This is a genomic window from Acinetobacter towneri (assembly GCF_001758345.1).
Taxonomy (GTDB): Bacteria; Pseudomonadota; Gammaproteobacteria; order Pseudomonadales; family Moraxellaceae; genus Acinetobacter; species Acinetobacter towneri_A.
Genome location: NZ_MKQS01000005.1, coordinates 114,682 through 172,352 on the forward strand (window position 1 = coordinate 114,682; position 57,671 = coordinate 172,352).

Consider the following 57,671-nt stretch of genomic DNA (forward strand, 5'->3'; position numbering starts at 1 on the left):
GCCACATATGTCAGGAGATCCGCATGTTTAGCCCGCTGTTCAAACACAAAATCTTTCTATTTTGGGCAACCTTTGCCATGTTACTTGGCTCAATCTGCATGACCTTTATTTTTGAAAGTCATCTTTCAGATGGTTTAGCGATTAGCAGCAGCATTTTAGCGGGCATTGCCATGTTCGTAATTGCAACTATTTTGGTTTTAGAAACTGTTTTAGAAATTTGTAATCCTTAAGTCCAAAGACTCCCACCCTTTTATACCCCCATAAGCTTTAGTCCGATCTGAATTTGACGTATATTGATGCACATTTCAGCACATGGATTTAGGCAAATGCGCAAACAATTTGCTGTGATTGGTAACCCAATTGAACAATCACGTTCTCCTGAACTACATTATGCCTTTGCAAAAAAAACAGGCATAGATCTGCAATACAGCAAACGCCTTGCGCCGCTTGATGGCTTCAGCGAGAGCGTTGCAGACTTTTTTAGCCATGGTGGCGTAGGCATGAATGTGACCGTGCCTTTTAAAGAACAAGCATTTGCTGAATGTGGCGTTTTGACCGAACGAGCCCAAATTGCCAAGGCAGTCAATACCTTGTGGATGCAAGATGGTGTTTTGCATGGCGACAATACCGATGGTCAGGGTTTGGTTGATGCGATTCGTGCTTTGGGCTGGAATTTAGATCATAGCGATATTTTGATTATTGGCGCTGGCGGTGCAACCCGTGGCGTAATTTACCCGTTGGTACAAGCAGGCGCAAAAAAAATTGTGATTGCCAACCGCACCCTTGCCCGTGCTGAACAACTAGTTGCCGACTTGCAAGCCGCTGTACCGCAAGCAGAATTACGAGCCATGGCGCTCACCGATTTAACAGGTCATTTTGATTTAGTCATTAATGCGACGTCTGCTAGTTTAACGGGAGATGCGCTTACCTTGCCTGAATGTTTGCAATTTAATTTTGCTTATGAAATGGCTTATGGCAAACCTTCAAGCTTTTTACAGCAAGCCAAAGCGCGTGGCGTACCGACCTCAGAAGGTTTTGGCATGCTGGTTGGACAGGCAATTGAGTCTTTTTATATCTGGAATGGCGTAAAACCTGACCTGAAAGATTTCCTCTAAAGTTTTATGCGACCTCCATGACTTTCGGCACAAAGGGGCATGATTTCTGCTCCTTAGCTCAAAGTATTTGAAACTTCCTGTGCAAATTAAATGATCTTTTCGCATAAAATTGGGTTAATTGACAACCGTATATCGCCTTAAAACCATATAAATTGCAGCTTATAAAACACAATATACCAAAGTATTAATATTTATATTTGCATTATTAATCAACACGATAAAAATAAATCAAAGATTTATACCTTGTTATTCTTCACGATTCACGATAAAACTAAACTAATCCTTGTCTAAAAAATTTATTCGCATTTCTGACATTTTTATTCGCTATTCTTATCAATGTTTTTTAATCATGAGTGTGAATAATCAACATATCGATACAGATAATCCAAAACTATTTCTAAATTAGGATTAAGACTATGCCAGCGTATAAAGCCCCATTACACGATATTCGTTTCTTAATGAACGAAGTGCTTGATTACCCAACCCACTACAAAAATCTTTCTAACGGTGAACTTGCGGACGCAGATACAGTCGATATGATTTTGGAAGGTGCAGCAGATTTCTGTGAAAATGTACTTTCTCCTCTTAATCAATCAGGCGATGAAGAAGGCTGTCATTTTGAAAATGGCAATGTGACCACACCTAAAGGCTTTAAAGAAGCTTATGATCAATTTGTGCAAAGTGGTTGGCAAGGTCTGTCTTATCCTGAGCAATACGGCGGTCAAAACTTGCCAATGTCGCTGAACCTTATTAAATCTGAAATGATGGGTACTGCAAACTGGTCATTCCAAATGTATCCGGGTTTAAGCATAGGTTGTATCAATACCATTATGCAATTTGGTACAGACGCGCAAAAAGATACCTATTTACCACACTTGGTTGCAGGTACTTGGTCAGGCACCATGTGTTTAACTGAACCACAGTGCGGCACCGACTTAGGTCAGGTAAAAACCAAAGCAGAACCGCAAGCCGATGGCACCTATGCGATTTCAGGCACCAAAATCTTTATTTCTGCAGGCGAGCATGACCTGACTGAAAACATCATTCATATTGTGTTAGCACGTCTTCCAGAAGCACCGGAAGGTACGAAAGGTATTTCATTATTTATCGTACCGAAATTCCTGCCAACCGTAGAAGGTACGGTGGGTGAACGCAATCCTGTAACCTGTGGTTCTATTGAACACAAAATGGGGATCCGAGCCTCAGCAACTGCGGTGTTAAACTTTGACAATGCCGTTGGTTATTTGATTGGTGAACCAAACAAAGGCTTACATGCCATGTTTACCTTTATGAATACTGCACGTATTGGTACGGCAATTCAGGGGATTTGCCATGCAGAATTGGCGTTCCAAGGTGCATTGCCGTATGCCAAAGAACGCATGTCGATGCGTGCCCTTTCAGGTAAAAAAGACCCTGAAAAAGTAGCCGATGCCATTATTCACCATGCCGATGTGCGTCGTATGCTATTAACGCAAAAAGCCGTAGCAGAAGGTGGTCGTGCCATGATTTATCATGCTGCACAACTGGCTGACAAAATGAACGACGCTTTAATGCGTGGTGATACTGCTGCTTTTGAAGCACATGATGACCATTTAGGTTTCTATACTCCAATCTTAAAAGGCTTCTTGACTGAGTTGGGTTATGAAGCTGCCAACCACGGCATGCAAGTGTACGGCGGTCATGGCTATATTAAAGAATGGGGCATGGAGCAAATTGTACGTGATTCACGTATTTCTACCCTCTATGAAGGTACAACTGGCGTTCAGGCGCTCGACTTGATTGGTCGTAAAGTGTTATTAAGCTCTAAGGGTAAAGTGATTCGTGACTACACCGCTGAAATTTTGAAATTCTGTGGTCAACACGCACGTAACAAATACATGCGTCGTTTTGCATGGGACTTAACCAAGCTATGTGCTCAATGGAACGCATTAACCGTGCGCATTATGTTGGCAGCTCGTAAAGACCGTGACATCGTATCCAGTGCTTCTGTAGATTTCTTGATGTTCTCTGGTTATGTCATGATGGCTTATTTCTGGGCGCAACAAGCGGCTGTGGCTTCGACCAAATTGGCAGAAGGCAATGGTCAGGAAACACCTGAGTTCTATAAAGCCAAAATCAAAGTTGCAGATTTCTACTTTGAGCGTTTATTGCCACGTACCCAAGGTCATGCAGAAGCCATGATCAACCCATCTAAAACCATGACTGCATTAGCACCAGAACATTTTAGTTTTGATTACTAAAATATTCTAAGCAAATGTAAACCAAAAGAGCGCGTAATGCGCTCTTTTGGTTTTGAATTGTAAACTTCCATCTACAAAATCTTTTTGGAATCATCATTCACAGCTGCCATTTTGACTAATCCCAAAGCATCACAAAAATGCTTCCAACACCGAATTTAAAAACACATGCCCTTGCGCGGTACATGCCAATCGCTTCGGATCATCCTGCAACAATTGCCGCTGACGCAATGTATTTAAAATATCCTGCAAATCTTCCAAATTTAAACCTGTACGGGCAGCATACAAGTTTGCCTCAACCCCATCATTCAGGCGCAGTGCATTCATCATAAATTCAAATGGCAACTCATCTTCTGTAATTGCTTTAAACTGCAAGTTTTCCGCAGGTACTTTGGCTAAGTAATCTTTCGGCAAACGGGTTTTTTGGAAGCGATACACACCATCAGGCAAAGTCACTTTACCATGTGCCCCCGCACCAATCGCCAAATAATCGCCAAACTGCCAATAATTTAAATTATGTGCAGACGGCAACTCTTTACGCCATGCAGACACTTCATAATTCACAAAACCTTGCGCAGTTAAATAGGCTTCACCCTGCGCTTGAATTTCTTCCAAGACATCATCTACAGGTAAAATTGGCTGAGTGCGGAAAAATACGGTATTAGGCTCAATGGTCAATTGATACCATGAAATATGCGTTGCACCATGTTCCACTGCCAGTTTTAAATCCTGCAGTGCTTGCTGCAAAGTCTGTTCAGGCAAGCCATGCATTAAATCGACATTAATTCGCTGAAAGCCCGCTTCACGCGCCAAGCCAATTGCGGCAATCGCATCATCATTAGAATGAATACGCCCTAATTTTTTTAAATGCTCAGTATTAAAACTCTGCACGCCAATCGACAAACGGTTAATGCCTGCAGCCAAATAATCTGCAAAGGGATCATGCTCCACTGTACCTGGATTGGCTTCTAACGTAATTTCGCAGTCATCTTCAAAAGCCAGCACGGCTTTCAGTTGTGTAAATAACCATTGATAACCCTGTGCTGAAATCAGCGAAGGTGTACCACCGCCAATAAAGACACTGTGGATTTTTCGACCCTGCGCAAACTGGGTCTGGGTTTTAAAATCTTCCAGCAAAGCCTGTAGATATTCTTGCTCTAAATCTAAACTCAATTTACCTTCAGGCACAGCATGTGAATTAAAATCACAATACGGACACTTACGCACGCACCACGGCATGTGAATATATAAAGATAAAGGAATATCAATGGGATGAAGTGGGTTCAAAGACAGGCTCAATGCAAAATCAAAACAGTGATACAGATTTTAACATGACTACAGCAAGACACCGATGTATTGCCTAGAATTTGCTTTAGACTAGGGTGTATTGAATAAGAAAAAATGTGAAAATGATGAAGATATCCAGCCAATTACTCTTAATTTTGCCACTGGCGATGGGCATCGGGATTGCAATGGCATTTCAAACTGCAATCAACAGCCAATTACGTGAATATTTATATTCTCCGCTACAAGCTGCCCTTTTCTCTTTTTTGGTTGGTACAATAGTTTTAGCCATACTGGTATTTTTTCAACAAGTCGAGAAACCCAACCTCAGCACCTTGCTCAACATTCCTTGGTATTTATGGATTGGCGGATGTTTAGGGGTTTATGCCATCAGCATGAGTATTTATAGTGCTCCAAAACTAAGTTTGCTTACTTTGTCTGGGGTGATTATTTTTGGACAAATGGTCACCTCAATGCTGATTGATCATTTTGGGTTCCTGGGCACTGAGAAAGTTGCTATCAACTGGCAACGTCTTTTAGGTAGCGTGGTGATTTTTATTGGTGTGCTTCTCACTTTACAACGCTAATACCCAAACGCTAAGCACCTCAGGCATTGAGATTTTTTGTGTCAAATATACATTCTGTGACCACGACCCGTTTTGAATTAAAACAGCTTTTTCAACTGATGATTCCAATTTTGGTCACACAATTTGCGCAAGCAGGTTTAGGTCTAATTGATACCATTATGGCAGGTCACATGTCTGCCACAGACTTAGCTGCTATTGCTGTTGGGGTTGGTTTATGGATGCCCATTATGCTGCTGTTCAGTGGCATTATGATTGCCACCACACCCCTAGTCGCAGAAGCCAAAGGCGCACGTACCCCAAAAAAAATTGCCACCTTCGCCCGTCAATCTTTATGGATTGCATTTATTTTAGGCGTGATTGCAGGACTGATTTTACAGCTCATGCCTGCACTATTGCCGATATTTGGTGTGCCTGAAAATTTACAGCCCAAAGCAGGCTTATTTTTACATGCCATCGGTTTTGGGATGCCTGCCGTGACTATGTATGCCGCTTTGCGCGGTTATTCAGAAGCACTGGGCTATCCACGCCCTGTGACTTTGATTAGTCTGTTGGCATTGGCTTTATTGGTTCCACTGAACTTTATGTTTATGTATGGTTGGGGGCCTCTGCCTGAACTGGGCAGTGCGGGTTGTGGTTTTGCCACCGCGATTTTGCAATGGTTAATGTTTATAACTTTGGCATTTTATATTTTTAAAAGTCGCGCCTATCAAAGCACACAGATTTTTAGCCAATGGGAAGCGATTGATGCGGTCTGGATTAAACGTATTTTGCTGTTAGGACTGCCAATTGGTTTAGCCATTTTCTTTGAAGTGAGTATTTTTAGTACTGCCGCTATTGTGATTAGCCCTTTGGGAGAAACCAAACTGGCAGCCCATCAAATTGCCATGTCGGTCACATCTCAGTTATTTATGATTCCCATGTCTTTAGCAATTGCTCTGACCATTCGTATTGGCACCTATTATGGCGAACAAAATATTCATGCCATGCGTAAAGTACAAGGCTTGGGCTTTGTAACTGCAACTGTATTTGCCTTTTCCACCATGGCACTGATGTGGTTTTTCCGTCCTGAAATCATTTCAATTTACACTCGTGACCCGCAAGTGACGCAAGTGACGATGTCTTTATTAATATTTGYGATTGCCTATCAACTCATGGATGCCTGGCAAATCAGCGCAGCGGGTTGTTTGCGTGGCATGCAAGACACGCAAGGCCCAATGTGGATTACCATGCTCGCTTATTGGGTTGTAGCCTTTCCCATTGGTGTGTATTTAACCCGTTACAGCAGTATGGGCGCTGCAGGGGTTTGGGTCGGACTGATTGTCGGTTTAAGCATTGCCTGCGTGTTACTTCTGACTCGTTTATATTTCAATAATCAGCGACTAGAACGCCAGTTTTCAGCATAAACCTCAGCCTACTCACCCGCATGCTGAAAGACGTTTTTGCATGGGAGTCTTGTGATCAAAAAATACTTTAACAATTAAAAGTAGGCATTTTGCTCACGAACACTTATGATCAAAAGATAGTAAAGATGATCTTGAGGAACATCGCATGGCAAAAACGGCGCGCACACCCGGTCGTCGCTTTATGAAACTTGCGAGCATGACAGCAAGTATTGCAACCAAAACGGTAACGAACTCGTTAAAAAACATCACCGCAGATGAAGAACAAAAAAATGCGGCTCGCAGCCAATTGTTTCAAGATATTGGCATCCAAATTGCTGATACCTTAGGCGAAATGAAAGGTGCGGTGATGAAAGTCGGGCAAATTGCCTCGCAATATAAAGATATTTTTCCGCCTGAAGTTGCAAAAGCCATCAGTAAATTACAGCGCCAAGCACCTGCCATGCCTTTTGCTGAAATTAAGGCACAAGTTGAAAAAGAACTCGGTAAACCGCTCGACAAAATTTTTAAACACTTTGATGAAACTCCGTTTGCAGCCGCATCTATTGGGCAAGTGCATAAAGCCATTTTACCCAATGGCGAGCAAGTGGTGGTCAAAGTGCAATATCCTGGGGTCGATGAAGCCTGCGAAAGTGACCTGAAACAAGTCCGTTTGGCACTGCGTTTAATGGGTGTACTTAAAATAGACCGTAAATTACAAGACCGTCTATTTCAGGAAATTCAGGAAAGTTTAGACAATGAGCTGAATTACCAGATTGAGGCACAAAACCTAGAAGTAGCGCGTACGTTTCATGCGGCTTTGGATGATAAAATTATTATCCCGCAAGTGTTTAAAGACTATTCATCACGGCATATCCTCACATTGAGCCTAGAGCAAGGTGAAAGTATTGAAACGGCAAGCACATGGCCACAGGGTATCCGTAATACTTTGGGACGACGTTTATTGCGTGCCATGGGCCAAGAAATCTTTTATTTAAAACGCTTTCATTGCGATCCGCATCCGGGCAACTTTGCGTTTCGCCAAGATGGTTCTGTGGTGATTTATGATTACGGCGGCGTCAAAACTTTGTCGAATGATGTAGTTCATCATTTTAGACAACTGATTCATGCTGCACGTGCGCAAGATATTGCCGCAATTGAACAGCATTTAGACGCACTACAGGCCATTTCTGCATTGGGCAAATTCCCTGAAGATTTATATTTGCAATGGTTAGAAGTGCTGATGCGTCCACTCACCACACATTATGATTTTGCTGAAAATTCTGCGCATCATGATGGTGTTGAGTTGGTCAAAATTTCACTGAAATATTGGGATGTGTTTAAGCCTTCTCCCGATACATTAATGGTGAATCGTACCGTTTCAGGACATTATTGGAATTTAATTCATTTAAAAGTACATGATAATTTAAATGATATTTTTGAAGAACTGGTTCCACCACGAGCTTAGACTCAGCTTTGGACGAAGCAAAGGATGCTGAAAATAAAACTCAATCTGTTTGGGTTTTATTTGCTAAATCAATTGTTATGTTATAACATTTCTCAAATTGCACACTTAGTTTGGAGAAATCTCATGCGTCCGAATATCCACCCTGAATATCGTGAAGTTTTATTCCACGACACCAACGCCAATGCCTATTTTGTGATTGGCAGCACCTTACAAAGCAGCCAAACCAAAGAGTACGAGGGCAAAGTTTATCCTTATGTGACTTTGGATATTTCAAGCGCATCGCATCCGTTCTACACAGGCGAGCAACGTCAAACTAGTAATGAAGGACGTGTTGCGAGCTTCAACAAACGCTTTGCACGTTTCAAACGCAAAGCTTGAGTTTTATTGCAAAATCTCACAAACACTTCATATTCAGTTAAGCTTTTTGTTTTATATTTTAAAAATAGCAAGATTGCTCATCGAAACGATGGGATATCCTCTATCTTCAAAGCCCAAGCACTCTCCTCCAGCTTGGGCTTCTTTTTTATTTGTAATTTTCTTCTACATAACGATTAATCGGGTACAGACCCTAATTTAATGTTTTAAAAACTGTTGAATTACATAAAAACCCAACCCTAGAAACATCACGCCTAAAACCACACTAGAAAGCGCATAACTAAACGCCATCCCCTGCTGTCCATGTCTGAGTAGTTGCCAAGTTTCCAAACCAAAACTAGAAAAAGTGGTAAAGCCACCTAAAACACCCACCATCAGTAATAAACGCGCTTCCTGCTGTAATGCGGGATATTTTTGACTATATGCAAAAAATACACCCGCTAAAAAACATCCGAGTAAATTCACTGTCCATGTGGCCCACGGAAAATGCTGGGTAGATTTAAATAAATATAGGCTGGCGGCATAGCGTAAAATTGCGCCAATTGCACCGCCCATTGCCACCAAAAGCCAATTCATTGTGTTTTGAATCCTAATGAAAAAAAAGTGGAATGAATGAACCATCACCGCACAATTAAAGCTTGGTCACACTATACAAGAATCATGATTTTAAATGCCATTTTACACTAAAAAAACACATAGACTTTGCTATAAAAATTGCGCTAGTCTGCATATTATTTTTAAGCGCAATGGAGAACAGGATGGCTCAGGAATTATTGACACAACTTGAAGCAGGCACTGCAAACTTTTCCGATGTGCTTACATTTATTGAAGCACATTACAACCACACGCCAACTGCTTTTAAAAATGGGCAACAGCTCAACGCTGCCAATGAAAATCAAGGCAGTGCCAAGATCTTTTCATTTGCGAAACTCAATGGCTTAAATCAGGTGCAGACCCTCAGCCTATTTGCAGAACATTATGCTTCGGTACTTGCAACACCTGAAGGGACTGATCATCAGAATATCCGCCAGTTTATGCAGCACGGTTGGGATGGCGTTCAGTTTGAAAATCCAGCCCTCAGCGCCAAATAAAAGCAATTTTAACTAAGCAAAAACCGCATGAAAGTTAAACCTAATCATGCGGTTTTTTATTAGGGATGTGTATGTTTCACGTGGAGCAATACTCAAGCTATTTACCGTGCATGAGATACTGTTTCGGCAAGTATCTGCAATTCAAAACTCCAAACTTAAAACATCACACTCAGCTTTTGACTTTTTCAATCCACTGAATCGAGCTAACGCGAAACACTTCGCAAGCACCATCACCCGTATCGGTTGGTGTAAGAGAGGACGTCCAAACCAAGTCGTGATCTTTCACTTCGACCAACTCACCTTTTAAACGCACCAAATCACCACGTTTTACTTTTTGAATGTCTTTGGCAATTTTTGGGTTAGCAGGAATGATGTGCATATTAGATACCATTTGCATGGCTTGTTCAGCAGGCACAGGTAAACGGTCTATTTTCCAGTTTAAATAGCGGTCATATTGATTGACTGTGATATGACGGGCAATTTCAGGCTCAGCAAACAAGCCCCAACTTACCGCATAATCAATCGGAGAAAATTTGGCTTGGGCATCATCTTGATAGACTTTTGAACCCAAAATCCGAAAGTCACCTTTAAAGGGTTGCAACACTTCAATCGACTGACTTTTCAATACAGGAGGCAGACCTTTGGCAATATTACGCTCGACTGAGGCATAGACAGAACATGGCGAAGCCAGAGTCATTAACAATGCCGTGAGTTTTAGCGAAATATGTGTGTTCATCTTAAAATCTACCTAACAAATTCATCTATCTATATTTATCTTAATCACAGATCATGAATACAATAGTTGAAATTGGTAACAAAATGCATTCATTCGCTTAATCTGGCATGACCAAAAACCTGTAATTTCAGCTAAGCTTAGGGTCATAAAATCCATAATCAGATCCGCACATGCTCTATAAATTTTATCAAAAACATATTTTTCCGCACTTGATGAATCAGGTCATGCAAACCCCATCCTTAATGGATTTACGTCGTGAGCTTTTATTGGACGTAGCGGGTGAGGTTTTGGAAATTGGCTTTGGCACAGGTTTAAATTTACCTTTTTATCAAAGTGTAGATACCGTGTATGCCTTAGAACCCAATGCAGCAATTTTCCAATTGGCGCAGCAACGAATTGATGCCGCACCGTTCGTGGTTGAGCACATTACCGCAAGTGCAGAACAACTGCCTTTTGCAAATGATCAATTGCATCATGTGGTGTCCACGTGGACCTTGTGCAGTATTCCAGACCTAGAACAAAGCCTACGAGAGATTTATCGCGTCTTGCAACCAGGCGGTACTTTGCACCTCGTAGAACACGTTTTAAATCGACAAAATTTGAATGTTCAGCGTTTACAACATCTGCTCACGCCTCTTCAAAAAAAAGTTGCAGATGGCTGTCACTTAAACCGTGACATTGAAAATACCCTACTGGAAACAGGTTTTGAATTGGGTGAAGTCCAATATGTTGATACTGCAGGTATCCCCAGACTTGCACAGCGCATGTTATTGGCGCGAGTACATAAACCTTATGCAACAGCGTGAGAAAATATTCCCGATCATTTCAGCACATAAAATAAAGATGATTAAAGTTGCTGTACGCAGCAGCAACTTCAATCACAGTCCTCAAAATCAATCCGAATGGTTTCAAAACGCAGTCTGCCCTGCTGAATGGCCTGCGCAATTGCTTGCTGACCTTTAGTCAAACGTGCGCCGCCACTTTTAATATCAATCAAGACAATGGCAATATCTTCGGCACGCCCATCGMCATCACGATAATCGGTATAGCCATCGAATACGATATAATCAACAGGATCACCTAAAAATTTTGCATCACTCGGTAAATACTGAAACTCGGGCATAATCGGTGCCAATTGCTCTGCCATTTTGCCTTTCAGCACCGCACGACTGGTATTCACACTGCGCTTTTGTGCCTGCAATAACGCCTGCTGATGCGCCAGTTCAATTTCTGCAATATATTGTTCGTACTCGGCTTTAATCCGTCCATTGCGGCTATTACTTAATATTAAGGTGGTCAGCACCACGCCGATACAGGCACCCATCAGCATTGCCATCCAGATTGACATAAAACCTTCCTAAACCTTTTTTGCAGAACTCGATACGACTTTTGTCAACTGTCATATTCCGAGCACAAAACAATGATATGCTAGGGATGAGCAGATTAAAATCGATTCGAGGGTCATGAAAACTATATTAATTGCCAACCAAAAAGGTGGCTGTGGAAAAACCATTACGGCTATTAGTTTAGCATCTGCGCTTGCACAAAAAGGCTATAAAGTTGCTTTGGCGGATGCCGACAACCAAAAATCTGCACTGCAATGGTTAAAACAACGACCAGAAACAGCCGCTCCAATTCAAAGTTTAGATTGGCGTCATGAAAAGTCGATTGGCGATGCACCCAAAAACATTGAATATTTAATTATTGATGCACCTGGTGCGTTATCGGGTGAGCATGCCGAGCAATTGATCAGTGAAGCACATGCCATTATCACGCCACTACAACCTTCATTTTTTGACATTGACTCCACCCGTCGCTTTTTAAAGCATTTACAAGATATTAAGCGCATTCGCAAAGGCAAGGTACAAATTTTATTGTTGGCCAACCGTGTTAAACCCAACTCTGCCAGCTCTAAAGATATTCAGGACTTTTTCCAGAAAATTGAACAACAACCTGTGGCTTGGATTTCAGAACGTGCCGCTTACGGACAATTGGCCATGCAGGGTCTCAGTATTTTTGATAAAACCCAAAAAACTTATTTACAGATGCAAAACCAATGGCAACCTGTATTAAACACCATTGTAGATGACCCTAGCCAATGGTTTTAATGCATACAGTCACCACCATTTAGAATTTATTCACCAGAACTTACCAAGCTCTCGTTTTCGGGAGCTTTTTTTTCAGTTAATATGGCAGATGACCTTAGGAATGTTTCAGTGAATTCAGTGCAACAATACGCGCCAACATTACAAAAAATTTTATTGTTTGGACTGTTTTTTGTCCTGATTTTTTTGAGTTTTCACATCCTCAAATACTTCATTGTTCCTGTTGTTTGGGCAGCGATTATTGCCTACATGAGTTGGCCACTGTATCAATCTGTGCTGCGTCTATGTGGTCAGCGACCTACGCTCAGTGCAGCCCTAATGATGCTATTGATTACTTTGGTGGTGGGAATTCCACTCACCTTTGCCATTTTTATTCTGCAACATGAAGGTCGTAATTTATATTACGAATTACAAAAACAGGTCTTTTCTGGGCACTTAAATGTCCCTGATTTCATTCGCAATTTACCCATTATTGGTAAAGAAGTAACGCGTACCCTTAAAGAAATTAATCACGACCCGAACAGCATTGTGCAATCCATTTCCTTATGGATTCAAGGGCATTTAAATTACGGCAAAGTGGTGATTAATGAAGTTAGCAAAAACCTGATCAAACTGGGTTTTGCCCTGCTGTCATTATTCTTTTTCTACCGCGATGGTCACACCATTTTGCATCAAGTCAGCAAAGCGCTAGAAATGGTGATTGGGCCACGTATTCATCACTATTTAGATACTATTTCTGAAACCACACGTGCTGTGGTTTATGGCGTTGGACTCACTGCAATTGCGCAGGCTTTACTCGCAGGCGTAAGTTATTTTGTCGCTGGGGTACCTAATCCGATGGTGCTAACCATTGTGACTTTCTTATTTGCGCTGATTCCGTTTGGCCCACCTTTAGCTTATGGTTCGGTGTCGCTGTGGTTATTTAGCCAAGGGCATACCATGGAAGCCATTGGTGTGATGGCGTGGGGCGTGTGTGTGGTCAGCACTGCTGATAACGTGATTCGTCCTTTGGTGATTTCGGGTGCCACTCAAATTCCATTCCTGTTGATCATGTTTGGAGTTTTAGGTGGAATTGCCAGTTTTGGTCTGATTGGTCTATTTATTGGCCCTGTGATTTTGGCAGTCTTACTCGCTATTTGGCGTGAGTGGTTGCATGAAAACAACAATGAAGGATTAATGATGCCCAAAGCTACCCTTGCGCATGATCTCCCTGAAGACGATTCATCATCCAATTCAAAGCTTGATTAAGCTGTTTTACTGATCATATTGCTCACATGGCTGTGTTGATCTGAATAAATCAGCTCAACACAGTACATACATACTACTACGCATACGTTGTATTGTAACGGAGCTAACTTTGCTTCAATCAAGACATCCCTAAATATTATGCACAACAAATAGGATGTCTTTTATGCGCTCAATACTCAAATTTGCCAGTCTTGCTGCTTTTAGTGGCCTAGTACTCATGGGTTGCAGCACCACCGCGACCACACAACAAAAATCTAAAATCTTAAAAATGCATGCTGTTTCAGCACAAGGGATTGGCAAGGAATTAGGTACGGTTGAACTGCGTGACAGTGCAGCAGGCTTAGTCATTCACACCCAACTCCAACAACTCCCTGCAGGGGAACGAGGTTTTCATATCCATGAAAAAGGTTCATGTGCAGCAGCAGAAAAAGATGGAAAAATGGTTGCTGCTTTGGCAGCGGGCGGACATTTTAATCCCAAAAATATCCCGAATCATGGTACACCGCTGACAGGACATTTAGGGGACTTACCGGCTTTAAGTGTTGCAAACGACGGAACAGCCAAAGTGACCGTGATTGCACCCCGTTTAACATTGGCACAAGTTGAAGGATTGGCCTTGATGATTCATGCAGGCGGTGATAACTATGCCGACCATCCAAAACCATTGGGCGGCGGCGGTGAGCGAATTGCCTGTGGGATTATTTAAGCGAGCATGATGCATTTTCAATAATACATTTATAACCAATTGTGGATAAGTTGAGGGTTATACACATGCCTTTCGACTTATCCGCAAAAAGTAAAATTTATCTTTTTGAGGATTATTCTCAAACGACACTCAATGCAGCTCTTCTTGCTTTATATCGGTCGTATTTCATAACCACACTTACTCGTTTTTGAATAACTTGCTACTAACTTGCACAAAATTAGCTCAATTTTGCAGCCATCGTATCTAGTTCATCAATGTGCAGAGCTCGCAACAGCTCGTCTTTGCGATTGTCACTATTTGCGCTACACTGCTGTTTTATCGACATGAAAAAGATTTGGGCATGAACATTAAAACATTACGTTTGGTTGGGTTCCTAGAAGGTATTTCATTCTTATTGTTGTTATTTATTGCTATGCCCATGAAATATATGTTCGATAACCCAATTTTAGTGAAATATGTAGGTATGGGACACGGCGTATTGTTTATCGCATTTTTAGTGGTGCTTTTTGTGGTTTGTGAAAAACAAAAATGGTCTCTTAAAATGTTTATTTTGGGCTTAATTGCTTCAATTTTACCTTTTGGCCCATTTGTTTTTGATGCTAAATTGAAAAAGATGGAACAACCAGTACAAGCTTAATCTGCAAGTCCTTTTCAGCTTTCTTCACACCACACATTTTCTCAAATTTAATTTATAAATCAAATGTTTGAAAGGTGATGCCACATCACCTTTTTTTATGATGCAGCTAAAAAATTTAAACCCTTAAAACTGCCCTGCAGCAACTCGCTCCTGCATCACCTGTTTAAGCATCATGCGTGGCAAACTAAACCAGAGCGTTATCAGCACCAAACAAGCCAAACTATACGCCCAAATATCAAACCGCATATATAAAACACGTACCAGTTCAATCACAATAAAAAAGCACAGCATCAATAGCATTGAAACACTAGCAGCAACAGTACCTTTAGACACTTCCGATGACATTAAGGCGAAACGGTATAAGACTGAGAAGCTCATTCCCTCACCAAAACTGATCAAGCTCATACCAATCACCAAACACCAAACAAAATAGCTTTGCCAAATTGCCCCCAATACGATCAGCACACTACCCAACAACATTAAAGGTAAACCAATCAAGACTGTTTTTCCTAAAGGTAAACGGTCTATGACTTTCATCAGTACCAGATTGCCTAAAATCAAACCACCCAAAACAGGAAACTGCGCCAAACCATATTGCAGACTACTAAAGCCCAACTCGTCCACCAGCATCACGGGAGATAACGCAATCCACAACATTAAAGGCATGCTCAATAAGGGCAGTGCCAATGTAAAACCTAAGAATCTGGTATTTTGAAAAACTTGCTTAAAATCATCCCATACATCTCGAAATGGAGGTTTGGAAATACGCTGCTGATTTTCAGGCATTTTGGCTTTCAGTCCAAACCAACTCAAAAATGCCAACAGCGCTATGCCGATAAAACCCCAATGCCAAGAAACATGCTCAATCATAAATGCACCTAAGACTGGACCGAGCAAGGGAGCAAGTAAAGACACGTTCGCCATGAGTGCCATGACTTTAATTGCATCACGTTCTGCAAAGTTTTCCTGAATAGCCGCATAACCAACTGCACTAATGACTGACAAACCAAAACCTTGAAAAAAACGAAGAACAAGGAAGCTTTCAATATTCTGAGTCAATAAGATCAATAAACAGGTTAGGGTAAAAAATGCCACGCCGCCCAATAATACTTTTTTGCGTCCCAAACGGTCAGAGAGTGGCCCCAATAACCACGCCACACAAGCACCACCCAACAAATAAAATGACATGGAAGAAGCTGCCCATGCACTACTGACACCAAAATCTTGTGTGATGGCCAACATTGCGGGTTGAACCAAGTCATTGCCAATATAAACCGCGAACTCAAACAAGACCAAAGCCAAGGGAAACATGAGTGTGGCACGTTGAATGGTATTTTTTTGCTGCTGTGGCATGAGTTATAAAGGACAAAACGATGCAACTCAGCCGCGTTTAGCCCATAAAAATAGAAAATTGAGCTGCAGTTTAACAGAGTTGAATGGCAAATTTATGGCGCATTTTTTAAGTCCGTTAAATAAATTGCGGCACTTGATGTGACATCAGACCAAGTTAGGCATCACCTCCTTCAGCGGGTTAAGGCGATACCGTATTGCCCAATTGATAATATGAAAATACCGAAAGTACAGGATAAAACTACCCACGGCAATGAGGCGATCATTACAGTGTAGAAATGCTAGCGTTTTGATGGATATGCTAGGCTCACACATTTTTGACTAGAATGAAGTCATCCTAAATAAAAGCTGTGGATAAGAAGAGTATTATCCACAGGCGCTGTGTTACATTTTTTATCCCAACGTTCAAATTCATTTTACAGTTCAAACATCTGGCCTTAGATACAAGGTTTATCTAAGCTCTACAGCAATTTAAGGACATTTTTTACTTTGGAAAGTCTTGGTATTTTTACCCCGTGCGCATAAGTAATCGGTTTGCACATCGCCCTGCTGCCATTGTCCATTTATATTTTTAAAGTGATAAATGCTACGAATTGAGCGCACCGAATCATCCATTAAGCCTGTTTCGGTAATTTTCACTTCAGCCGCAGTTGGTGCTTCGACACGGTTAAAGTATTGACGAATCTCTACGGTAGCCAGTTCTTTACGCAAATCTGGACGTTGTTTGAGTACCTGCGCCAATGGTGTTTCTGCAGGCGTTACTTGTGAAATAATGTTTTGCGTGGTCGCACAACCTGACAACAACGCAACACCCAATGCCGAAACCGTGATTAAACGCAACATAACCCCTCCAAAATATTGATTATTAATTATGCTTCCATGATGCCCTGTTAGCGCAAAAACGCTAGCATAGAAATGTAAAATTAAAACGAAAGCATAAAAAACGCATCTCAAGGATGCGTTTTTCAATTCACTACAATTAATTTGCTACATCTCATTCACGAAAATCTGATCACGCAAATAAATGAAAGGCGCAATGAATTACAAATCAAATAATTTGCCTGGATTCATAATGCCTTGAGGGTCAAACACCTTTTTCAGCGCTTTCATATATTCAATTTCTTCAGCCGAACGTGAATATTCCAAATATGGTTTTTTGGTCATGCCTACACCGTGTTCTGCAGAAATTGAACCATCATATTTCTTTACAGTATCAAATACATACTTATTCACTACCTGACATTTGGCAAAGAATTCATCTTTGCTTAAATCGGCAGGTTTTAGAATATTCAGGTGCAAGTTACCATCACCAATATGACCGAACCAGCAAATTTCAAAATCAGGATAGTTTTCTGCCACAATTGCATCAATTTCCTGAATAAATGCAGGAACATGAGTAATCAATACTGAAATATCGTTTTTGTATGGAATAAACGGTGCAATCGACTCAGAAATGTCTTCACGCAAACGCCATAAGCTTTCAACTTGGTCTAGGCTTTGGCTCAATACGCCATCCATTACCCAGCCTTGTTCCATACAGTGTTCGAAAATTTCCATCGCCTTGTCCATAATTGGCTCAAATGGCGCTTCAAATTCAAGCAACACGTAAAATGGACATTGAGTTTCAAATGGACGTTGCACATGACCATGATCTAAAACTTTTTGCATCGCCAATTCCCCAAAGAATTCAAATGCAGTCAGATCAATTTTGGCTTGGAAGGCGTGCAACACTGGCATCACCGAATTAAAATCAGGCACACCCAACACCATGACTTGTAAATCTTGGGGTTGGCGTTCTAACTTAATTTCAGCTTCGGTCACTAAACCGAGTGTACCTTCACCACCAATAAATAAATGTTGCAGCGCATAACCCGTTGCGTTTTTGATCATGCCTTTATTAAGACGCAGGATATCTCCTTTGCCAGTGACCACAGTCAAACCTAGCACCCAGTTACGAGTCATGCCGTACTTAATGACTTTAATACCGCCCGCATTGGTGCCGATATTACCGCCAATTTGTGAAGAACCTGAAGATGCAAAATCGACTGGATAATACATGCCTTGTTCTTCGGCATAGTTTTGTAGTTGCTCAGTCACCACACCCGCTTGCACACGCACCATACGGTCTGCAGGGAAAAACTCCAAGATTTGGTTCATCTTGTCCATGCTAACGACAATTTCACCATTGGCTGCTACCGCACCCGCAGATAAACCTGTACGTCCGCCCGATGGGGTAATGGCCACATTAAATTGATTCGCCAGTTTTACAATGGCTTGCACTTGTTCCGTGCTAGATGGAAAAACGATGACCGATGGATTCGGATCAAAATGCTTTGTATGGTCACGACCCCAGTTTTGGAGGCTATCGGCATCCGTTTTAATACGGTTTTCACCGACTATTGCCGTTAATTGGGTCAATAATTCAGGGGTTAAAGCGACTGGAGCATTCATCGTTTGCAGACCTAGCAAGAATTAAACAGGAAGAAAAGCGACTGTCTGCATATCTTGATCAATTTGAAGATACTGCAGACTAAATATGTGCATCAAAGCAACAGCGTGGGTTGGCTTTCATGTGTGCCGCTTATTATAAGCGATTTTTTTGAAAAACCTGTGAATATTGGCAATTCCGATAATATAACGTGGTCAGAACAGGGTAATTTTGGGCAATATTTCTGAAAGAGATTATATCTGACAAAAAATACCTGCACTCTTGGTCATAAAGGAAATGTATATCGACCCATCTCCTATGTTATCATACCGCCACTAAATTTGGCCTTTGTAGCGGAGCCGTAATGAGCCAACATCTTTCACTACCTAAAGATAAAATTCGTTTCTTGTTGTTAGAAGGCGTACACCAGAACGCAATCGACGTGTTAAATGCAGCGGGTTATACCAACATCGATTATCGTAAAACGGCGCTTGAGGGCGATGCGTTAAAAGAAGCGATTAAAGATGCGCATTTCATTGGAATTCGTTCACGTACACAGCTAACTGAAGAAGTTTTTGAAGCTGCGAACAAACTAATTGCGGTAGGTTGTTTCTGTATTGGTACAAACCAAGTGAACTTAACTGCAGCAATGGAACGTGGTATTCCAGTTTTCAATGCCCCTTATTCAAACACCCGTTCGGTTGCAGAATTGGTATTGGCTGAAGCAATTTTATTGCTACGTCGCGTACCTGAAAAATCAACCGATACACATGCAGGTGGCTGGAACAAGTCTGCAGTCGGTTCATTTGAAACACGTGGTAAAACTTTAGGTATCGTGGGTTACGGTTCAATCGGTTCTCAACTTTCAGTATTGGCTGAAAGCTTGGGTATGCACGTCATTTATTATGATGCTGTAACCAAGTTACCTTTAGGTAATGCACGTCAAGTTGGCTCTATGGGCGAATTATTGGCAAATGCTGACGTGGTTTCTTTACACGTTCCAGATGTACCATCTACCCGCAATTTCATGGCAAAAGAACAATTTGCACAAATGAAAGAAGGCGCAATTTTCATTAACGCGGCACGTGGTACTTGTGTGGTGATTGAAGATTTGGCAGATGCTATCAAGTCTGGTCATATTGCAGGTGCTGCAGTTGACGTATTCCCGAAAGAACCAAAAGCCAATGGTGAAGAATTTGTTTCTCCACTACGCAACCTACCAAACGTGATTTTAACACCGCACGTGGGTGGTTCTACTATGGAAGCGCAAGCGAACATTGGTTTAGAAGTGGCAGAGAAATTTGTTGCATATTCAGATAAAGGTATGACTTTGTCTGCAGTGAACTTCCCTGAAATTGCATTGCCATTAACTGAAGGCAAGCACCGTTTATTACACATTCACCAAAATATTCCAGGTGTATTGTCTAAAATCAACAACTTGTTTGCTGAACACGGCATCAACATCTCTGGTCAGTCACTCATGACCAAAGGTGATGTCGGTTACTTAGTAATGGACGTTGATGCAACGGCATCTAAAGAAGCGCTTGATACCTTGCATGAAGTTGAAGGCACAATTCGCGTACGTGTATTGTTCTAATCCACCAGCGCATGCTACAAAAAACCACAGTCTGCGTACTGTGGTTTTTTATGTCTGCTGCATCTGCACAACATCATGCTACACAACCCGCTAGTATTTTAAACTTGGTATAATCTGCCCCTTATTCCTATTCTGATGCTTTAGAGTATTTTCCTTCCTCATGCCAAACGCCCAACTCACTGCGGTGTTGTTCATGGTTCTGTCCATGATCTCCTATCAAATCAGTGCCTCATTTGCCAAACAACTCTTTCAGGTACTCGACCCGCTTAGTGTGACAATTTTACGGCTGTGCTTTGCCAGCGTGATTGTGGCAATCATGTTTCGCTCATGGCAAATTCTTTCGCGGCTGTCCTATTTAAAATGGCGTGATTTATTGTGCTATAGCGCAGCCTTGGGCTGCATGAATATTTTGTTTTATCTGTCTTTGGGCAAATTACCGCAAGGCATTGCGGTGGGTTTGGAATTTGTCGGACCTTTGGGTTTGGCGTTATTGTCCATTCAAAACCGTAAAGATTATATCTGGGTGTTCTTGGCCATTTTAGGCATTATTTTTATGGTGCCATGGGGACAAGCTCACGGCGATAATTTTAGCATCTTGGGCGCAGCCTTCGCTTTGGGTGCAGGATTGTGTTGGGCTTTTTATATTTATTTTGGGCAAAAAGTGGTGCAACAAAATATTGGCATGCACGCGCTGACCATCGCCATCAGTATTTCGGCTTTGGCTTTGATTCCATTCGGACTGTATAACAATGCCCCCGCACTGTTTGAAACCCAGTATTGGGGCAAGGCGCTTGCCATTGCAGTGCTTGCCACGGCCATTCCTTATGCGCTGGATTTACAGGCCTTAAAACAACTCAGCAAAATGAGTTATGGCACACTTTCCAGTTTATCGCCTGCTTTGGCTGCACTGACAGGCTTGGTATTGTTGGGTGAGAAAATTACTTCACTGCAATGGCTCGCCTTATGCTGCATTATGTTAGCTTCGGTCGGTGTTACTTTTAGAGCAGTAAAAAAATCCAAACAGCCGCAGAATGTTTAAATCAGAATAATGCTTAAACCAAACTGTCTTTAGACATCTGTTGGTATTTTTCATACTCTGCCAAATATTGCTTGGCTAGACTTTGTTTTTGCTGTTCAGACAAAATTTTGCCTGCCTGTTGGAAAAAACCGTGTTCTTCTTCTTTTAAATGATGATGGACTTTATCTGACAGTTGCTTTGCAATGGCCAGCCAACCCGTGTTGCTCATTTCCGTTTCGGTTAATTGTTCGAGTAATTCATCCATTTGATGATGCTCTGCCAAAGCATGGCGAGTGATATTTAAACCCGCGTCAGTCATCATTAAAGGAATATAAAAATAGCGATCTTCTGCTACCGCATGAGCAAATAATTCATTTTTAAGTTGTTCAAATATCGCTCTACGTTCACGACTATCGCCTGAAGTTTGCGTCAGTTGGCGGGCTAAATCTCGTTGAATCTCGTGACTTTGGCGTAAAGCTTCAAAAATATTCATATGCAGACCTCTTTTGTTTAACCATGCGCGGCGAACAGATTGATAAGAATCTACTCGCACATCCACATCGGCTTGGCTTTGGAGTCAATTTTTGATTTCGTTTTTTTTAATCTTCTAGCTACTATATAGAAGATCAATCAAAAATCCTGCAACTATTTGTATAGAAAGCTTTAATTCACTTACCCACTTTATTCAAGTTATGTATCTGAACAAGATTTAGAGATTTAATACCCGTTTTGGTACCAAGCGTTTTTTATCTGTAATTTCAGCCAAACCTAAACACTTCTCACCATCAAAGACCAAAACTTGCGCTGATGCAGGATGGTCAATATTACTTTCCATGCCACGACTAAAATATTCAGCGCGTCCTTCAGGGACTTGAATGTGTAGAAAATGCTGCACAGGTGCATACGCAGGCAGCAATAAAGCCTCACGTTCTGCTTCACTTAAACTTTCCAAATATTCAATGCTATTACTTGGAATCAGGTCAAAATGCCCCGTTTTAATCCGATGCAAATAGGTCAAATGTCCATAAGTACCCAAGGCTTTGGCAATGTCTTCACCTAAAACACGAATATACGTGCCTTTAGAACAAGTTACATCCAAAGTGATGCTCTGTTCTGTAAAAGACAGCAATTCAATGGCATAAATGGTGACTGGACGCGCTTCACGTTCAATTTCAATGCCCTGTCGTGCCAATTCATACAACGGACGGCCTTCTTTTTTTAAGGCAGAATACATAGGCGGAACTTGCATCAAATCGCCCTGAAATTGTGCCAATACCTGCTCAATGTGCTCTTGGCTCAATGCAGGTAGATCCTGCTGCAACAACACTTCCCCTTCCACATCTCCCGTGGTGGTGCTATGTCCCAATTGAATAGTGGTTTGATAGCGTTTCACCGAATCGAGTAAATAGTGCGAAAATTTGGTCGCTTCACCCAAACAAATCGGCAGCAAACCCGAAGCCAATGGGTCTAATGCCCCCGTATGCCCTGCTTTTTGCGCCCGATATAACCAACGCACTTTTTGCAATGCTGCATTGGAACTGATGCCCAAAGGTTTATTCAATAAAAATACACCATTCACGGCACGGCGCTGGATTTTTGAAGCAGATGATTTCATAACATAGACACGTCTTAAAGCTGCCGCAATACTATCAACCGCTTGTCTAGTTTTACAACTTTTCTGTTGTTTATTTGCTCTTTTGTTTCAGAATAAATTGAGTTCAGTCATATGAACCCAACAAAAAATACAATAGGGATGTTAGGCATAGGATATGCAAAAAAAGAAATTATGGCTCATTTTCGCCGTGATCATCGTTGTCATTCTTGGTTTTCTCATTTGGCTCGCACCCAATCCAACTGTTGGCTCAAACCAAGGGCCGATTAGCTCTAGTGCTCAAAATACGACAGGCTTACCACCCGCAGCGTCAGACTTGCCACATGCATCGGGGCTGTCTTTTGTCAGCAACAGCCAACAGGACACCGAGATCAACTGCCAACTGGTGCTCGACCAAAGTAATCGCTTAGTTGTCAATGAACAGACTCGTAATTGTTTTGAATATTTTATTACCCAATATGGTGAAAAAAATATTGATCAGATCAAGCAAGATTTTAAAGCCTATATGCAGCAAGGTTATAAAGAACCTGCGCTTAAGCAGATTTTAGATCTTTGGACTCGTTATTTAGATTATCGTGTGCAATTGGGGAGCCTGAAGGAGCCAAGCCTAAATAAAGAAGACCCTGAGTACTATCGTACAATTTTTGCTTCGATGAAAACCCTACGTAGCCAGTTCTTTTCCGACTATGAAATCGAAGGCCTCTTTGGCGCTGAAAATACCTACCATGAATATACCTTAGACCGCATGAGCATCATGGCAGATCAGTCCCTGACTGAAGTACAAAAAGCGCAGAAACTGAAAGAACTGTTTGCTCAACTGCCCGAAGATTGGAAAGAAAATCTAGAACAACTTTCCAAACTCGAAGATCTGCGTAAACTGACCTCAGATATTAAGGCGCGAGGCGGTTCTGCCGAAGAAATTCGCCAAATGCGCCAGAATCTTGTCGGTGCCGAAGCGACCATACGCCTAGAAAAACTCGACCAAGATCGAAACAATTGGAAATCTCGGGTCAATACTTACTTAGAACAACGCGACATCATTCTTAAAAGCAATATGAATCAAGATGCGCAGCAGCAAGCTATTCAAAAACTACGTGATCAACAGTTTAATAATTCACAAGAACAACTTCGACTAGGAGCCTTTGAAACCACGCATGACACAGGAGGAAAACCTCCGTTCGCAGATTAAAGCTATACCGTGTTTGACTTTTTCAGGATGAAAAAAATGTTTATAACGAAAAGAATGATACAAACTATGTCACTCGTAGGTCTGGTTACCAGCCTTGGACTCAGCGCAACTACAGCCACAGCTGGATTACAGACGGTGACTACAAGCGTAAAAAGTAATTATGCTCAAACTAAATATCCATTGCTATTTACCCATGGCATGTTTGGGTTCAGCCGAGTGGGGGTTGCCGAATTTGGACTAGATTACTGGTATCAAATTTTACCCGACTTGGCTCGAAATGGCGCAACCACCTTTGCAGCACAAATTTCCCCTTTAGAATCAACTGAAGTACGGGGTGAGCAGTTACTACAACAAGTTGAAGAGGTCATCGCCCTGACAGGCAAGCCCAAAGTTAATTTGATTGGACATAGCCATGGCGGACCAACCATTCGCTATGTAGAAGCAGTTAAACCGCAATATGTGGCCTCACTGACAGGTGTGGGAGCAACATTTAGAGGTTCTAAAGTGGCAGACCAGCTTCTTGCCAATCAAGGTGGAACACAACTGCTCAGTCTAGCGGCGGATCATATTATTGGTCCTATGCTTGCTTATGGGCAAAGTAACCCTGCCTTAAAAAGTAATTTAACAGCATCACTCACCTCAATTAGCGAGCAAGGTTCCCGTGTTTTTAATCAGAAATATCCAACAACAGCGCTGGCTTCAGACTGTAACAAGAGCGGTGCAACATCCAGCAATGGCGTGTATTACTATTCGTGGACTGGCACGTCTCAAGTCACGAACATTCTCGATGTTGCAGACAGTGCGATCTCACTGTTGGGGCCTTTGGCCTATGGCCATTTAAACAATGATGGTTTAGTGGCACGCTGTAGTACACACTTCGGTAAAGTCATCCGTGATAACTATGACTGGAACCATCTAGATGAGGTCAACCAAGTTATGGGGCTACGTGGACTATTTAGCGCAGACCCTGTTGATGTCTATCGCCAACATGCCAATCGCTTAAAACTTCAAGGACTCTAGTTCTATTTTTCCCTTCGAATCTTTAACGTTTCGGAGGGATGTCTCCTAGAATTATCCAGTTACAAACTGTATTTCATTTAATCGGATTTCTCCACGCTCCTCCTCTCTCACCTTTATACTCATTTTGACAACTTAAATTGTCGTCATAAAAAATAAAAAACGAGGATGATCAATGAAATATAGATTATTGATAGCTGGACTGCTGTCGACCTGCGCACTTGCTGCTACACAAACGCAAGCAGCTGCTTCACAAATTAAATCAAACTACGTTGCCTCTAATTATGCAAAGACCAAATACCCTTTGGTTTTTGCACATGGTATGGGTGGCTGGATTCGAGCAGGAATCGATGAACTTGGTGTGGATTAATGGTATCAAATCTTGCCAGATTTAGCCCGTAACGGTGCAAACGCATGGGCAACACGCGTTTCTCCATTCAACACATCTGAAGTTCGTGGTGAACAACTGCTGCAACAAGTTGATGAAATCTTAGCGATTACAGGAGCACCCAAAGTCAATTTGCTTGGTCATAGTCACGGCGGACATAGTATTGCTTATGTCTCTAATGTTATGCCCAATAAAATCGCGTCTGCAACAGCCATTTCTAGTCCTTTAAAAGGCTCTCCTGTGGCGGATTTGATTATTTCCGCGCAAGGTACGCCGCTAGAACAACCGCTGGTAGGCTTAATCAACTTTGGGTCCAAGGCTATTGTTTGGGCACAACAGCAAGATCCGAACTCACTTCCACATGATGCACTCGGTGCGGGTAAAAGCTTAAGTCAAGCTGGTTCTATAGCTTTTGCACAGAAATATCCACTGGGTATGCCAAAAACAAGCTGTGGTGAAGGTTTAGCGAAAGAAAATGGAGTTTATTTTTACTCTTTCTCTGGCAACTCAACGTTGACGAACGTACTTGATCCAGACTCATTATTGGGTGCAACAGGCTTACTCATGCAAGCGCCTAATGATAATGATGGCTTAGTCTCACGTTGTAGTGCCAAGTATGGCAAGACCGTGCGCGATAACTATAATTGGAACCACTTAGATGTGATTAACCAGTTCTTTGGACTACGTTCTATTTTTGCCCCAGATCCTGTCGATGTCTACCGCCAGCATGCTAACCGCCTAAAACTACAAGGCTTATAAATTCCAATAGCAAACATAAAAAAATGCGCCTAAGCGGCGCATTTTTTAGCTGTAACACAAAGTTAAAATTAACCTTGTTTACGTGCTGGTAATTTCTCACGAATACGTGCAGCTTTACCAGACAATTCGCGTAGGTAGTAAAGTTTAGCACGACGAACGTCACCACGACGTTTCACTTCGATTTTCGCAACGATTGGAGAGTGAGTTTGGAAAACACGCTCAACACCAATACCGCTAGAAATTTTACGTACTGTGAACGCAGAGTTCAAACCACGGTTTTTCTTCGCAATGACAACGCCTTCGAACGCTTGTAGACGCTCACGGTCACCTTCTTTAACTTTTACTTGAACGATAACTGTATCGCCTGGTGCAAAAGCTGGAATGTCTTGCTTAAGCTGTGCATTTTCAACAGCTTGTACTAAAGGATGCTTACCACTCATGGGGTATCTCCAATATGTGTGGGTCAGAAGAGGTCTGAGATCCACTGGGTATAGAGGCTAAAGCGCATAGACCCGATTGACTTTCCCTTTATGCCTGACCGCTTCAATGCATAAAGAGCCTATTTAAAAACTACAAACACACTGTCTGTAGCAATTTTGCTTAGACAAACCGATTACTAGGTCTGTCCTTGCGAATCTTTTAGCCATTTTTTTTGCTGCTTGCTCAACTCAACTTTTTCAATCAACTCAGGTCGACGCTCTAAAGTCCGTTGGTAACGCTGCAAAAACCGCCATTTTTCAATATTGGCATGATGTCCCGACTTTAGTACTTCAGGAACATCCAAACCTTCAAAATGGTCTGGCTTGGTATATTGTGGGCAATCTAAAAGACCATCCACAAATGAATCTTGCACATGAGATTGTTCGTCAGACATTGCACCCGGAAGTCTCCGAATAATACTATCGAGAAGAACCATCGCAGGTAGTTCACCGCCTGATAAAACGTAATCTCCAATTGACCATTCCTGATCAACATAGTTTTGGATTAAACGCTCATCGACCCCTTCATAACGGCCACACAATACAATTAAGCCATCATATTCAACGAATTCTAGTACTGCAGTTTCGTTTAAGGTTTTACCTTGAGGCGACATATACACCACAGGTACATGAACTGCTCCTGCTTGCTGTGCAAGCTGTTTGGCATGCTGGATTGCTTGCGCCAAAGGCTCTGCCATCATCACCATACCTGGACCACCACCAAATGGACGTTCATCCACCCGTTTGTAGTTGCCCTGTGCATAATCACGTGGATTAATACAAGTTATTTGCATCAAATCACGTTTTGCTGCACGTCCACTAATACCGTAAGCTGTAATCGCTTCAAACATTTCAGGAAAAAGCGTAATGACTGCAAAAAACACCGCAGACTCCTCTGTTTTCCTGCTCTGCGAATCCTGAAAGGATTAATAATCCATGCCCCAATTAACATAGATGCGACCCGCTTCGAGATCAACGCGTTGTACCACATCTTTATGCCATGGAATCATACGCTCTTCACCATCGACACTATCGGCAGTTGCGCGAACCACCATCACGTCATTGGCACCTGTTTCAAACAGTTCATGGATTTGACCGAGGTTTACTTCTTGTTCGTCATCGTCCAAGCCTAACACCATTAGACCTTTTAAATCTGACCAATAATACTCGTCCACGCCTGGTTGAGGCAGTTGCGATTTTGAAATCCAGATATTTGCGCCAACCAAGTTGTCTGCTGCGGTGCGATCACTCACACCTTTTAAGCTGACCACCAAGCCTTTGCCATGTGGTTTCCAACGTTTTACATCAACCATTTGCCAACCTGCTTTGGTTTCAATGTACCAAGGCAGGTAGTCAAATATGTTGCTCATAGGTTCTGTGTTGGAATAGACCCAGAGCCACCCATTTAATCCATATGCTGAACGTAGCTGTCCAATCTGAATACGATCTTCGGGCACATTCTGTGTTGGTGTCATGGGCTACCTACTACTTAATTAAATTATGCAGCAGCTGCAGCTTTCTTCGCTTGAGCAGCTAAAGAAGCAACACGTTCAGAAGGTTGAGCACCTTGTGCAACCCAGTGAGCAAAACGGTCAGCATCTAAGCGAAGTTTTTCTGCTTTACCTTGAGCTGTTGGGTTAAAGAAACCGATACGTTCGATGAAACGACCGTCACGCGCATTGCGGCTGTCAGTTACAACGATTTGATAGAATGGACGCTTTTTAGCACCACCACGAGTAAGACGAATAACTACCATGATACAACCTTATAGTTTTTACGGATTATCCTTGCGCCGACCATCGGCAACACTTCAAACCCCTTTCATAGAGGGCGGTATTTTACGTTATATTTGCCCTGAAAGAAAGATTAATTTAAGGTTTATCCACAACTGTAAATTTAATCTTGATGCGATCTGCACCTACCAGTCTTCCGAGTTGCTACTACAACCATTGACGGTAATACTAACGTGAATTTGATTTAAGTAGATTTTAATTCAATCGGTTTTAAAATTTGCTGAATCCCAGACTTATATCCATTTACAAGCACCAAAGCATATAATGTTAAAGCAGCAAATAAAGCCTTGAAGTTTCGGCTTCCTGTTAAATGAAACCATAGCAGCAATGTAATCACTTCAGATGCACAAATTTGACTTTGACGCACACGTTTAATCTTGCCACAAGTGAGCATGTATTGCTCAACCTGCTCTGAAATATCAGTGCAGAAATCATGAATTAGGCAGAAAAGTGTTGTAAGCTGTGTGTCGATAGACATTTTGAGATCATTGTTTTTTGTCGTGATTAAATTTTGACTTAAATGCCTATCCTTTTACAACTTCCGTATCCCGAATTCACGTTAAAATAGTTTTGAACAAATCCTATTCTTATTTGAATAAAACCTTTTGAATTACAAAATTATCGACCATCCCAATTTGATGTTGCGGACAAACTGCATGAGTTTACACCTTTTGCCCATGATCTTTGTCCTTGGTCGTTTAGACAAATCCATCCATTATTTGCTTGCGCAGTTCCAGTTTTAGGCTTGGCGATCAACAACCATGTCCCCACTTTCGCAGTGGGTACTGTAAGTGCGGTTCCATCTACATCTGTCAATGTAATATCATATAAAGGCTGTGTTCTAGGTATGGTGGCCGCCCCATAGACATTCAATACTGTTCTTCCTGCATAATTATTATTTGCCATACGGAAATTTGCTAAAGTCCGTGCTATTTCTATCATTTCAGCCTGTGTGTCTGTACGATCTGTTCTAATCTTATAAGCGGCATATGATGGATAAGCAATTGCGGCTAAAATACCAATAATCGCAACCACAATCATCAGCTCAATCAGTGTAAAACCTTGCTTATACATATTTACCATTCCTCCCTACCTGCTGAAACTGAACCACAATCTGTATAAGTTACGAGCGATTTGGTTTTATTTTTACAGCGTAATCCAGCACTTGTCATTAATAAGTCATAATTTCTGGTATCACTTCCTTCTGCTTTCATCGTCCAGGCCCGTGCTCTTATAACTGGTGGAATAGATGCATCTGTTAAAAGTTTGGTTGGATCTTCAGCATCCCGAATGGTAATGGTATATTTAATAGCTGAACCTGTTGCCCCTCTGGGTAAAGTCACTGAATTCAATGGGGTTCCTGCTGGTACATCGTAAATATAATTAGGATCAAAGCCCCTATAAGTAAAGTTTTTTGCTTTATGACGCTCCAATTGCTCTGCAATTTTCTGCATTTCTTGCTGCACCATTGAAACATCTGCTCGTCTAGCATATTCCTGATAACTCGGAAATGCAATTGCAGCAATAATTGCAATAATTGCAACCACAATCATAAGCTCAATTAAGGTAAAACCTCGCGTTGGCTTCCCCAAACGACTGTTACAAGTCGTTGGAGAAACTACACAAGCGTGCTGTTTAATTATTTTTTCCATTTTTCGTACCACCGTGTTGGATTAATGGTCGGAACACATTTCCATCTTCCAGCCCCTCTCTCATTCCCAGCAATGGTAAAGTCAGGACATGATCCCGCTGTTGACTCTTCCACTGGTGCCGGTGTAATACCCACAATCCCGCTACCTAGTGTTTTATCATTACATTCGGTCACACCATCTGGACAGCCTGTAGTTTTGGTTTGGAACCCAGTGTCCGCATCTGCAGCGGTATTGACAGTACCTGTTGTGGTTAGACATGCCCCAAATGGTAGGCAATAACGCTGACGGTTGGTTTCCCCGACTACACGTGGCAAACATGGGTTTTGTGGCGCAATACCCGTACCTTGTGGGTCATAAACAGGAACAATCAAGTTACCTGTTAAAGCAATCGGCTCCTCGAATGCTTTCATACCACCCGCAACACGAAAACCACTTGTTGTGCGCTCTACACCCGCACTGTTACTAGATAGTGAACGATACCAACCATTTTTGGTGGCAGATGCGCCAATAAACACATCTGGAACATTTCCTGCCAACAACTGTGGATTTATTTGCATGGTTTGCAAATCCACATTTTGAGTCGATAAGGTTGGTGTACCCGTAATCAAGTCACGTTTAATGAAATCGCGATCAATCACACCATATACATTATTGACTAGACGATCACTCAATGCGGTCGTTGGCAACATACCATCACGACCTATTGTAGGAGTAACATCTAATGGCGTACTACGGTTACCCGATGCCAAACCAATCAACATAAAGGTAGTTGCACCTTGGTCATGAATGGTTACCGTTGGTGCTTCATAAAAACGTGGGTTTTTACCATCTGCCAACGCAGCTCCAGCTGTAGTCGTTGCTAAGTTTGCTAAGCGCACCACACGTTTACCGAAGTTTGCCGTTGTAGTACCTGCAGTGTTATTAAGGTCTGCACGGAATACTTGACCGCCTAAATCACCAAAGTACAGATGATCGACCAAACCATCACTATCACGGTCAATCGTACTGATTCGACTTACAATACTGTGAGTCATGTTGGCGTTATTTGTGCTTGCTCCTGTACTACTTGCCCACCACAAACGCGCTCCTGTATCAGCATCGATTACATATACTGCATTACCTTGCGCTTCGGATTTGTTATTACAAGTCGCATCTGGAAAATCAGTATTTGCAACTGTAGCACCCAAGCTGAAGCGAGGGTTTTCATAGCATTGATCATAACCGCCACCCACAATCATCACACGTTTAATTACATTGTTATGTCGAATGTTGGCAAGCACAGGTTTAGACCAAGACTGTCCCATACGGCTAAAGTCCGATTGATCGCGACCCACTCTAAACAAGAATTTAGGTGTATCTGGGTCAAGCACATCTAAACCATAATAGCTCTCGCCACCCATGCGCAAGCCACCATATACATTCATTTTTCGTGCTTTAACCACACTGTCGGTACTTGGAGAACTTGATTTTTGTGCAGTATATAAAGAGTCGGCAACCCATGCGCCATCTAAACCTGCTTGAGGTGCGTTAATATCAGCCTCACCTTTTACTAAGGCTTTAGATGCAACACTATTACGAAGCAATTCAGATGGTACAAACACCATTTGCTCTTTACCAGTTTCGCTGTCGACAATATGCAAGCCGCCTTCCATCGTACCATATAAAATAGATTGACTACGGGTGCTGGTTAAATTACCCGAAGCATCTAAAGTACCCGAATAAGTCAACTGCACTGGGAAAGAATGAATACTACCACCCATTGCAACATGTGGTGCTGGCGAAAGCGCAAGTGTAGTTGGCAATGCCGTTGCAGTTGCATCTAACGGTACGCTATAACCCAAATAGTTCAACAATTTTTGCTTAGCCAACAATGGCATGTCTTGTAAGGTGGTTTGGTTACCAAACTTACCCAACACATAAGCTGGAACACCTGTGGCTGGCAAAGGACCTTCAGGTATACGCAACAAGTTTGCACCATTACCTGCACCCGCTAAAGTTGCACCACCAGTTGCTGATACATCTGTATAGAGTTTACGTAGTGCATCTGGTTCCGCTTTAAACTCATATTGAGGAGGACTTACCGTCAAATTTTCTGTTTGACCACTAATTGGCATTGGTAAGCGCGAATAAGCACCACCTAAACCAATAATACCACCATCGTTATAACTTTTATTGTTATACACCGCGATACTATTCCACAGGTCTTTGGTACCCGATCTAAATGAACCATCGGTATTATAAACTAGGGTACTACCATCCGCTGCTCCAAATGCACCCGCATTTGTACCAGAGGTCAATACTTTATAGCGTTTTAAGTTACCTGCCCAAACCAACTTACCACCTTGTGGGTCTGGCTCTAAAGCACGTAAATAACCATAAGGCTGAAAACCTGATGGGCTCAAGGCATCTGAAGGTACAGAAATTGCACCTGTCGTTAAAGGCGCAAGTGGTGCTGCACCTAAGTTGTTAATAAAAGCAATAACACTGGCTGTTACACCTTGTGCACTTTGGGTAGTAAAGAAGCCACCATTACCATAACCAGGACTGGCTAGAGCATGCGTAGTTGGTTGCCCAGGTGAACAAGAGTCGTTACCTGTACGATCACTTTGAGTTCGTGAACTTAATTTACAAGCCTGTTGTACATGCGTTGCCGTTAAGCTATTAAAATCATTACCAAAACCCACAAAAGCGGTTTGGATTGAAACTCCAGCAGGATTCGTTGTTTTATCAAATAGTTTTTTGGCGAACTCCCCCATACAGTTCCATGATGCTGACTCACCAGTATTAAGACCTCCACTACTAGGGCATGTAAAACTAGTGCTATCTAGTGCAGCAGACATAATGGATTTAGCATGAGCATTACTTGAACCATTCGCCGCACCATCAGATAAAATGTAAACACCTTGCCCATCACAACTGACACGATCAGCAGCAGGAGGTAGAGGTGAAATATATTTTAGACCATCTTTTGAGTTAGCAATTGAATTATCAAAACCACTATCAGCATTTGGGCCTAATTGCATTTCCTTTTTATAAAATACATCCGAACCATTGTTGGTATAGTCACCTAAATCAGATGGAGGGGTAGAACCTAATAATGTCCAACCACTAGAGCTACAAGATTGTATATTATTCGTAAAGTCGGTAGTACTTAAACTATCACAACGATAATAAGTTGTGGTTACAACTTCTTTCTTATAAACATCCACTTGTATTTCTGCTTCACTTCGTGTGGAAGTTCCCATCAAATATGCAGCGGCTTCAGCATAAGCATGTGCTGTTGGAGTCAAACCACTTGCAGTCAGCCCATCGACCGCAGTTCTTAAAGTGCTACGTTGTGCGGAGCCGACAACCCCCAATGGTGCAGCAGGGACTAAAATTTTCCCTCGCCTATCTCCCAAAGAGTAATGCCCCAAACCAACACTAACATTCGACAAAGTAGCATCGTTACTATCTAAAAAAGCATTCATACCCGCTTTTAAACGAGTTAAACGAGTACCCGTTTGCCCAGTATCTGTACCCCCCATCGAACCAGATGTATCCAACATCATGACAATGGTTTTTTTACCCGCCGTCGGTACCGCATAAATTTGCAGGTCGCTTGCTTGCGCAACTGAAGAAGCAACAAGCAACGTAGCTGTAAATGCCCAAGCAAATGAGACACCATACTTATATTGGTGAATATTTATTTTAGGACTTTGTAGCCTTTGATTTTTCATCTTAATTCTCCCCAATTATGTTGGTGCGCTAACCTGAACAAAACGCGTTTTCAAATCAATTTCTTGAATTTGCGTATTTACAGGTATGCCATATTCTGTCAAACAATCTGCCATAGTTTTTTTGGTGCGCAACCCTGCATCAGCGTTGTCATTGATATATCCCACCGCACTGCCATTACCAATACACTCACGTTGCACATCTGCCAAATCGGCACTCGAATAATTCGGTAAAATCGCAGTCGCTGTGACACGCACCCGACCATCCACCTTACCTTGTTGAACATTGGAACCTCCGCTTGCATCTGTACCACGGTCTAAGTCCGAACCTGGTGCGGCATCCGTATTTGGCCCTACAATATACTTAATAGCCACTTGAGTGACTACGGCTTCGCGCGCGCTACCAAAGTCTTGTTCCAAATCACAAAAGCCACTACGGTTAGTTTCAGTAGTGTCTACAGTAGCTTTGGTGTCATCTGCAGCTATAGCTGTTGGCGGAATAAGCACGGTCATATCTAAAACACTGTTCACTTGCAAAGCAGCAGTTGGTTTATAACAAAAAACATATTCACGACCACGAGCAAGTGGGTCTTTTTGATCACTAATTGCCTTACCCACCACACTCATCACCGAAGTTAAGTTTTTATAACTACTGCGGTTTAACAAAATATTGGTTGGTGTATCACTGGTTTGTAGTAACAACTGACCAATTTGACTGTTGGTTGCAATATTTAACGATGTCATTGCCACACGTATGGCTAAAACACCCACAATAGTAATCACTAACAACATAATTAAAACCACAATTAATGTTGCACCACGCTGTTGACGCTGGAATGTAGGTTGAACTTTCATTATCTTTCTCCCAAACCATTTCTAAACGTCACTGCCGTGCTATACACACGTCGTGCAAATCGATTAGTCGTGTCTGTTAATGTGACATTTTGATTTAGAATATTAATACTTCGGGTTAAATCTATATCGTTATTGCGTGTGTTGTCGGTAGAACGCACTAACACTGCCATTTTTACCGAAACAATACGAGGTGGCTCCGCCAATGCTGTACGAGCTGCCGCAGCAACAGTTCGATATTGATTAATCGTATAATAAGCCATGTTGCCCGCTGCATTTCTAACACCCAATTGCACGGTAAAATGATCAACCCGAGGCATAATCAACTCACCCGCTCCACCAAACCCAGCAATTGTTGTCGGTTCTGCTACAGCTGTGGCATTTGGGGTGTTAGCATCGCACGCTAAACCGTAATCTGTACCAGTGGTTGCAGTTGCTACAGCACGGCGCACGAAATAGCGCTGAATCACATAATCGCCCGCTTGAACATTTGCGCCCTCGCAATTCACCATGGCGTTTGGTGCAACAAATTGTATGGTGAGCTGATCACTTGCCACACTCACATTCGACAAACCTTGCCATTCATTTACAGTTGAACTCACCGACTCCCCTGTACCAACACTATGACTCAACAAGCCCTGTGCAATAAAAGGTGCACCAGTGGGAATTGGAATATTTGCATCCGTTACCGTTGCAGTTCGTGCAGTGAGCACCACTCCACCCCACGGAGTTTGTTCATTTAACTCTGGAAAATCGGTATTAATGTAATTGGCTAGACGCAAATCTCTCGCTACATAGTCCAAACCAAACACACCGCTATTTTGCAGCTCTGCGTTTGCTTGCTGCATTCGTGAGGTGAGCAACCCACCAAGAAAGAGTTGTATTGCTGCAGCTGTTATCAACAACCCCAGTGCCAAAGCCACCATTAATTCAATGAGCGTAAAGCCCGCTTGCGAGCCAAAACCAACCTTATGCTTTTTAAATGGAGTTTTCATTAATATGCCTCCATCATTAAACAATTCGATCCATTAATATAAACACCCGATGTATTCATGCAATTACTTACATCAGCTGTTGTACTCGTCGCACTCAAAGTCGTATTTCCCCAAGCAGCATATATACATTGCCGCTGAATCGGCGCCGAACCAACACCCGGACAACTCGTCATCGTAATATTCATTCCAATATCAAAAGCAGCTCGAGCAGCCATAAATGCATCGAACTGCGCCATTTGAGCTGGTGTACATAAATTGTTTGAACATGATGGAGAGGGTGCTGTAGGTGCAGCAGTAATATTAGTATAACCACGGACTGCGGCTGGGTAGTTTGTTTGCGCCGCTGGATTGGCCCGCATATTCTCAGCCAACGTGCGTGCAATTAACATCCCTTGCGAACGCGACAAGGCCTCACTAGAGGCATCCACAGCACGAATTTGCAAGATGCTATAACCCAAAACACCAACAGCTAATAGCAAAAGTGCAACGAGCACTTCTATTAGCCCCACACCTTGTTGAGATTGATGAGATTTCATTAGCACGTCCCCGAAGCTTGACTAATAATTCCTAGTCTTGTAACCGTAATAGTTTTCTGCTTCCCTGATTTACAAAAATTAAATGTTTGTGGCGTGCTTGGGCTTATACTTCCAATGTCACTAAATAAAACTGATGTTGCACTTGTAGACTCAACCCTTACCCCTGCATCTAATTGCACAGAAATAATTCTACTTTTCAAAACTTCCTCTTTCTGCGCTGTAGTCAAAACAGGCACCACAGGTGGCCCAGGATTAGTTGCTGTATATTCAGGTATCGTCGCCGTTGCACATTCATCTTTAGTAAAATCATTATCTGTCTGCGTCTTGCTCAAACACAAACCCACTGTTGTTTTCATTAATGCCGCCTGCGATTTAGCCTGATTAATTGCCATCACCAATTCACGTGCCGAACTATTAATTTTTTGTTCTGAAATTAAACTCCTAAAAGACGGCGCAGCCATTGACGCAATAATCGCCATAATCGCAATCGTCACCATCAATTCTATTAAGGTGAATCCTCGATTTTTCCCCATCGCCCGCACCTAACTCTTTTAAAATTCCTTACTCTATATTAAATTTATTTTTTACAGAACCAATACAAAGCAGATAAGAGTAATAAAAAAACGGATGGAGTGTCGTCCATCCGTTTTGAGTTCACATTTTTCTATAAAAATTAGGCCTGAATCACTTGTATCCGTAACTCTTTGGGCAAACTAAAGGTAATATTTTCTTCACGTCCAGCCAGCTCTTCAGGTGCTTTCGCACCCCAATCCTGTAAGCGTTGAATCACCTGTTTAATTAAAATTTCAGGTGCAGATGCGCCCGCAGTTACACCAATTTTTGTATTTGCTTTAAACCATGCTTGGTTTAATTCATCGGCATTATCCACCAAGTAGGCTTGTTTCCCCATACGCTCTGCAAGTTCGCGTAAACGGTTAGAGTTAGATGAATTTGGCGAACCCACCACCAACACCACATCGCATTGATTGGCTAAGTCGCGTACAGCATCTTGACGGTTTTGGGTGGCATAACAAATATCATCTTTGCGTGGCCCTTGAATATGTGGATATTTCTGGCGCAAGGCATCAATGACTTTAGCAGTGTCATCAATCGACAAAGTAGTTTGTGTCACAAAAGCCACTTTATCTGGATGCTGAACCGCAAGTGCAGCCACATCATCCTCATCTTCCACCAAATAAATTTCGCCACCATTTTTCTTGTCGTACTGCCCCATCGTGCCTTCAACTTCTGGGTGGCCTTCATGCCCAATCAAAATAGCTTCGGTACCTTCACGCGCATACTTAGTCACCTCAATATGCACTTTGGTGACCAACGGACAAGTCGCATCAAATACTTTTAAGCCGCGACGCTCCGCTTCTTGCTGCACCGCTTTAGATACGCCATGTGCACTAAAAATCACGATATTGTCATCGGGCACTTCATCTAGCTCATCAACAAAAATTGCACCGCGTTGGCGTAAGTCATCTACCACAAATTTATTGTGTACCACTTCGTGACGTACATATATAGGGGGATTAAAACACTCAAGGGCACGATTTACAATCGCAATTGCTCGGTCTACACCTGCACAAAAACCACGTGGATTCGCCAATACAATTTCCATAGAACCCTCTATGTTGAAGTTAAATAGGTCGGATGTTTAAAAATTTATGCCAACAAAAGCCATCTTGGCTATTTTGTTTAAGGGGCGTCTACTCTAAAATAGAGAAGATATTTTATCATATCAGGAAAAATATCATGTCGGGTCTATTGTTTGTCGTTTCTGCCGCTTCAGGAACAGGCAAAACATCCCTTGTTAAAGCCCTGCTTGAGCGTGTGAATAATTTACACGTTTCAGTCTCTCACACAACACGTGGTCAGCGTCCCGGCGAACTCGATGGTGTGCATTATCACTTCACACAAAAACAAGATTTTATCGACTTGGTAAAACAAGGCGGTTTTATTGAATATGCTGAAGTCTTTGGCAATTATTACGGCACCGCGCAAGCAACGGTTAAAGAGCAGTTAGCCAAAGGTCACGATGTGTTACTTGAAATTGACTGGCAAGGCGCTCAACAAGTACGCAATCTTTTTCCTGAATCGAAGCAGATTTTTATTCTTCCACCAAGTCAGTTTGATTTACGTGAGCGCTTGTCTAACCGTGGCACCGATGCAGTCGATGTGATTGAGCATCGTTTGGGCTGCGCAGTAGAAGACATGCAGCAATATGTCAATTTTGACTATGTGATTATTAATGATGACTTTAATAAAGCCCTGCACGATTTAGAAGCAGTGATTATTGCCAACCGTTTGGTGACGGCGCAGCAGACACAACGTCATCAAGCCTTGATTGAAAAGTTAATTAGCCCGCCAAGCGCGTGATTAAAACTTGAGTCTATAAGCAAAGCACCTTATACTGCACAGTCTGTTTAAATTTATTATTCGAACGAGAATCCTTATGGCACGCGTTACCGTTGAAGATTGTTTAGACCATGTAGACAACCGCTTTGAGCTTGTACTAGTGGCAAGCAAGCGCGCGCGTCAATTGGCACGTCAAGGCATTGAGCCAACTGTAGAGTGGGACAATGACAAGCCAACTGTAGTGGCATTACGTGAAATTGCTGTGGGTCATGTGTCTAAAGACATTTTGAAACAACGTGATCAAGACTATCAAACTTCAAGTCTTGACCTTGCACTTTCAGCAAATAACTTGAATTTAGATGGTTTTTCTTTCCAATAAGAACCACTTTCTGAAAAAGCCTAGTATTTTACTAGGCTTTTTTGTTGTCTGAACTTTAATCTTGCGCTAAAAACCGTTATAACATAAGGAGTAAGACCCTGTTTATTAGTGCCAAATTTATCACTATTTTGGCATGAAAAAAATTGACAAGTCATGCAATATGCTTTTCATTATAAGGTCTAACTGTAGATTCGTTATCACTTGTATTTTAAAGGGTGTTATATGCCAGGCACGATGGTCAGCCAAGCCAAACAACAGCTTCAAGCCATGATCGAACCTTACCTTAGCGTAAGTGAAGTCGAACAGGTGCTTGCGGCTTGCGATTATGCTGAGCATGCGCATGATGGCGTGACCCGTAAAAGTGGTGAACCGTATGTATTACACCCGATTGCGGTGAGTTGTATTTTGGCACACATGCGTTTGGATGCCGACACGCTCATTGCTGCGCTATTGCACGATGTCATAGAAGATACCGACTACAGCAAAGATGACATCACAGAAAAATTCGGACGTACCGTTGCCGAACTGGTCGATGGTGTAACCAAACTTAGCCATTCGAGCGACAAGGAATACAACAAAGCCGCGTCGTTCCGTAAAATTCTGCAAGCAACCTTACAGGATCCACGTGTCATTATTGTGAAACTGGCAGACCGTTATCACAACATGACCACATTAGATGCGCTGCGACCAGACAAACGCGCACGCATCGCCCAAGAAACCTTTGATGTATTTGTACCTATGGCACGTATCGTGGGTATGAATGAAATGGCGGATAATCTTGAACATCTGTGTTATCAAAACCTAGATTTAGATATGTATAACGATGTGCAAGCCGCCCTTTTGCAAACCAAGCCAAAACGCTGCGAATACCAGTCTAAATGGGAACAAAACCTTGCCGACCTGCTGCAAAATAATCAAATTACAGGCCGGATTAAAAAGAAAAATAACAATATTGAATTACTGCGCCACTTTGTTAAAAACGATATTGATCTACAAGAACTGACCCACAGCCACGCCTTTGAAATTATTTTACAAAGCATTGCCGACTGTGACCGTTTGGCCGATATTTTACGTGACAGCTTTCAGGTCTTGCATTATGAAGATCATATCCGTCGCCCACTGCCAGGCGGTAACCAATCGCTCATGATGCGGCTAAAAGGTGAACAAACCACCTTATCACTTACCATTCAAACTGAATTGATGCGTAAAGCCGCACGTTTTGGTGTGGTCTTGGGTGAAAACGCACCGCAAGCCTGCCGTTCTGCCATTCAAGCCTCTATGCAAAGCTTGAACATGTTGATTGACGGTGAATGCGCTAAAACTACATTTAGCGATTTACTGGATTATCTACACCAAGAGAAAATTCATGTTTATACCCCGCACGGACATTTACATGAATTGCCGCAAGGCGCCACCGCAGTTGATTTTGCCTATGCAGCCAGTTTGTTCTTAGGTAACCATGCCGTCGGTACAAAAATTAATGGTGAAAGCAAACCACTTTCCACACCACTCACCAGCGGGCAAGTGGTCGAAATCATTACTGATGTTTTAGCCACACCCAACCCAGATTGGCTGAGTTTTATTAATACCCAAAAAGCCCGTCGTGCCTTACAGAATATTCTGCGTGATCAGGATATTGAAGAACAGCGTTTGGTGGGTCAGCAAGCGCTTAACCGTGCGCTGAAATTATTTAATCACTCGATTCAAGACTTGACCGAAGCAGATTGGTTAAATGTGTTGCAATGGCGCCACATTGACTCTAAAGACCGTTTATTTGAGCAAATTGCAGTCGGTGATTTATTGCCGCAGTTGGTGGCGAATCATATTTACGCACTCGATCACGACAGCAGCGAACATTCTGACCGTCTGATTCAGGGCACAGAAGGCATTGACGTGAAATATGCGCACTGTTGCAATCCTGTACTGGGCGATCCGATTCAGGGTAATTTGTCACGCCGTGGCTTGATTGTGCATCGTGCGCGTTGCAACAACTTACTGCATGAGCAACATCAACATCCTGAAAATATCATGCCGCTACAATGGACTTCGGAAGATGTAGATGACGTGAGTTTTACGGCTTACCTCAGCATTGATATGGATATGAATGACGAACAAATTTCCGATTTGATCTATCAATGTCGTAAGGCCAAAACGGGAGTAGAAATGGTACGCAGCCACGATGGCAAAACCTATGTGAATATTGTGGTGAATAACCGTAAGCAAATTGCCAAAATTATTCGTGATTTGCGTATGCACTTCGGTTTCCCACGAATTAGCCGTTTAGCGCGCCCCATCAGCATCGCAGAAGAAGCCAAAGCTTGTTAATTTAATGTGGCTACATAGTTTGACTGTGCCGCACCTTCACCGATTTTGCATTATAGACTCATCAGGCTACTGAAATGCAGTCGGATGGTCTATGATGTTCATACATTATTTTAGGAGAAATCAATGTCTCGCCAAGTCATCCATACTGAAAATGCACCTGCAGCAATTGGTACTTACTCTCAAGCCATTTTAGTGGGCAATACTGTTTATTTATCAGGTCAAATTGGTTTAGACCCATACAGCATGGAATTGGTAGAAGGCATTGAAGCGCAAATTCGCCGCGTGTTTGATAACTTAAAAGCCGTTTGTGAAGCTGCGGGCGGTTCTTTGGCCGATATTGCCAAGCTCAATATTTTCCTGACGGATTTATCTCACTTCCAATTGGTCAATCAAATTATGGGCGAATACTTTGCACAACCTTACCCTGCGCGTGCAGCCTTAGGTGTGGCTAGCTTGCCTAAAGGTGCTTTAGTTGAAATGGATGGCGTGGTGATTATCAATTCATAAGTCATCATCATTCAAACACTTAAAAACCATTAAACGATGCCACCTGTTAAGTGGCATTTTTTAATTCAAAAACTCAATTACAACAAATGACTTTTCAAATGATTTTTATTGACAAACGATAATAATTATCAATAATAACTCTTATCTTATTTCAATTATTGTGGTTGCATTCATGTACGTTTGCTTATGCCGTGGTATTACAGATCAAGACATTAAAGAAGCCGTTGCCAATGGTGCAGAGAGCTATCGTGAAATTCGCGATATGTTTGACTTGGGCACGTGTTGTGGTCGCTGTGCACCTGAAACTCGCGCTATCATTAGCGATGAAATTGCACAAATTGCGTCTCGTCTTGCCGTTGCTGCCTAAAGCTGCCGTTTTATTGCTCTCCCGCATTTCAGTATTATAATTTTTACTCGGTGTTTGCTCTCCCGCTTTCGACTACAGCGGGTTTTTCTTGGCTTACATTTCTTCACACCGCCTAGCTAATTGTTTTTGATTGCGATTTTCATTCGCCGTTCGATAAATCACTCGCCATTTTGCCCAGTCTTGTTTAAGATACAAATATAGATTGCCTTAAGCGGTTTAAGGCAGAAATTGTTGATGGAGTGCTGCAATGAAAGGCAATCGTGATGTGATTAATCAACTCAACCAAGTTTTGTATCATCACCTGACTGCAATTAACCAATATTTTTTACATTCACGTATGTTTAATGATTGGGGCATTGAACAACTCGGCTCGGCTGAATATAAAGAGTCGATTCGTCAAATGAAACATGCTGACAAAATTATTGAACGTATTTTATTTTTAGAAGGGCTGCCAAATTTACAACACTTGGGCAAATTGTATATCGGTCAGCATACGGCTGAAGTGTTGAACTGCGATGTTCGTAAAGTCCAAGAAAATATTGAAGCGATTCAAAAAGCCGTCGTTTTGGCAGAACAACAATTGGACTATGTAACTCGTGATTTGGTTCAGGAAATTCTAGAGAAAGAAGAAGAGTATCTCGACTGGGCAACGACACAGCTTGATTTGGTTGAAACGGTAGGCATTGAAAACTATATTCAAAGCCAACTCTAAGATTCATCTCGTTTCAATCGCACAAAAGACTGGTTTTCCAGTCTTTTGTTTTTTGGGGCACTTTACCTAAAATTCAGTATCTTGCCTATCTCTAATGAAGAAGCTCTCCATATCAATATATTTTACTTATGCGCATTTTAAATTCTTGGATTTATAAAAAAGTATTTATAACGCAAAAAAATGTTTCATGGGTTGCATCTGTTGATGCAATATCCGAATAATAAAAATTCCATAATCCTGTTTTTTATAAAAAATAGCATGTTGATGATGATCGTGACGGCGTATTCCCTCGCCAATATCTACACATGCATAACCAATCAGCGGTGAACTCACTAACAAATGAAAGGTATTTTCCAAATGTTGCGTGTATTGGTCAGCTTGAGCTACACCAAAATTAAGTAAGGTGTATTCATAAATAGCAGTGAAGTCGTCGACAGCTAAATTTGATAGCTTATACACGATGCTTCTGCTTCACTTGAGCCGCAATATCTTTTAGGCTAAGTGTACTTTCTCCACTGTTCTCACCTGCTTCAATCGCTTGCTTTAAAGCTGCAGTTTGATTTTCTTGCTGCTCCAATAATCTTAGTGCAGATCGCATCACTTCACTGGTTGAACCATAACGTCCAGATTCAATCAGTTTGCTCACAAAGTTATCGAGTTGTGGGCCAATTGTTACACTTGTAGTTCTCGCCATCAGCATGCCTTATTGTTTGAATAGATCATACAATTCTAACACAACTCCCTTTATCTGAACAAAAGTTCAGCATCTCTTTAAATTTTCGCACATGAAATCAATTTTATAATGAATACCCCCTCTCTTTTTAAAGAGAAGTTGGGAGAGATTTTCAACATTGAAAATTTTCACCATATTTGGCTCACTATTTTCAAATCCCCCTCCTTGCGCTACACAAATCAGCGCGGCTTTGCCTCATCCAATAAAGTCGCATAATCTACATTGACCTGCCACAAAGTGCTTAACAACCATAATTGCTTTTTGGCTTCTGCCTCATACCCATTAAAGGCTAATATGCGTGCATATTTCAACAAATCGTAACGGGTTGGATAATTCAACACAATTTCATGGATATCCTGCAATTGATCAGGCGTTTGTAGGCTATACGGATTTAAACGAATCCACGCAATGCGGCGGTTAAATTCTTGCAGTACAAAAATACGCTCTTGATGGGTGATTTTTTCAGGTGTGTGTTCATAGCGTACCGACTGATTCAATTTAGGCACCATCACCTCATAATCACGATAAATCAGCATCAACAACAATGCGCCAACTACAAAAGTACTGCGTAAATAAATTACAGATAAAGTGAAGTTTTTGAACACCCGTTGTGACTGAACCATGCCGATAATAAAACCTACAGGCAGCAAGAAGTAGGCATAGTTTTGTGGAAATTCCAGCATGGCATGCACGCTAAATGCCCCGACCATTAAAATCCCCACAACCGATTCCACCGATTGGGTATATTTATGCAACTGGTAAGCCCAATAGCCCAGATACGCCAAAAATGGCACACCGAGTATCACACCATTCCAAAGTAAAAAGTCTAAAATGAAATTGTGTGCGCTGCGAATCCACACAGGACCTTGCACAAATTCGCTAATCGTGACATACGCCACACTGGTTTGATGCCAACCATAGCCCCACCACGGTTGATGCTCAATCGCAGCGAGCATTTGCTGCCAAATCGCCAAGCGTGACATATCACCTGTGGCGCGCTGCACCACATCACGAGATTGCACTGAAAGCTCTGCACTTTGTGAGAGCAATTGACTGAAAGCAGGTGCAATAAAAATCAGCCCGATAAATGCGGCAAACCACAGCAAACTATAGCGCCATTTAATCCGCATCACGCCACGGTATTGCTGATAGCCCAGATAGGTCAAGAGACACAGCGATGCCAACCACGACGTCCGCGATTGACTCAATACCACACCCACCAAAATCATGGCAGCAGCAATCACAATCCACACGGTTTTAAGTTTTTGTTTTTCGTATAAATATAGGCATGCCATGAGTGACATCACCAAAAAGGTCGCCATATTATTGGGTTGGGCGAAGTTGGCATAAGGGCGTTGTCCGATTTTAATATCTACCATCATTGGCAGGTATTGGTCGAGTGTCAGCCACTGGCAAATCGCCATGAATGCGGTGATACTTCCCACGCCGAGTAGCACATAACTAAAGCCTGCGAAGATGCGTTCACGTTCGCTGTTGGTTTGCGTGAGGTTGTAGCCAAAAATGATTGTTAACCAAAAACTGAAGATATACACGCTGCTGAGCAAGGCTTTGTCTAAGAAGTAGACTAAGCCAAAGCCCCACTGAATGAGTGGAACACTGCACAGTGCCAGTAAGGGCAGGCTGATTTTGGGTATTTGTAATTTTTCTTTAAACAGGCAGGCTGCAAGGGCAAACAGGGCAAAAAATGCGTAGAGTTCGCCTGTATAGGTAACCCATGGGCGGTAGTGAATGGGCAATAGCCATGCAAGGGAGATGAGAATACTGGCCAAAAGCAAGAGCAAAAATTTCATGCTGTAACAGTTGAGAAAAAGATGAGCTATGATAATCAAAAAAGCAGATCAAAAGGTAATCTGCTTTTAAATCTTATTCATGCCATGGTCTTAAATCAACTACCTTAATAATTTTGTGATCAGAATCAAGTAATACCGTTAAGCCAACACCTGTCGTTCTCAATGGCATCCAATATTGTGCTGTTGGATAATCTTTTAACACTCTTTCAAAATCACTTGCTTTATTAAATTGCTTTAAAGATGATAATGGCTCTGCATATTGTTTTAAACGCTGCTCTGCATAACTTAAGTCATTGTATGTTGTTGGCATCAATTGCGGAGCAGATAAGCCATTATTTAGATTCTTTGCATCATCAACTGCTACCCATTGTGGTTGTAACCAACCATTATTGTTATAATCTGGATCTGCTTGTTTTTGATCTTTAGTATCGACAACATTTGCAGGTATAACCTCAAATAACCAACCGGCTTGTACAATCCATGCAGGTCTTGATTGTGCAATAGCATATACACCATAGCCCGTTGCCAATACTTGAATCAACACAATAATGCTCAAGTCCATTTTTAAGGTTTTTTTTCCCTCTTTGTAAACCAATAAACTTAGTAAGGGACCAACAATCACATCAATTACGACTAGCATTAAAAAAATTGTCATCACCCCTTCTGCCGAAGCCAAAGGTGCTGGATACCAAACAAAAAATACAAGTGCTATAAGAACTATAGCTACTAAAATTGAGCTAGCAAAATGCATCAAAAAATAACGGACTCTCTTTGAAAAAAACATAAATTTTCCTTTTCCCTTAAATGCCTTTACCATATTTGAATTCAGTAATCATATTATCATCTGTAATCAATTCAGGCTTTCTAGGAAAAGCAGGAATTTGTTCATAAGGAATAAGTGGATTTTTCATGATTTCATTTTTTGCAAGAATACATTGATTTTCACCGCTAAAAATCTTTTGTTTACTTAAAGGATCTTCTAGTTCACATAAGCTAGTGATCATATCTTTTTCACTTAGCAGAATTTGATTACTCGAAGCCAACACAAAGAACTTATATTTATAAACTCTCGGAAAAACTTGCTTTGCTGTATAAAATGCATCAATTGATTGGGTCGTATTGTAAAAAGCAACTCCATTTTCATTTAATACACTTTTAATAAGATGAAGAAAATTTTGACTTAGCAAGTTTGACCCATAAGCTCGCCAGTGCCAAGTCGTATTCATAAGTACTATATCAAACTTTTTATTTTGATTTTTCTTCAACCATTTTCTACCATCATCAAAAACAATTTCTATTCTTCTATCTTTAAGTATCCTAGATATGGCAGGATCACTTTTGATTAAATCATGATATGCAGGATTAATCTCAATAACTGTTATTTTTTCCAAGCTTGGCATCATACTTAAAACCTTGACCCAAGAGCCAGTGCTAAGACCAATGACCAAAGCATCTTTTGCCTTAGGTCTTATTGTAGTCAGAAAATATGCTCGATCTATACCATTTGTATTATGAAAAATATCAGTATTGAATTTACCATCATAAACATTTGCACCAAAAACAACTTGATCACCATGAGAATTATATACTTGTATAAACCCATGTTTATTTTCAATAATTTTTTCTGGATATACATTTAGTTCATAACTATTTTTTGAAAGCTCATAAAAAAGTTTTTCAGGTAGAAATAAGCAAAAAAATACAAACATATTTATTAAAAATATTATAAATTTAAATTCTTTTTTATTAAAACAAATAGCTGAGATCAAAAGTGTTAAAAAACAAATCAAAATATAGACTTGCTGAGTATTAAGAAAATCTAAAGCTACAAAACTAATAAGCAAAGGAGCTAAGGCACTTCCAAAAACATTGGAAAAATATACATTGGAAATCTGAGCTCCTGTTTTAACTTGATTTGCTCCGACATGATGTATCATCGGGAAAACAATTCCTCGAACCATAGCAGAAATAAAAACAAAACTACCTAAAACAAGAATTAAACCATTAAAATAAAAACTAAAATATACTAAAACAATTAATAATAAATCAACAAGTGCCGCAATAAAAAAAATAATACCGATATTAGATAGCTGTAAATTTTCTCTTAATTTACATATTTTTTTCCCAATTATTGCACCAATAGATATTCCAACAAGAAATAATGCTAAAGTAAAGGAAAAGGTCTGCGGTACAGACATTCCAGCAAAAGAAATTATCCGCATCCACAGAATTTCTTGTGACAAACTAAGAAATCCACTAAAAAAAGAAATCAAATAGATAATTTTATAATTTTTCATTATATTTACCATAAATAATAAAACCCGAAATAGCCACAATCACATTAAGTGTTGCAGCAATATAAATCGTCTCAGATAAACCAATATAATTAAAAAAAATAAAACCTGTACCTAAAGCACCAAAACCAGCACCTAATGTATTATAGAAATATAAAACACCAATAGATTCACCAACATTATTTAGAAAACGATTAAAAAAACTTGTTAATAATGGCAATGTTGACCCCATTAAAAAAGTTGGAAACAATAATAATATAAAATTAAGAAAAGAAATCTTTAATATACTAGAATAAACAAAATGATCTTGTAATAATAAAATAAGTTTACTACTAAAAAAACCAAAAACTCCTATTAAAAGCTCTATTAAGCAGAAAATAAAAATAGTATTTTCCTTAAATTTGTCCGCCATTCTTCCTCCATAGAAAGCCCCCATGCCTAAGCCAACCATAAAAATCGAAATTATAATTGTTACTGATGTTAAATCAACCCCAAAACCTGTAAATAATAATCTCTGCCAACAAACTTGATAAATAAGAGCACTAAACCCCGATATAAAAAAAATTGCAGCTAAAGTAGAAATCAGCTCTCTTTGAGTCTCTATCATTTTATCACTAGACATTTCCCATCCTTTTTATATAAATCATAATTTTCCTTACCCATAATGAAACGTGGATACTGTTCAAAATTTCTTAATAAACTTTTATTTAAACTATATTTAGGTATTTCAATATTAGCAGCATCAACTAATGTTGGAAAAATGGCTGTTTGGTTTATTTTCTTATTATGATTTATGTCAATATTCTTTGTTTTTTCAACATTATTCTGTTTAAACATATTTGAATACCAAATAAAGCTTGAAATTTCAAAATTAAAATGTGTTTCATTTCCATGTCCACTTTTTCCACAACCATCGATATACAAATCCTCACCATGATCTGATGAGAAAAATAGAAATGATTCAGTATTTTCTTTTAATTTCAACAACTCTATCAGTTCATTCAAAACATAGTCAGTATACGCTATTGAATTATCATAACTATTCAACATTTCATTTTTATATTTTTGTTCTTGTAAACTATATTTTTCAATATCACGTAAAGAGGGTTTAAATAAATCATAATCATCAGAATAACGATGCAAGTAATTGTAATGACTCCCTAATGTATGAACTATAATAAATTTATTTTTCTCATTGTTACTTATAATTTCTTTAAATTTTGGAATTAAAACTCCATCCAAATCACCTTTATTATTATAATTAGCCTTATTTAAAAAATATATATTATTTGCCTCTTTAGCATAAACAGATGTGCTTGTATCAAAAGTTCCAAACTTTTGTTGTGTTGATAACCAATAGGTTTTAAAATTTACTTCATTAAATACAGATATAATTGATCTTTCTGGGAAGTCATAACTAAAAACTTTTTCAGCAGGTTTTCTTGTTAGCATAATTGGAATCGAACTTCGTGTTGCATTTGATACAGAAACCATATCTGATAAATTTATCAAATTATCTTGATATTTTAGCTTCTTATTTGTTTCTCTACTATACCCATTTAATTCCCAGTTCTGTCTTCGACTTGACTCTCCAATAACCAATACAATTATCTTATTGCTGTTATTATTTTTTAACTTTGCATTAAACTTAAAAAACTTTTTCCTATCAAAATCTTTATTAATTTTATCCTGCTCTACCAAGAAATCAGAAAATACTAAAAAAAGACCAAACGGATAGGTTTTCTTTATCTCTTGTAAGAATATGTTTCTTTCTTCCACTAAAAAAGCATGAGTATGAAAATTTCCATTTATTTCAGAAGAAACTTTTTGGTTTAAAAGAAATGATATACACATATAAATAGAAAATAATAATAAAACCCAATATCGACTTCTATGCATCCAAACTAAAGGTTTTTTATGATTTTTATAAAATATAACACATATAATAAATAACCACAAAAATAAGCCAAAAACATAAATTAATAAATTATATCCTAAAAAATTTATAGCTTCTTGAGTATTTGTTTCAAATATAATAGATAAAATTTGTTCATTAATTGATGCTTTATAGATTAATATATAAAATAAAATAAATGGGATAAAAAATAATAATGGAAACAAAAAAACAAGATATTTACTATTTTTTACAACTGAATAAAACCAAACAAGTAAAACAACACTTAATAAAAAAGCATCCAAATCTCTATCCATAATATATAAAAATATATTTGGAATTAATAATAGTAAAAAAATATACATTATAAAAAGAAAAGCCCTTATATAAAGGACTTTTCCAATTTAAATATTATACAGAAGCTGTACAAGCTGCAGGACGATATTTAGCTAAAACTGTAGTATAACAACGCCATGTACCATCAACAGCACGCTCCCAAACTAAAGTATTTTGAGTAGCAGGTTGAAGATCACCTGCTGCACCATTACCAAATGTTGCGGTAATTCTATTTACAGCATTCGTTACAAGTGGACTTGTTACTTGAGCAACACCATTCACACCCGTAGTAACAGCTGTAGAACCATCTTGTTTATTACCAATTTGTAAATTAGAAGCAGTTGCGTCCAATTGACATTGGTTAGCAGCTGCTCCCAAAACCAATTTACCGTTCAACAAACAGTTATCTACCGCTGTTTTCATATTACCCGCTTCACCCATTACACGAGCAACCTGTGAACGAGCAATATAGTTTTGATAAGATGGAATCGCGATTGCCGCCAAAATACCAATGATCGCTACAACGATCATTAATTCGATAAGGGTAAAACCTTTTTGCATCGTATTCATAAACATTCTCCACAAATGTTTGTTAATTTAATTATAAGCTTTGTAAGCTATTTTATACTTAGCACTAAACGTGCCAACTTTTATTATAGACAATTATCACAAAAAAACAGCATCTTGCACATAAAAATTTTTTTCATATTCAAACCGACTGTTTATTTGTGTTAAAAAGTGACAATAATTGTCAGACCAAAAACTTGAGTTTAACAAATTTTGTCATTTTTAGAGAACTGTGTCACACTTTATATTATTACATCATCTATTTTTTATGTATTTGATTTAAATTTGAGCAAATTTAAGTTGTGTGCGGTAATCAATTTTGTGCTTTTTCTACTTCTATGCTTTAGACAGAGTAAACCATCTATGACACATAGCGAAGAATTGTAAAATCTCAAAAGTAAAGGTTTTATAGCAAAAATCATGACCAAGCCCTCTCCTATCTTTCAAAGAGAGGGACATAGATTGACAAAAATCTATCCCAAAATAATCGGCGCATTGCCCAATTCATTTTGCTGATCTAGCAACTGACGGTCATAAAACGCATCCAAAATTTCACCAATTTCTTGCACACCAGTGATTACTGCTTGCCGATACTGCTGCTGTGCCAAACCCTGCACGATATGCGCACAGACGTCATCCCACACCTGTTGCGTGGTCGCGGTTTTAATGCCACGGTCAATCACAATTTCCACTTTGCGCTCACACAAATTCAGGTACAGTAAAACCCCGCTGTTCAATTCGGTGTCCCAAACACCCAATTCTGCAAATAATTGGCGCGCACGGGTATGCGTATCTACCGCATACGCCAAACGTGACGGTAAACAGCCTTCAATCACCACCTGAATTTCCCCCACATGCCCATGCTCGGCAGCAGTCACCGCTTCTGCAATGGCATGCTGATCTTGCGCATTAAAAAAACGTTTGGTGGCAGGTAAATAAAAGAAATGCTTCAGCCAGCGCTTTACACTCGGACGGGCTGCAATATCCATTTTTGGTTGAGTAATAATTTCTGTTGTATCTGTAGTAGTTACCATGATCCTGATGCTCCTCCCCCACCAAAGCCACCACCGCCGCCGCTATAGCCACCGCCACCAAAACCGCCGCCGCCAAAACCACCGCCACCATGTCCGCCTCCACGCCCTGCAGAGGACAAGAAAATTTGGAAAATGGTCTGTGCAATGGCAGTGATGAGTAAAAAGAAAATTCCCGCGCCAATCATTAAACTGGTGATTAAGCCTGCACCATTGACCAAACCTGCCACTGTACCTGCCACGGCAGCGGTTGAAGCACTTAAGCGTTTTCCAACAATCAGTGAGCCAATCACCCCTGCAATTAAAATAAATAAAGCACTGCTCAAGGTTTTTTCACGTGCCTGTTGTTCTTGCAACGCTTGTTCCTGACGTTGTTTCAGTTCTTGCGCCGCCTGTGCAGCAACTTCGGGGTCTAAGTTTAAAATCCGTTCAATTTCTGCCAAGCCTGCATCTATGCCTTGTGCATATTGCGCTTGTTTAAAATACGGCGTAATGCGTTGGTTAATAATCCGACTGACCACAATATCGGGCAACACGCCCTCTAATCCGTAACCTGTTAAAATTTGAATACGACGGTCATTGACTGCAATTGCCATCAACACACCATTGTCCTGCTTGGCAGAACCGAGCTGCCATTGTTCTGCGACCCGCATGGCAAAATCAAAAATATCTTCCTGCCCTGTGGTCGGTACAATCACCACCCCAATTTGTGCTTTGGCGTGTTGATGTAAATTTAAAATCCGCTGGCTGATTTGCTGTTTTTCTGTGGCAGTGAGCAAATTAGCTTGATCGACCACGGGCTGATTCAAGGTCGGCAAAGCACGGATGGATTCACCCTCTGCCATATCATGGGCAATTTGCGGTTGCTGAACGGGTTTTTCTATAGGTGCTTGCTGAGTGCTCGATGTAGACTGGCGTGAATTTGTAAAATCTGGGATGGGGTTGGCATTTTGAGGATGCGGTTGCTGCACAATTTTACCCAGCACCACAGCTTCGGCGGTTTCATCCGTTGCTGTAGCAACTTCACTATATGCCAAGCCACTCAAACACATAATTGCCATGAGCAGCAGCATCTGCGCTAGACTCATGTGGGTCTTGCTGTGCAATTGCAGCATCCAGACATCCTCCTAGGCGTTATTCAAACGAAACTTTCGGTGCTGTTTGTGCGCTTTGTTCGGCACTGAAGTTTGGTTTGGTGTCCATACCAATGACTTTTGCGGTCATCACTTGCGGGAACTGACGTGCATAGCTGTTAAAGTCTTGCACTGTGCTGATGTAACGGTTACGCGCCACGGCAATACGGTTTTCGGTGCCTTCTAGTTGTACTTGTAAATCACGGAATTGCTCATTGGCTTTTAAGTCTGGATAATTTTCAGACACCGCAATTAAACGTGATAAGGCACTGGTCATTTGCGCCTGTGCTTCCTGATATTTCTGGAATAACGCAGGGTCTTCCAATACCGACTTATCCACTTTTAAGCCTGCGACATTGGCGCGTGCCTGAGTGACCTCAGTCAAGACTTTTTCTTCATGTTTGGCATAGCCTTTGACCACATTCACCAAGTTTGGCACTAAATCGGCACGGCGTTGATATTGGTTCTGGACTTCTGACCAAGCCGCTGTTACGGCTTCATCTTTCACCTGTAAGGTGTTATAGCCGCAGCCGCTTAATGTCAAGGTACTGCTTAAAGCCACTGCAAGCATGGTTTTTTTTGTGAAATTCATAGATTATCCTCTAAATTTTCTTTGTATTTGTTTGAAATGATTTCATTCTAACGTGAAATTCTGACCTGTTTGTGTATTTTGTTTAATCGAGCGAATCACCAAACTGTTTACATCAAACAATAACCTTGCACAGTAGATTGAATTAATATTGATGGTACTTCTCTTACGTCATATATGGTTCAAGGATGGGAATATATTCCAGAAGAAGATGAGGTTGATAAAATATCCAATAAAAAAGGCTGAATTCCTTAAAACTCAGCCCTTTTAACATCTAAGCAAAACAAACTCGTTTAGACCTCTAAATAATCCAAAATACCTTCTGCAGCCTGACGACCTTCCCAAATTGCAGTCACGACCAAATCAGAGCCACGCACCATATCGCCCCCTGCAAAAATTTTCGGGTTTGAGGTTTGGAACTTAAATGTTTGCTGTTCTGCTGCCAGCACACGACCTGAACCATCTACCCCAATATTAGCAGAGGCAAACCAATCTGCAGGGCTGGCACGGAAACCAAAAGCAAGCAATACCGCATCTGCAGCTAAAACTTCTTCGGAACCTGGAACAGGCTCTGGGCTGCGACGACCACGACTGTCAGGCTCACCCAATTGTGTAGTGACCACTTTAACACCTGTGACTTTGCCATTTTCACCGACAATTTCAATAGGTTGACGGTTAAATAAAAAGTTCACCCCTTCTTCACGGGCATTGGTCACTTCACGACGTGAACCTGGCATATTGGCTTCATCACGACGATAGGCACAAGTGACTTGCTGCGCACCTTGACGAATCGAAGTACGGTTACAGTCCATGGCAGTATCACCACCACCCAGTACAATCACTTTTTTGCCTTCAACGCTAATGTAGTCTGCAGGGTCTTTTTCCCAGCCTTGGCAACGGTTGACATTGGCAATCAAGAAGTCCAGCGCATCGTGTACGCCATCTAAATCTTCACCAGCAAATCCACCTTTCATATAGGTATAAGTGCCCATGCCCATAAATACGGCGTCATAATCGGCAAGCAATTGTTCAATCGTAATATCTGTACCAATTTCTGTATTTAAACGGAATTCAACTCCCATGCCCGAAAAAATTTCACGGCGGCGTTTCATCACGTCTTTTTCCATTTTAAATTCTGGAATACCAAAGGTCAGCAAGCCACCAATTTCAGGGCGTTTGTCAAAAACCACTGGTTTGACGCCATTACGCACCAAGATATCGGCACAGCCCAAACCTGCAGGGCCTGCACCAATAATCGCCACTTTTTTATCGGTCCATTTCACATGCGACATATCTGGACGCCAACCCAAGGCAAAAGCAGTATCGTTAATGTACTTTTCAGCATTGCCAATGGTCACTGCACCAAAACCATCATTTAAGGTACATGCACCTTCACATAAACGGTCTTGTGGACAAACCCGTCCACAAACTTCAGGCAACGTATTGGTTTGATGACACAATTCTGCTGCCTGAAAAATACGGCCTTCCGAAATTAGTTTAAGCCAGTTCGGAATATAGTTATGCACAGGGCATTTCCATTCACAGTAGGGGTTACCACAGCCCAAACAACGATGGGTCTGATTGGCCGCCACTTCTGCAGTAAACGGTTTATAAATTTCCACAAACTCATTTTTGCGGACATCGAGATCTTTTTTCTCTGGATCTTGGCGTGCTACATCCAGAAATTGAAAGTCATTATGTAGGCGTTCTGCCATGTCTTTCTCCGTAGGTGGATGTGGATAACGCGACATTTACACTGGGTATAAGTCTAAAGTTATCCACATCTGCCGAATGCTGAGTCGTGGATTATTGTGGATCTGCTTGGGTGGTTTTTAACAAAGTCTGCAAGTTTGCAGCTTTTGGTTTCACCAGCCAGAATTTACGGCTATAGAAATCAAACTCATGGCGGATTTTGTATGCCCACGCACTGCCTGTTTCTTTAATATGTTCATCTAAAATACGGCACAAGAACTCTTTATGTTCTTCCATCGCTTCCGTTGAAATACGATTCAGCTCAATCAGTTCATGGTTGTAATGGTCAACGAAGTCATTATCTAAATCGAGTACATAAGCAAAACCACCGGTCATACCTGCACCGAAGTTATGACCCACTTTGCCCAATACAGTCACAATACCGCCTGTCATGTATTCACAGCAATGGTCGCCTGCGCCTTCAATGACTGCAAACGCGCCCGAGTTGCGCACCGCAAAACGCTCACCTGCCGTACCTGCAGCAAATAATTTACCACCGGTTGCACCATAGAGACAGGTATTACCAATAATGGCAGTATTCTGCGTTTGGAAAGGCGAACCTTTTGGTGGGAAGATGGAAATACGCCCCCCCGCCATGCCTTTACCCACATAGTCATTGGCATCGCCTTCAAGTTTGATATGCAAACCACCTGCATTCCAAACACCTAAAGATTGTCCCGCTGTACCCGTAAGGTTCAATTTGACAGGATGGTGTTCCATGCTCAAGTTACCATAACGACGCGCAATTTCACCTGAAATACGGGCACCAATTGAACGGTCACAGTTGCTCACATTAAAGTAATAATCGCCCCCTGTACCTGCTTCAATTGCAGGCAACATTTCTGCAATCATTTTTTCAGCCAAGATACCTTTATCAAACGRTGCATTGCCTTCAACCTGACAGTATTGCGCTTTGCCTTCTGCCGCAGGGTGCGATTCCAACAAGGCACTTAAATCTAAGTGCGCATGTTTTTCGGTTTCACCTGGTAAAATTTCTAGCAAGTCGGTACGGCCAATCAAGTCTTTTAAGCTCGCCACACCCAATGCGGCTAACCATTCACGGGTTTCTTCCGCAATGAAAGTGAAGAAGTTGATCAGCATTTGTGGTTCACCAATATAGTGTTCCTGACGCAAATGATCTTGCTGTGTTGCTACACCAGTAGCACAGTTGTTTAAGTGGCAAATACGCAAATATTTACAGCCTAAAGCAATCATTGGTGTTGAACCAAAACCGAAGCTTTCTGCACCTAAAATTGCAGCTTTAACCACATCTAGGCCAGTTTTTAAACCGCCATCGGTTTGTACACGAACTTTGCCACGCAAATCATTCACACGTAGAGCCTGATGCGCCTCGCTTAAACCTAATTCCCAAGGCGAACCTGCATGGTGAATAGATGATAGTGGCGATGCTGCTGTACCGCCATCATAGCCCGAGATGGTAATGAAGTCGGCATAGGCTTTGGCTACACCTGCTGCAATGGTACCCACACCCGGTTCAGATACCAACTTGACCGATACCATAGCTTGCGGATTGACTTGTTTTAAATCAAAAATCAATTGTGACAAGTCTTCAATCGAATAAATATCGTGGTGTGGTGGTGGAGAAATTAAAGTCACACCCGGTACAGAGTAACGCAAACGGGCAATCAAACCATTCACTTTACCGCCTGGTAACTGACCGCCCTCACCCGGTTTTGCACCCTGCGCCACTTTAATCTGCAATACTTCTGCAGATGTTAAGTAAGCAGGAGTTACCCCAAAACGTCCCGAAGCAATCTGTTTAATTTTCGAGTTACGAATAGTGCCGTAACGCGCAGGGTCTTCACCACCCTCACCTGAGTTTGAACGTCCACCAATGGTGTTCATGGCAATGGCAATGGCTTCATGTGCTTCTGGCGACAATGCCCCTAAAGACATCCCCGCAGAGTCAAAACGCGGTAAAATTTGCTCAACCGATTCAACTTGATCTAAGGCAATGGAATTGTCTGTTTTTAACTTGAATAAATCACGAATAGTCGCAATAGGGCGATTGTTCACGATTTCTGCATATTCTTTAAAATCTGCATAATTGCCAGAACGTACCGCTTTATGTAAGGCATTGATCACATCTGGGTTAAAAGCATGGTATTCCTTGCCAAAGACAAATTTCAGCAAACCACCCTGATCAATTGGCTTACGTGATTTCCACGCAGTATCTGCCAGTTTTTTCTGATCATTTTCAAGATCGGCAAAAGTAGCACCCTGAATACGGCTCGGTACACCAATAAAGCAGGTATTCACCACTTCAGCAGACAAACCAACCGCTTCAAATAATTGTCCACCACGGTAAGAGGCTACAGTTGAAATACCCATTTTTGATAAGACTTTGAGCAAGCCTTTTTCAATCCCTTTGCGGAAATTACTTTGCGCATAGACAGGGTCACCCAATAACTCACCTTTGGCAACCAAGTCATTGATCACATCATAAGCCAAATATGGATATACCGCTGTTGCACCAAAACCGAGCAATACTGCAAATTGATGTGGATCAC

At 41.2% G+C, this 57,671-nt stretch carries 57 protein-coding genes and 3 pseudogenes (1 of these 60 running past the window's edge); 24 read left to right on the top strand and 36 right to left on the bottom strand.

What is annotated here, in order from left to right:
- The first annotated feature begins 23 nt into the window (after positions 1-23).
- From BJN41_RS03755 to BJN41_RS03765, 3 genes are all read left to right on the top strand, one after another.
- Positions 24-230, top strand: a complete 207-nt coding sequence (locus tag BJN41_RS03755; protein WP_004974627.1) for a hypothetical protein — start codon at positions 24-26, stop codon at positions 228-230.
- A 96-nt stretch (positions 231-326) separates the two neighbouring features.
- A complete protein-coding gene (aroE, locus tag BJN41_RS03760) occupies positions 327-1,115 on the top strand; it encodes a shikimate dehydrogenase (RefSeq protein ID WP_070153396.1) in 789 nt (262 codons plus the stop codon).
- Between the two features lie 416 nt (positions 1,116-1,531).
- Entirely contained in the window at positions 1,532-3,355 is a 1,824-nt protein-coding gene (locus tag BJN41_RS03765; RefSeq protein ID WP_070153398.1) for an acyl-CoA dehydrogenase C-terminal domain-containing protein, read from the top strand.
- A 129-nt stretch (positions 3,356-3,484) separates the two neighbouring features.
- On the opposite strand, the gene hemW is transcribed toward BJN41_RS03765, so the two are convergent.
- A complete protein-coding gene (hemW, locus tag BJN41_RS03770) occupies positions 3,485-4,639 on the bottom strand; it encodes a radical SAM family heme chaperone HemW (RefSeq protein ID WP_074964448.1) in 1,155 nt (384 codons plus the stop codon).
- 122 nt (positions 4,640-4,761) lie between these two features.
- Between hemW and BJN41_RS03775 the strand changes: the two genes are divergently transcribed.
- The 4 genes from BJN41_RS03775 (at position 4,762) to BJN41_RS03790 (ending at position 8,448) form a co-directional block, all read left to right on the top strand.
- The gene (locus BJN41_RS03775; RefSeq protein WP_070153402.1) at positions 4,762-5,223 is read left to right on the top strand and encodes a DMT family transporter; all 462 of its coding nucleotides are present in this window, start codon (positions 4,762-4,764) and stop codon (positions 5,221-5,223) included.
- Between the two features lie 38 nt (positions 5,224-5,261).
- Positions 5,262-6,626 carry an MATE family efflux transporter gene (locus BJN41_RS03780; RefSeq protein WP_070153405.1) on the top strand — a complete coding sequence of 455 codons (1,365 nt, stop codon included), beginning with the start codon at positions 5,262-5,264 and terminating at the stop codon, positions 6,624-6,626.
- A gap of 145 nt (positions 6,627-6,771) precedes the next feature.
- Positions 6,772-8,070, top strand: a complete 1,299-nt coding sequence (locus tag BJN41_RS03785) for an ABC1 kinase family protein (protein WP_070153408.1) — start codon at positions 6,772-6,774, stop codon at positions 8,068-8,070.
- A 123-nt stretch (positions 8,071-8,193) separates the two neighbouring features.
- Complete coding sequence (locus BJN41_RS03790) at positions 8,194-8,448, top strand: type B 50S ribosomal protein L31 (protein ID WP_019836896.1); 255 nt, start codon at positions 8,194-8,196, stop codon at positions 8,446-8,448.
- A 195-nt stretch (positions 8,449-8,643) separates the two neighbouring features.
- Here BJN41_RS03790 and crcB read toward each other — a convergent pair whose 3' ends face one another.
- Positions 8,644-9,021 carry a fluoride efflux transporter CrcB gene (crcB, locus tag BJN41_RS03795; protein WP_070153411.1) on the bottom strand — a complete coding sequence of 126 codons (378 nt, stop codon included), beginning with the start codon at positions 9,019-9,021 and terminating at the stop codon, positions 8,644-8,646.
- A 182-nt stretch (positions 9,022-9,203) separates the two neighbouring features.
- Between crcB and BJN41_RS03800 the strand changes: the two genes are divergently transcribed.
- A complete protein-coding gene (locus BJN41_RS03800; RefSeq protein ID WP_070153414.1) occupies positions 9,204-9,536 on the top strand; it encodes a HopJ type III effector protein in 333 nt (110 codons plus the stop codon).
- A gap of 169 nt (positions 9,537-9,705) precedes the next feature.
- Here BJN41_RS03800 and BJN41_RS03805 read toward each other — a convergent pair whose 3' ends face one another.
- Complete coding sequence (locus BJN41_RS03805; protein WP_141730366.1) at positions 9,706-10,233, bottom strand: hypothetical protein; 528 nt, start codon at positions 10,231-10,233, stop codon at positions 9,706-9,708.
- A 209-nt stretch (positions 10,234-10,442) separates the two neighbouring features.
- On the opposite strand from BJN41_RS03805, the gene BJN41_RS03810 reads away from it, so the two are divergent.
- Entirely contained in the window at positions 10,443-11,078 is a 636-nt protein-coding gene (locus BJN41_RS03810) for a class I SAM-dependent methyltransferase (protein WP_070153419.1), read from the top strand.
- A 68-nt stretch (positions 11,079-11,146) separates the two neighbouring features.
- On the opposite strand, the gene BJN41_RS03815 is transcribed toward BJN41_RS03810, so the two are convergent.
- Positions 11,147-11,620: a Holliday junction resolvase-like protein gene (locus tag BJN41_RS03815; protein ID WP_070153422.1), complete on the bottom strand. Its 474-nt coding sequence runs from the start codon at positions 11,618-11,620 to the stop codon at positions 11,147-11,149.
- 115 nt (positions 11,621-11,735) lie between these two features.
- Here BJN41_RS03815 and BJN41_RS03820 point away from each other — a divergent pair, with 115 nt between their 5' ends.
- From BJN41_RS03820 to BJN41_RS03835, 4 genes are all read left to right on the top strand, one after another.
- On the top strand, positions 11,736-12,380 hold the full coding sequence (locus tag BJN41_RS03820) for a ParA family protein (RefSeq protein WP_019836190.1): 645 nt from the start codon (positions 11,736-11,738) through the stop codon (positions 12,378-12,380).
- A gap of 108 nt (positions 12,381-12,488) precedes the next feature.
- Entirely contained in the window at positions 12,489-13,625 is a 1,137-nt protein-coding gene (locus BJN41_RS03825; RefSeq protein WP_070153426.1) for an AI-2E family transporter, read from the top strand.
- A 217-nt stretch (positions 13,626-13,842) separates the two neighbouring features.
- A complete protein-coding gene (sodC, locus tag BJN41_RS03830; RefSeq protein WP_249399394.1) occupies positions 13,843-14,331 on the top strand; it encodes a superoxide dismutase [Cu-Zn] SodC in 489 nt (162 codons plus the stop codon).
- Between the two features lie 340 nt (positions 14,332-14,671).
- Entirely contained in the window at positions 14,672-14,968 is a 297-nt protein-coding gene (locus BJN41_RS03835; protein WP_070153801.1) for a DUF3817 domain-containing protein, read from the top strand.
- A 123-nt stretch (positions 14,969-15,091) separates the two neighbouring features.
- Here the strand turns inward: BJN41_RS03835 and BJN41_RS03840 are convergent, their stop codons facing one another.
- The 4 genes and pseudogenes from BJN41_RS03840 to BJN41_RS03850 all read right to left on the bottom strand — a co-directional run bounded on the left by BJN41_RS03840 (position 15,092) and on the right by BJN41_RS03850 (position 18,769).
- The gene (locus BJN41_RS03840; protein WP_070153430.1) at positions 15,092-16,321 is read right to left on the bottom strand and encodes an MFS transporter; all 1,230 of its coding nucleotides are present in this window, start codon (positions 16,319-16,321) and stop codon (positions 15,092-15,094) included.
- 181 nt (positions 16,322-16,502) lie between these two features.
- Positions 16,503-16,612, bottom strand: a pseudogene (locus tag BJN41_RS15300) (pirin family protein); the annotation flags it as partial.
- Between the two features lie 177 nt (positions 16,613-16,789).
- Positions 16,790-17,161, bottom strand: coding sequence for a hypothetical protein (locus BJN41_RS03845; protein ID WP_070153440.1), 372 nt, complete (start codon positions 17,159-17,161; stop codon positions 16,790-16,792).
- Between the two features lie 198 nt (positions 17,162-17,359).
- Positions 17,360-18,769, bottom strand: coding sequence for an FAD-binding oxidoreductase (locus tag BJN41_RS03850; protein WP_004974544.1), 1,410 nt, complete (start codon positions 18,767-18,769; stop codon positions 17,360-17,362).
- Positions 18,770-19,110: 341 nt separating this feature from the next.
- Here BJN41_RS03850 and serA point away from each other — a divergent pair, with 341 nt between their 5' ends.
- Positions 19,111-20,343: a phosphoglycerate dehydrogenase gene (gene serA, locus BJN41_RS03855; RefSeq protein WP_004974541.1), complete on the top strand. Its 1,233-nt coding sequence runs from the start codon at positions 19,111-19,113 to the stop codon at positions 20,341-20,343.
- Between the two features lie 160 nt (positions 20,344-20,503).
- Entirely contained in the window at positions 20,504-21,382 is an 879-nt protein-coding gene (locus BJN41_RS03860) for an EamA family transporter (RefSeq protein WP_070153441.1), read from the top strand.
- Positions 21,383-21,395: 13 nt separating this feature from the next.
- Here the strand turns inward: BJN41_RS03860 and BJN41_RS03865 are convergent, their stop codons facing one another.
- Together BJN41_RS03865 and truB are read right to left on the bottom strand one after the other, a co-directional pair.
- Positions 21,396-21,854 (bottom strand): hemerythrin domain-containing protein, encoded by a 459-nt coding sequence (locus BJN41_RS03865; RefSeq protein WP_070153445.1) that lies wholly within the window; start codon positions 21,852-21,854, stop codon positions 21,396-21,398.
- Between the two features lie 216 nt (positions 21,855-22,070).
- Positions 22,071-22,976 (bottom strand): tRNA pseudouridine(55) synthase TruB, encoded by a 906-nt coding sequence (gene truB, locus BJN41_RS03870; RefSeq protein ID WP_070153447.1) that lies wholly within the window; start codon positions 22,974-22,976, stop codon positions 22,071-22,073.
- Between the two features lie 154 nt (positions 22,977-23,130).
- On the opposite strand from truB, the gene BJN41_RS03875 reads away from it, so the two are divergent.
- The 3 genes and pseudogenes from BJN41_RS03875 to BJN41_RS03890 all read left to right on the top strand — a co-directional run bounded on the left by BJN41_RS03875 (position 23,131) and on the right by BJN41_RS03890 (position 26,326).
- A complete protein-coding gene (locus BJN41_RS03875) occupies positions 23,131-24,162 on the top strand; it encodes a lipase secretion chaperone (RefSeq protein ID WP_019836180.1) in 1,032 nt (343 codons plus the stop codon).
- Between the two features lie 66 nt (positions 24,163-24,228).
- Positions 24,229-25,182 (top strand): esterase/lipase family protein, encoded by a 954-nt coding sequence (locus BJN41_RS03880; RefSeq protein ID WP_227515209.1) that lies wholly within the window; start codon positions 24,229-24,231, stop codon positions 25,180-25,182.
- A gap of 172 nt (positions 25,183-25,354) precedes the next feature.
- Positions 25,355-26,326, top strand: a pseudogene (locus BJN41_RS03890) (esterase/lipase family protein).
- Between the two features lie 68 nt (positions 26,327-26,394).
- Here BJN41_RS03890 and rplS read toward each other — a convergent pair.
- From rplS to ispH, 13 genes and pseudogenes are all read right to left on the bottom strand, one after another.
- Positions 26,395-26,766, bottom strand: coding sequence for a 50S ribosomal protein L19 (gene rplS / locus BJN41_RS03895; RefSeq protein WP_004809937.1), 372 nt, complete (start codon positions 26,764-26,766; stop codon positions 26,395-26,397).
- Between the two features lie 176 nt (positions 26,767-26,942).
- Positions 26,943-27,689: a tRNA (guanosine(37)-N1)-methyltransferase TrmD gene (gene trmD / locus BJN41_RS03900; RefSeq protein WP_070153456.1), complete on the bottom strand. Its 747-nt coding sequence runs from the start codon at positions 27,687-27,689 to the stop codon at positions 26,943-26,945.
- A gap of 42 nt (positions 27,690-27,731) precedes the next feature.
- A complete protein-coding gene (rimM, locus tag BJN41_RS03905; protein ID WP_070153458.1) occupies positions 27,732-28,280 on the bottom strand; it encodes a ribosome maturation factor RimM in 549 nt (182 codons plus the stop codon).
- 23 nt (positions 28,281-28,303) lie between these two features.
- Complete coding sequence (gene rpsP / locus BJN41_RS03910) at positions 28,304-28,561, bottom strand: 30S ribosomal protein S16 (RefSeq protein ID WP_004974526.1); 258 nt, start codon at positions 28,559-28,561, stop codon at positions 28,304-28,306.
- A 316-nt stretch (positions 28,562-28,877) separates the two neighbouring features.
- Positions 28,878-29,076, bottom strand: a pseudogene (locus BJN41_RS15305) (IS982 family transposase); the annotation flags it as partial.
- Positions 29,077-29,216: 140 nt separating this feature from the next.
- Positions 29,217-29,672, bottom strand: coding sequence for a type IV pilin protein (locus BJN41_RS03920; RefSeq protein ID WP_070153463.1), 456 nt, complete (start codon positions 29,670-29,672; stop codon positions 29,217-29,219).
- 2 nt (positions 29,673-29,674) lie between these two features.
- Positions 29,675-30,151, bottom strand: a complete 477-nt coding sequence (locus BJN41_RS03925; RefSeq protein ID WP_413772607.1) for a type IV pilin protein — start codon at positions 30,149-30,151, stop codon at positions 29,675-29,677.
- Positions 30,152-30,237: 86 nt separating this feature from the next.
- Positions 30,238-33,969: a PilC/PilY family type IV pilus protein gene (locus BJN41_RS03930; protein ID WP_070153469.1), complete on the bottom strand. Its 3,732-nt coding sequence runs from the start codon at positions 33,967-33,969 to the stop codon at positions 30,238-30,240.
- Between the two features lie 15 nt (positions 33,970-33,984).
- Entirely contained in the window at positions 33,985-34,821 is an 837-nt protein-coding gene (locus BJN41_RS03935) for a PilX N-terminal domain-containing pilus assembly protein (RefSeq protein ID WP_070153472.1), read from the bottom strand.
- Positions 34,821-35,813 carry a PilW family protein gene (locus tag BJN41_RS03940; protein ID WP_070153475.1) on the bottom strand — a complete coding sequence of 331 codons (993 nt, stop codon included), beginning with the start codon at positions 35,811-35,813 and terminating at the stop codon, positions 34,821-34,823. Before BJN41_RS03940 ends, BJN41_RS03935 begins: the two co-directional genes overlap by 1 nt.
- Positions 35,813-36,349 (bottom strand): type IV pilus modification protein PilV, encoded by a 537-nt coding sequence (gene pilV / locus BJN41_RS03945; protein ID WP_005156508.1) that lies wholly within the window; start codon positions 36,347-36,349, stop codon positions 35,813-35,815. Before pilV ends, BJN41_RS03940 begins: the two co-directional genes overlap by 1 nt.
- Positions 36,349-36,882: a Tfp pilus assembly protein FimT/FimU gene (locus BJN41_RS03950; RefSeq protein WP_005156510.1), complete on the bottom strand. Its 534-nt coding sequence runs from the start codon at positions 36,880-36,882 to the stop codon at positions 36,349-36,351. The genes pilV and BJN41_RS03950 overlap by 1 nt, the downstream gene beginning before the upstream one ends.
- A gap of 140 nt (positions 36,883-37,022) precedes the next feature.
- Positions 37,023-37,973 (bottom strand): 4-hydroxy-3-methylbut-2-enyl diphosphate reductase, encoded by a 951-nt coding sequence (gene ispH / locus BJN41_RS03955; protein WP_070153477.1) that lies wholly within the window; start codon positions 37,971-37,973, stop codon positions 37,023-37,025.
- A gap of 134 nt (positions 37,974-38,107) precedes the next feature.
- On the opposite strand from ispH, the gene gmk reads away from it, so the two are divergent.
- From gmk to bfr, 6 genes are all read left to right on the top strand, one after another.
- The gene (gene gmk, locus BJN41_RS03960; protein WP_070153479.1) at positions 38,108-38,731 is read left to right on the top strand and encodes a guanylate kinase; all 624 of its coding nucleotides are present in this window, start codon (positions 38,108-38,110) and stop codon (positions 38,729-38,731) included.
- A 76-nt stretch (positions 38,732-38,807) separates the two neighbouring features.
- Positions 38,808-39,089, top strand: coding sequence for a DNA-directed RNA polymerase subunit omega (gene rpoZ / locus BJN41_RS03965; RefSeq protein WP_004896248.1), 282 nt, complete (start codon positions 38,808-38,810; stop codon positions 39,087-39,089).
- A 222-nt stretch (positions 39,090-39,311) separates the two neighbouring features.
- On the top strand, positions 39,312-41,414 hold the full coding sequence (locus BJN41_RS03970) for a RelA/SpoT family protein (RefSeq protein ID WP_070153482.1): 2,103 nt from the start codon (positions 39,312-39,314) through the stop codon (positions 41,412-41,414).
- A 123-nt stretch (positions 41,415-41,537) separates the two neighbouring features.
- Positions 41,538-41,921 carry a RidA family protein gene (locus BJN41_RS03975; RefSeq protein ID WP_004809961.1) on the top strand — a complete coding sequence of 128 codons (384 nt, stop codon included), beginning with the start codon at positions 41,538-41,540 and terminating at the stop codon, positions 41,919-41,921.
- Between the two features lie 172 nt (positions 41,922-42,093).
- Entirely contained in the window at positions 42,094-42,288 is a 195-nt protein-coding gene (locus BJN41_RS03980) for a bacterioferritin-associated ferredoxin (protein WP_004809963.1), read from the top strand.
- A gap of 247 nt (positions 42,289-42,535) precedes the next feature.
- On the top strand, positions 42,536-43,000 hold the full coding sequence (bfr, locus tag BJN41_RS03985; RefSeq protein ID WP_004974510.1) for a heteropolymeric bacterioferritin subunit Bfr: 465 nt from the start codon (positions 42,536-42,538) through the stop codon (positions 42,998-43,000).
- A gap of 165 nt (positions 43,001-43,165) precedes the next feature.
- Here the strand turns inward: bfr and BJN41_RS03990 are convergent, their stop codons facing one another.
- From BJN41_RS03990 to gltB, 13 genes are all read right to left on the bottom strand, one after another.
- Positions 43,166-43,459, bottom strand: coding sequence for a type II toxin-antitoxin system RelE/ParE family toxin (locus BJN41_RS03990; RefSeq protein ID WP_070153485.1), 294 nt, complete (start codon positions 43,457-43,459; stop codon positions 43,166-43,168).
- Positions 43,452-43,694: a type II toxin-antitoxin system ParD family antitoxin gene (locus BJN41_RS03995; RefSeq protein ID WP_004974509.1), complete on the bottom strand. Its 243-nt coding sequence runs from the start codon at positions 43,692-43,694 to the stop codon at positions 43,452-43,454. The genes BJN41_RS03990 and BJN41_RS03995 overlap by 8 nt, the downstream gene beginning before the upstream one ends.
- A 218-nt stretch (positions 43,695-43,912) precedes the next feature.
- Positions 43,913-45,544, bottom strand: a complete 1,632-nt coding sequence (locus BJN41_RS04000; protein WP_070153487.1) for a PglL family O-oligosaccharyltransferase — start codon at positions 45,542-45,544, stop codon at positions 43,913-43,915.
- Positions 45,545-45,617: 73 nt separating this feature from the next.
- A complete protein-coding gene (gene tfpZ / locus BJN41_RS04005) occupies positions 45,618-46,361 on the bottom strand; it encodes a TfpX/TfpZ family type IV pilin accessory protein (RefSeq protein ID WP_141730362.1) in 744 nt (247 codons plus the stop codon).
- Complete coding sequence (locus BJN41_RS04010) at positions 46,345-47,841, bottom strand: fused MFS/spermidine synthase (RefSeq protein ID WP_070153493.1); 1,497 nt, start codon at positions 47,839-47,841, stop codon at positions 46,345-46,347. Before BJN41_RS04010 ends, tfpZ begins: the two co-directional genes overlap by 17 nt.
- Entirely contained in the window at positions 47,828-48,460 is a 633-nt protein-coding gene (locus BJN41_RS04015; protein WP_074964449.1) for a fused MFS/spermidine synthase, read from the bottom strand. Before BJN41_RS04015 ends, BJN41_RS04010 begins: the two co-directional genes overlap by 14 nt.
- On the bottom strand, positions 48,442-50,037 hold the full coding sequence (locus tag BJN41_RS04020; protein WP_227515210.1) for a phosphoethanolamine transferase: 1,596 nt from the start codon (positions 50,035-50,037) through the stop codon (positions 48,442-48,444). Before BJN41_RS04020 ends, BJN41_RS04015 begins: the two co-directional genes overlap by 19 nt.
- A gap of 106 nt (positions 50,038-50,143) precedes the next feature.
- The gene (locus BJN41_RS04025; protein WP_413772608.1) at positions 50,144-50,629 is read right to left on the bottom strand and encodes a pilin; all 486 of its coding nucleotides are present in this window, start codon (positions 50,627-50,629) and stop codon (positions 50,144-50,146) included.
- Positions 50,630-51,108: 479 nt separating this feature from the next.
- A complete protein-coding gene (locus BJN41_RS04030) occupies positions 51,109-51,669 on the bottom strand; it encodes a TPM domain-containing protein (protein ID WP_070153502.1) in 561 nt (186 codons plus the stop codon).
- Entirely contained in the window at positions 51,663-52,781 is a 1,119-nt protein-coding gene (locus BJN41_RS15960; protein WP_070153504.1) for a TPM domain-containing protein, read from the bottom strand. The genes BJN41_RS04030 and BJN41_RS15960 overlap by 7 nt, the downstream gene beginning before the upstream one ends.
- 19 nt (positions 52,782-52,800) lie before the next feature.
- Positions 52,801-53,391: a LemA family protein gene (locus tag BJN41_RS04040; RefSeq protein ID WP_070153507.1), complete on the bottom strand. Its 591-nt coding sequence runs from the start codon at positions 53,389-53,391 to the stop codon at positions 52,801-52,803.
- 290 nt (positions 53,392-53,681) lie between these two features.
- Positions 53,682-55,103: an FAD-dependent oxidoreductase gene (locus BJN41_RS04045; protein ID WP_070153806.1), complete on the bottom strand. Its 1,422-nt coding sequence runs from the start codon at positions 55,101-55,103 to the stop codon at positions 53,682-53,684.
- A gap of 91 nt (positions 55,104-55,194) precedes the next feature.
- A protein-coding gene (gene gltB, locus BJN41_RS04050) for a glutamate synthase large subunit (RefSeq protein WP_171257420.1) crosses the window boundary here: on the bottom strand, positions 55,195-57,671 show its 3' portion. Its footprint extends 1,999 nt past the window's final position; 2,477 of the gene's 4,476 nt are visible here — the last part of the coding sequence; its start codon lies beyond the right edge, outside the window — the gene reads right to left on this strand; its stop codon occupies positions 55,195-55,197.

Bases quoted from the DNA above. Each gene is read 5' to 3' on its own strand.
- BJN41_RS03970 (WP_070153482.1), top strand. From the start codon at position 39,312: ATGCCAGGCACGATGGTCAGCCAAGCCAAACAACAGCTTCAAGCCATG.
- rplS (WP_004809937.1), bottom strand. From the start codon at position 26,766: ATGAGTGGTAAGCATCCTTTAGTACAAGCTGTTGAAAATGCACAGCTT.
- BJN41_RS03975 (WP_004809961.1), top strand. From the start codon at position 41,538: ATGTCTCGCCAAGTCATCCATACTGAAAATGCACCTGCAGCAATTGGT.
- rpoZ (WP_004896248.1), top strand. From the start codon at position 38,808: ATGGCACGCGTTACCGTTGAAGATTGTTTAGACCATGTAGACAACCGC.
- BJN41_RS04045 (WP_070153806.1), bottom strand. From the start codon at position 55,103: ATGGCAGAACGCCTACATAATGACTTTCAATTTCTGGATGTAGCACGC.
- ispH (WP_070153477.1), bottom strand. From the start codon at position 37,973: ATGGAAATTGTATTGGCGAATCCACGTGGTTTTTGTGCAGGTGTAGAC.
- BJN41_RS04030 (WP_070153502.1), bottom strand. From the start codon at position 51,669: ATGGTAACTACTACAGATACAACAGAAATTATTACTCAACCAAAAATG.
- BJN41_RS03875 (WP_019836180.1), top strand. From the start codon at position 23,131: ATGCAAAAAAAGAAATTATGGCTCATTTTCGCCGTGATCATCGTTGTC.
- sodC (WP_249399394.1), top strand. From the start codon at position 13,843: ATGGGTTGCAGCACCACCGCGACCACACAACAAAAATCTAAAATCTTA.
- BJN41_RS03845 (WP_070153440.1), bottom strand. From the start codon at position 17,161: ATGTTGCGTTTAATCACGGTTTCGGCATTGGGTGTTGCGTTGTTGTCA.
- BJN41_RS03835 (WP_070153801.1), top strand. From the start codon at position 14,672: ATGAACATTAAAACATTACGTTTGGTTGGGTTCCTAGAAGGTATTTCA.
- BJN41_RS03865 (WP_070153445.1), bottom strand. From the start codon at position 21,854: ATGAATATTTTTGAAGCTTTACGCCAAAGTCACGAGATTCAACGAGAT.
- BJN41_RS03840 (WP_070153430.1), bottom strand. From the start codon at position 16,321: ATGCCACAGCAGCAAAAAAATACCATTCAACGTGCCACACTCATGTTT.
- BJN41_RS03925 (WP_413772607.1), bottom strand. From the start codon at position 30,151: ATGATTGTGGTTGCAATTATTGCAATTATTGCTGCAATTGCATTTCCG.
- BJN41_RS03920 (WP_070153463.1), bottom strand. From the start codon at position 29,672: ATGTATAAGCAAGGTTTTACACTGATTGAGCTGATGATTGTGGTTGCG.
- gmk (WP_070153479.1), top strand. From the start codon at position 38,108: ATGTCGGGTCTATTGTTTGTCGTTTCTGCCGCTTCAGGAACAGGCAAA.
- rimM (WP_070153458.1), bottom strand. From the start codon at position 28,280: ATGACACCAACACAGAATGTGCCCGAAGATCGTATTCAGATTGGACAG.
- BJN41_RS03860 (WP_070153441.1), top strand. From the start codon at position 20,504: ATGCCAAACGCCCAACTCACTGCGGTGTTGTTCATGGTTCTGTCCATG.
- aroE (WP_070153396.1), top strand. From the start codon at position 327: ATGCGCAAACAATTTGCTGTGATTGGTAACCCAATTGAACAATCACGT.
- BJN41_RS03935 (WP_070153472.1), bottom strand. From the start codon at position 34,821: ATGAAAGTTCAACCTACATTCCAGCGTCAACAGCGTGGTGCAACATTA.
- BJN41_RS03930 (WP_070153469.1), bottom strand. From the start codon at position 33,969: ATGAAAAATCAAAGGCTACAAAGTCCTAAAATAAATATTCACCAATAT.
- BJN41_RS04015 (WP_074964449.1), bottom strand. From the start codon at position 48,460: ATGTCTAGTGATAAAATGATAGAGACTCAAAGAGAGCTGATTTCTACT.
- crcB (WP_070153411.1), bottom strand. From the start codon at position 9,021: ATGAATTGGCTTTTGGTGGCAATGGGCGGTGCAATTGGCGCAATTTTA.
- BJN41_RS04040 (WP_070153507.1), bottom strand. From the start codon at position 53,391: ATGAATTTCACAAAAAAAACCATGCTTGCAGTGGCTTTAAGCAGTACC.
- BJN41_RS15960 (WP_070153504.1), bottom strand. From the start codon at position 52,781: ATGCTGCAATTGCACAGCAAGACCCACATGAGTCTAGCGCAGATGCTG.
- BJN41_RS03940 (WP_070153475.1), bottom strand. From the start codon at position 35,813: ATGAAAACTCCATTTAAAAAGCATAAGGTTGGTTTTGGCTCGCAAGCG.
- BJN41_RS03785 (WP_070153408.1), top strand. From the start codon at position 6,772: ATGGCAAAAACGGCGCGCACACCCGGTCGTCGCTTTATGAAACTTGCG.
- BJN41_RS03800 (WP_070153414.1), top strand. From the start codon at position 9,204: ATGGCTCAGGAATTATTGACACAACTTGAAGCAGGCACTGCAAACTTT.
- bfr (WP_004974510.1), top strand. From the start codon at position 42,536: ATGAAAGGCAATCGTGATGTGATTAATCAACTCAACCAAGTTTTGTAT.
- BJN41_RS04010 (WP_070153493.1), bottom strand. From the start codon at position 47,841: ATGAAAAATTATAAAATTATCTATTTGATTTCTTTTTTTAGTGGATTT.
- BJN41_RS03820 (WP_019836190.1), top strand. From the start codon at position 11,736: ATGAAAACTATATTAATTGCCAACCAAAAAGGTGGCTGTGGAAAAACC.
- BJN41_RS03850 (WP_004974544.1), bottom strand. From the start codon at position 18,769: ATGAATGCTCCAGTCGCTTTAACCCCTGAATTATTGACCCAATTAACG.
- pilV (WP_005156508.1), bottom strand. From the start codon at position 36,349: ATGAAATCTCATCAATCTCAACAAGGTGTGGGGCTAATAGAAGTGCTC.
- BJN41_RS04025 (WP_413772608.1), bottom strand. From the start codon at position 50,629: ATGCAAAAAGGTTTTACCCTTATCGAATTAATGATCGTTGTAGCGATC.
- BJN41_RS03805 (WP_141730366.1), bottom strand. From the start codon at position 10,233: ATGACTCTGGCTTCGCCATGTTCTGTCTATGCCTCAGTCGAGCGTAAT.
- BJN41_RS03995 (WP_004974509.1), bottom strand. From the start codon at position 43,694: ATGGCGAGAACTACAAGTGTAACAATTGGCCCACAACTCGATAACTTT.
- rpsP (WP_004974526.1), bottom strand. From the start codon at position 28,561: ATGGTAGTTATTCGTCTTACTCGTGGTGGTGCTAAAAAGCGTCCATTC.
- BJN41_RS03775 (WP_070153402.1), top strand. From the start codon at position 4,762: ATGATGAAGATATCCAGCCAATTACTCTTAATTTTGCCACTGGCGATG.
- BJN41_RS03880 (WP_227515209.1), top strand. From the start codon at position 24,229: ATGTCACTCGTAGGTCTGGTTACCAGCCTTGGACTCAGCGCAACTACA.
- BJN41_RS03810 (WP_070153419.1), top strand. From the start codon at position 10,443: ATGCTCTATAAATTTTATCAAAAACATATTTTTCCGCACTTGATGAAT.
- BJN41_RS03950 (WP_005156510.1), bottom strand. From the start codon at position 36,882: ATGGGGAAAAATCGAGGATTCACCTTAATAGAATTGATGGTGACGATT.
- tfpZ (WP_141730362.1), bottom strand. From the start codon at position 46,361: ATGGTAAAGGCATTTAAGGGAAAAGGAAAATTTATGTTTTTTTCAAAG.
- serA (WP_004974541.1), top strand. From the start codon at position 19,111: ATGAGCCAACATCTTTCACTACCTAAAGATAAAATTCGTTTCTTGTTG.
- BJN41_RS03755 (WP_004974627.1), top strand. From the start codon at position 24: ATGTTTAGCCCGCTGTTCAAACACAAAATCTTTCTATTTTGGGCAACC.
- BJN41_RS04000 (WP_070153487.1), bottom strand. From the start codon at position 45,544: ATGAAATTTTTGCTCTTGCTTTTGGCCAGTATTCTCATCTCCCTTGCA.
- BJN41_RS03980 (WP_004809963.1), top strand. From the start codon at position 42,094: ATGTACGTTTGCTTATGCCGTGGTATTACAGATCAAGACATTAAAGAA.
- truB (WP_070153447.1), bottom strand. From the start codon at position 22,976: ATGAAATCATCTGCTTCAAAAATCCAGCGCCGTGCCGTGAATGGTGTA.
- BJN41_RS03765 (WP_070153398.1), top strand. From the start codon at position 1,532: ATGCCAGCGTATAAAGCCCCATTACACGATATTCGTTTCTTAATGAAC.
- BJN41_RS03790 (WP_019836896.1), top strand. From the start codon at position 8,194: ATGCGTCCGAATATCCACCCTGAATATCGTGAAGTTTTATTCCACGAC.